Raw genomic sequence first — 54296 nt, forward strand, 5'->3', positions numbered from 1 at the left:
CACGTTGTCGGCTACGTCTCCAAGATTAACGACCGCGATGTGGCGCGCCTCGATAAAGAGGGCAAATGGCCGAACTACGCCGCGACGCACGATATCGGCAAGCTCGGCATCGAAAGCTACTACGAAGATGTGCTGCACGGCATTACCGGCTATGAAGAGGTCGAGGTGAACAACCGCGGCCGCGTGATCCGCCAGCTGCATGAGCAGTCGCCGCAGGCGGGACGCGACATCTGGCTGACCATCGATCTTAAGCTTCAGCAATATATCGAAACGCTGCTGGCCGGCAGCCGCGCCGCGGTGGTGGTCAGCGATCCGCGCACCGGCGAGATCCTGGCGATGGTCTCCACACCCAGTTACGATCCGAATCTTTTTGTCGACGGCATTTCAGGTAAAGATTATCGCGCGCTGCTTAACGACGAAAACCGTCCGCTCTATAACCGCGCCATTCAGGCCTCTTATCCGCCTGCCTCGACGGTGAAACCCTATGTGGCGGTCTCCGCGCTTAGCGCTGGCGTAATCAACCGCAACACCAGCCTGTTCGACCCAGGCTGGTGGCAACTGCCTGGCTCGGAAAAGCGCTACCGCGACTGGAAAAAATGGGGCCACGGCCGCCTTAACGTGACCAAATCGCTGGAGGAGTCGGCGGATACCTTCTTCTATCAGGTGGCGTATGACATGGGCATCGATCGCCTGTCGGAGTGGATGAACAAATTCGGCTACGGCCACCGCACCGGCATCGATTTGCCGCAGGAGAGCGCTGGCAATATGCCGACGCGCGAATGGAAGATGAAACGCTTTAAAAAGCCGTGGTATCAGGGCGACACCATCCCGGTCGGTATCGGCCAGGGCTACTGGACCGCGACGCCGCTGCAGATGAACAAGGCGCTGATGATCCTGATTAACGACGGCGTGATAAAAGTGCCGCACCTGCTGCGCGCCACGCGCGAGGGACGCACCATGGTGCCATGGCGTCAGCCGCCGGGCGAGCCGATTGGCGATGTTCACTCCGGCTACTGGGAGATCGCTAAAGACGGTATGTATGGCGTGGCGAACCGCGCCAACGGCACAGCGCATAAAAGCTTTGCCGACGCGCCCTATAAAATCGCCGCCAAGTCCGGTACCGCGCAGGTCTTTGGTCTGAAAGAGAACGAAACCTATAACGCGCACAAGATTGCCGAGCGTCTGCGCGATCACAAGCTGATGACCGCGTTCGCTCCCTATGATAAACCGCGCGTCGCCGTCACGATGATTCTGGAGAACGGCGGCGCAGGCCCGGCGGTCGGTACGGTGATGAGACAGATTCTCGACCACATTATGCTGGGCGACAACAATACGGCTCTGCCGGACGCGGCTCCTACCCCGCCCGGCTATGAAGGTGAATAACGATGTCGATGAACGATAGTCCGCAGAAAAGATCGATCTGGACGCGTATCCACATCGACCCGCTGTTTATGCTGGTGATTCTGGCGCTGCTCGCTTACAGCGCTATTGTGATCTGGAGCGCCAGCGGACAGGATCCGGGCATGATGGAGCGTAAAATCGGCCAGATTGCGATGGGTCTGGTGATGATGCTGGTTCTGGCGCAGGTGCCGCCGCGCGTCTATGAGGGCTGGGCACCCTATCTCTATATTATCTGCGTGATACTGCTGATTGCGGTAGACGCCTTCGGCCATATCAGTAAAGGGGCGCAGCGCTGGCTCGACCTCGGCGTGGTGCGCTTTCAGCCTTCGGAGATCGCCAAAATCGCTGTGCCGCTGATGGTGGCGCGCTTTATCAACCGCGACGTTTGTCCGCCGACGTTAAAGAATACCGGCATCGCGCTGATCCTGATTTTTATGCCGACGCTGCTGGTCGCGGCGCAGCCTGACCTCGGCACCGCCATTTTGATTGCCGCCTCCGGGCTGTTCGTGCTGTTTCTTTCCGGCATGAGCTGGAAGCTGATTGGCGTGGCGGTGCTGCTGGTAGCAGCCTTTATTCCCGTACTCTGGTTCTTTCTGATGCATGACTATCAGCGCGACCGCGTGATGATGCTGCTCGATCCCGAAAGCGATCCGCTTGGCGCGGGCTACCATATTATTCAGTCCAAAATCGCTATCGGCTCTGGCGGGCTGCGCGGCAAGGGGTGGCTACACGGCACCCAGTCACAGCTGGAGTTTTTGCCGGAGCGCCATACCGACTTTATCTTCGCCGTCCTCGCCGAGGAGCTGGGCCTGGTGGGCGTGCTGATCCTGCTGGTGCTCTATCTGCTGCTGATCCTGCGCGGCCTGGTGATCGCCGCGCGCGCTCAGACCACCTTTGGCCGCGTGATGGCGGGCGGATTAATGTTGATTTTGTTCGTTTATGTTTTCGTTAATATCGGCATGGTAAGTGGTATCTTACCGGTGGTTGGCGTACCTCTGCCGCTGGTCAGCTACGGCGGCTCGGCGCTCATCGTGCTTATGGCGGGATTTGGCATTGTGATGTCGATCCATACTCACAGAAAAATGTTATCTAAAAGCGTTTAAGAGGCTGCACATGCGTAAGGAATGGCCTGCCGTTGCTCTGGCACTACTGGTTTTGACCGCCTGTACTACCACACCGGAATCGCAAAACACCGCGCCACCGCAACCGGCCTATAATGGCCCGGTAGTGGAGATTCCGGGCGTTGAACCGAAATATGAGCCCATTAATCCCGGCACCAGCCAGGATTACAGCGCGAACGGCAAGTCTTACCGTATCGTCAAAGATCCCTCTAACTTCAGCGAAGTGGGATTAGCCACCTGGTACGGCGACGAGGCGCAGGGCAAGCGCACCGCAACAGGCGAAAGCTACGATCCCGACGCGCTGAGCGCAGCGCATCCTACGCTGCCGTTGCCCAGCTATGTGCGTGTGACCAACCTCGCCAATGGTCGCCAGATCGTGGTGCGCGTCAACGATCGCGGCCCTTATATGCCGGGACGCATTATCGATCTGTCGCGCGCGGCGGGCGATCGTCTTAACATCACCAATAATACCCGCGTGCGCGTGGATTACATTAAGGTCGCGCCCGACGGCACGCTCTCCGGGCCCGGCACTATCGGCACCACCGTGGCGAAGCAGAGCTATGCCCTGCCCGCCCGGCCCGATCTCGGCGGCAATAGCGTGATGAACGGCGCCAGCGAACCTGCCGCCGCGCCGGTGCCTGCGCAGGATATTCGCGCCGTAGACAACAGCACGCTGCAGGGCGATGGCAATATGGGCGCGCCCGTCCGCAGCAGCGGCTTCCTCGGTGCGCCTCAGCCGCTGCCGAACGGCGTGCTGGAGAGTAGCGAGCCTGAACCGCAGCCTGTCGCCGCTCCCGCTGCCGCCGTAGCTGCGGCGCCTGCCGCCAGCAGCGCGACCGCACAGCCAGCTGGCAGCTTCGTGGTGCAGGTTGGCGCGATTAACGACGCTGCGCGCGCGCAGCAGATGGCGCAAAGCCTGGGACAGAAGTATGGCGTGCGCGGCACCGTCGAGGATGCAGGCAACAACGTTTATCGCATTCAGCTCGGCAGTTTTAAAAACCGCGCCGACGCCGCTGCGCTGCAGCAGCGCCTGAGCGCTAATGGCCAGGCTTCATTTATCACCAGCGCGCGTCGCTGAGCCGCCGCCGCGCTGGACATCTCTGTTAACAACAGAATGCCGAAGCAAGATGCCTGTAAAACAGGCATTTGCTATGATGAGCCACTTTTTTTTAACCTTAACTCACGGATGTTGTAGTCCATAACATGAACACGCTGAAACCCTCTCGTTTCCTGAAACGCCTGACAGTGGGATCACTGGTCGCTTTCTCGCTCAGCCACGTAGCCTTTGCTGATGACGTCAACCTCAAAACGATGATCCCGGGCGTGCCGGATATCGATGCCGAAGCCTATGTGCTGATCGACTACAACTCGGGTAAGGTACTGGCCGAGAAGAACGCTGACGCCCGTCGCGATCCCGCCAGCCTGACCAAAATGATGACCAGCTATGTGATTGGTCAGGCGGTCAAAGCGGGCAAGATCCATCAGGACGATGTCGTTACCGTCGGCAAAGACGCATGGGCGACCGGTAACCCGGTATTCAAAGGCTCGTCGCTGATGTTCCTGAAGCCTGGCGATCGCGTACCGGTTTCGCAGCTGACGCGCGGCATCGTGCTGCAGTCCGGCAACGACGCCTGCGTGGCAATGGCAGATTATGTCGCCGGCAGCCAGGACGCCTTTGTCGGCCTGATGAACAACTACGTCAAGGCGCTGGGCCTGCAGAACACCCATTTCCAGACGGTGCATGGCCTGGATGCGGACGGACAGTACAGCTCGGCGCGCGATATGGCGCTGATCGGTCAGGCGCTGATCCGCGACGTGCCGGACGAATATTCAGTTTATAAAGAGAAAGAGTTCACCTTTAACAATATCCGCCAGACTAACCGTAACGGTTTGCTGTGGGATACCAGCCTTAACGTAGACGGCATCAAAACCGGCCATACGGAAGCGGCAGGCTATAACATCGTCTCTTCCGCGACCGAAGGCCAGATGCGTCTGATCTCAGCCGTACTGGGCGGTCGTACCTTTAAAGGACGCGAAGTAGAGAGCAAAAAACTGCTCACCTGGGGTTTCCGCTTCTTTGAAACCGTGGCGCCGCTGAAGGCGGGCAAAGAGTTCGCTTCTGAGCCGGTCTGGTTCGGCAACAGCGATCGCGTACAGCTGGGCGTAGAGAAAGACGCCTACCTGACGATTCCGCGCGGCCGTATGAAAGATCTGAAAGCGAGCTATGTGCTGAACAACACTGAACTGCACGCCCCGCTGCAGAAAAACCAGGTTGTAGGCAGCATCAACTTCCAGCTCGACGGCAAAACCGTGGAACAGCGTCCGCTGGTGGTGCTGAACGAAGTACAGGAAGGCGGTTTCTTCAGCCGTATCATCGATTACATCAAACTGATGTTCCACCACTGGTTCGGCTAAGCGGCCTGGCGGTTGAAAAATCGCCACGTCGTCGCCATAACTACGTTATGATAATGCTCCCGCTTCGGCGGGAGCCTGTTTTTTATGCACCGGAGTCAATATGAAAACCAAACTGAATGAACTGCTCGAATTCCCTACCCCTTTTACCTATAAAGTGATGGGTCTGGCGCAACCGGAGCTGGTTGATCAAGTGGTTGAAGTGGTGCAACGCCATGCGCCCGGCGATTACTCGCCCGACGTAAAGCCAAGCAGCAAAGGCAACTACCACTCGGTGTCGATCACCATTAACGCCACGCATATCGAACAGGTGGAAACCCTGTATGAAGAGCTGGGCAATATCGATATCGTGCGCATGGTGCTGTAAGTGCCGGCGTCGGCAAAGGGTCTTGGTCTTGCCCTTTGCCGACGTTATACTCAGCTTTTCTTCCTGAACCGGACCGCCGTTTTGTCAGCAGATACGCTTCTTATCCGCAAGCTGGGCCAGCGCGACTGGCAACCCGTCTCCGATGCCATGCATCAGTTCACCGATCGCCGTAACAGCGACAGCCGCGACGAAGTCTGGCTGGTAGAGCATCACGCCGTATTCACCCAGGGCCAGGCAGGCAAGGCCGAGCATCTGCTGATGCCGGGCGATATCCCGGTCGTGCAGAGCGATCGCGGCGGCCAGGTGACCTATCACGGCCCAGGCCAGCAGGTGATGTACGTGCTGATTGACGTAAAGCGCCGCAAGATCGGCGTGCGTCAGCTGGTTACCGCGCTGGAAGAGACGGTCATTAATACGCTGGCGCATTTCGGCGTCGAGGCGCGCGCGCGTCCCGATGCGCCAGGCGTCTATGTCGGCGAAGAGAAAATTTGCTCGCTCGGCCTGCGTATTCGCAAAGGCTGCTCGTTTCACGGCCTGGCGCTCAACGTGGCGATGGATTTAACGCCCTTTCTGCGCATCAATCCCTGCGGCTATGCCGGAATGCGAATGACGCAGCTCAGCGCCTTTCAGCCTGGCGTCACGCCTGAAGACGTACAGCCGCTGCTGGTCGCGGCCCTCGCGCGCCTGCTGGGCTTTACGGAAGTCGAGTGGCTGGCGGCAGAAAACGCGCCGCTGCCTTAACCGCGCATGCGAATTTACAAAATTGTAACTTTTCCCGCCGCTCTACGGCTGCTTATGCCAGGCGGAACTGATATAATTTTTGAAATTTTATCAAATAAAGTTGAAAGCTTTACCGCTGGCCTGAAGCCGAAAGCTCTCATTACGCAATCCGACCGGAACCTGCAGACTTATGAGTAAACCAATTCAGATGGAACGCGGCGTCAAATATCGTGACGCAGATAAAATGGCGCTGATCCCGGTGAAAACCGTCGTGACTGAACGCCAGGAGCTGTTACGCAAGCCCGAATGGATGAAAATCAAGCTGCCTGCGGATTCCAGCCGAATCCAGGGCATCAAAGCGGCGATGCGTAAAAACGGCCTGCACTCCGTATGTGAAGAGGCCTCCTGCCCTAACCTGGCTGAATGCTTCAACCACGGCACCGCGACGTTTATGATCCTCGGCGCCATCTGTACCCGCCGCTGCCCGTTCTGCGATGTGGCGCACGGTCGTCCTAATGCGCCGGACGCTGGCGAGCCGCTGAAGCTGGCACAGACCATCGCTGATATGGCGCTGCGCTATGTGGTTATCACCTCAGTAGACCGCGACGATCTGCGAGACGGCGGCGCGCAGCACTTCGCCGATTGCATTACGGCTATCCGCGAAAAGAGCCCGTCGATTAAAATCGAAACGCTGGTGCCCGATTTCCGCGGTCGTATGGATCGCGCGCTGGAGATCCTCAACGCCACGCCGCCAGACGTCTTCAACCACAACCTGGAGAACGTGCCGCGCGTCTACCGTCAGGTACGTCCGGGCGCGAACTATGAGTGGTCGCTGAAGCTGCTGGAGCGTTTTAAAGAAGCGCACCCGGAGATCCCGACTAAATCGGGTCTGATGGTAGGTCTGGGCGAAACCAATGCGGAAATTATCGAAGTCATGCGCGACCTGCGCCGTCACGGCGTCACCATGCTGACGCTGGGCCAGTATCTGCAGCCGAGCCGCCACCACTTGCCGGTTCAGCGTTACGTCAGCCCTGCCGAGTTCGATGAAATGAAAGAAGAAGCGCTGGCGATGGGCTTTACCCATGCCGCATGCGGTCCCTTTGTACGCTCTTCCTACCATGCGGATATGCAGGCGAAAGGCCTGGAAGTGAAATAAACCGGGCGGCTTTATCCCGCGCAATAAAAAACCAGACGTTAAAAGGTCTGGTTTTTTTATGTCCGTGAGAAATAAATAGTTACATCTATTCTCTGGCAGTCAGCTTTTACTCTTTATGAGTAACGCGCTCTGCCGGAACATCTTCAGCCGTTGTTTTGGTTGCGGTGGGTTCTTCATCTTTCATGGCTTTTTTGAAGCCTTTGATTGCGGAGCCCAGATCGCCACCCAGTGAACGTAACTTGTTGGTGCCAAAAAGCAGTACGATGAGCGCACCGATGATCAGCAGTTTGGCAATACTGATACCTTCCATACTTTACCTTTCAACCTAAGCGAAAAATGAACAGTGCTATTTACGCGCAGAACGGCGCCAACCTCAACTAGATTCTGTAACAGAGTAAGATCGTATACGCCTCGTTAAAGGAAACGGCTCAGAAACGCCTGCGTGCGCGGATGCTGCGGTCGGGCGATCACCTGTTCGGGCGGGCCCTGCTCCACGACTACGCCGCCATCCATAAACACCACCCGATCGGCCGCTTCGCGGGCGAAACCTATCTCATGGGTCACTACGATCATGGTCAGTCCCTGATCCGCCAGCGTACGCATGGTGGCCAGCACTTCGCCCACCAGCTCCGGGTCAAGCGCTGAAGTCGGCTCGTCAAACAGCATCAGCGTTGGCTTAATTGCCAGCGCGCGGGCGATCGCCACGCGTTGCTGCTGGCCGCCGGAAAGATGGCGCGGCCAGGCGTCTGCTTTATCGCTCAGCCCGACCGTCGCCAGCAGCGAGCGCGCGCTGGCGATCGCCTCGTGACGCGGAAACTTATGCACACCTGTCGGCGCCTCGATAATATTCTGCAGCACCGTCAGATGGGGATAGAGATTGAACTGCTGAAACACCATGCCGATCTTCTGCCGCTGCTGCGCAATCTTGCGCGGCGAGAGGCGATGCAGAACGCCCTTTTTCAGCTCGTAACCAATCTGCTGGTCGCCTACCATAATCGAGCCGCCATCCATATCTTCCAGATGGTTAATGCAGCGCAGAAAGGTGGACTTTCCCGATCCGGACGGGCCGAGGATCACCACCACTTCTCCGGGATAGACATCAAGATCTATCCCCTTCAGCACCGCATTGTGACCGTAACTTTTCTGAACGTTACGCGCGCTAACCAGGGGCGCGACAGTACTCATAGGTCCTCCTTTTGCAGCAGACGTGCGTCAGAGAGCGGCGTGGCTGAACGGGATTTTGCCACCTCTACCGTGCGGCGCGTGCCGCGCGCATAGTAGCGTTCTATCGCCGACTGGCCGACGTTAAGGATTGAGGTAATCAGCAGATACCAGAGCACCGCCACCATCAGCATCGGAATAATTTCAAAGGTGCGGTTATAGATCGCCTGCACTGAATAGAGCAGATCGCCCATGGCGATAACGCTCACCAGCGAAGTCGCTTTGATCATACTGATAAGCTGGTTGCCGCTGGGGGGAATAATGGCGCGCATCGCCTGCGGAATAATGATGCGCCGCAGCGCGCGGCTGCGACTCATGCCGAAGGCCTGCGTGGTCTCCACCTGGCCGTTATCTACCGACAGCAGACCGGCGCGGATAATCTCCGCCATATAGGCGGCTTCGTTCAGCGCCAGTCCAGCGATGGCCGCCGTCAGCGGCGTGATCAGGTCGTTGGTGTTCCAGCTGGCCCAGGTGATGGAGGTCCAGGGCAGCGTCAGGGAAATGGTCGGAAACAGCGTCGACAGGTTGTACCAGAATATCAGCTGCACCAGCAGAGGCGTGCCGCGAAAGAACCAGATATAAAGGCTGGCGATGGAACTCAGCAGGCGGTTCTGCGACAGACGCCACACCGCCAGCAACAGCCCCAGCGCGGTGCCGAGGATCATCGAGACGACGGTTAAACCGAGCGTGATCTCCAGTCCTTTCAGCACCGAGGCCTCGGTAAACCACTGCAGTACCACCTTCCATTCAAAGTTTGGGTTAGTCGCCACCAGCCAGAGGAAATCAGAGGCGACAATCAGCGCCACAATCCAGGAGACCCAGCGTCCCCAGGCGGGCGCGCTGCGAGCGAACGCCACGTCGCGCTGCTGCACGTCGGCCTTATCCCTGGCTCGTGTATCCTGGGTCATTGGACTCATTTTGCCGCCCCTTTCGCCAGGTTCAGACCCGGCGCGCTAATCATATTGCCGTCCAGCTTCCACTTTTTCATAATGGCGGCGTAGGTGCCGTTCTGGTAGAGCACCTGATAGCCATCCAGCACTACCTGCCCCAGCGGCGATCCTTTCGGCACTACCGTCCCCTGATAGATATCACCAAAGCCGTTTTTTTGCCCTTTGCCCGCCAGCTCAAGCTGGCCGCTGGCCTGTTCGATGAACCAGGTCAGCGGCGCCTGCGAAGAGAAAAAGGCGTCAGAGCGCTTCGAGCGTACGGCAAGAATAGAGGAGGGCTGGTCGGTAAAAGACTGCACAACTACGGCTGGCTTGCCTGCCGCCACGCACGCCTCCGACTGTTTGCGGATCACCTGCTCTGCCGAGCCTGCCGCCATCACCGCAATGCGTTTGCCGCAGGTATCTTCCAGCCCGTTAATCTTCTGCGGATTCCCCTTCTGCACCCCGAACACCACGAACTCCTGTACGAAGTCGATAAAGTCTACTTTCTGCTGGCGATCCGGGTAGTCGCCTATCGGGCCGATCGCCAGCTGGTAGCGTCCGGAGTTAATGCCAGAGAGTACGCCCGAAAGACCACTGACCGTCGCGTGTTCGATTTTTACCCCCAGCAGCTGGCTCAGCGCCGTGGTCAGGTCGGCGGAGGCACCGTCCATCGCATGCGGGCCATTGACAATTTCATAAGGCGGGAAGGATCCGTTGTTGACAGAAATCATCTTGCCCGCCTGCTTAATGGCGTCGGGCAGACGGTCATGCAGCGCCTGGTCGACCTTTTGCGTCGGGATAGCCTCGTCGGCATGGGCCAGCGAGGCGCTCAGGCCAAGCGCCAGCAGGATGGCGATTGCACTCTTTTTCACGATGGTTTCTCCCAGGCGTTGTTATTCTTTTTTAAGTTCCGGGCGGGCAAAGCGGCGGTTCTCAAGAACCGGCAGTACGCTGCGCGCATAGGCGATGCGTTGCGGATCGAGGTCGGCAAAGACCAGCGCGGCTGATTCCGGTGCTTTGGCGATGGCGACACCAAGCGGATCGATCGTCAGGCTGTTGCCGATGTTGCGCGGGCCGCACTCGCCCACCGCCACCATATAGCAGGTGTTTTCCAGCGCACGCGCCGTGGTGAGCAGCTCCCAGTGCATCTCTTTCAGCGGGCCTTTCACCCAGGCGGCGGGAAGCACCAGCACCTCAGCGCCGTCAAGCGCCAGACGCCGCGCCAGCTCCGGGAAGCGCACGTCATAGCAGGTCATCAGCCCTACCTTCATGCCCGCCACCTCAATTAGCGGAGGAATAACATGGCCGGGATTAACGCGCTGTGACTCCTGCATAGCGAAGGCGTCATACAGATGCAGCTTTTCATAGGCGGCGATGATTTCGCCATTGCGCAGCGCAACCAGCACGTTCAGCGCTTTATCGCCCTCGGTCGGTACATGAATGCTCATCATAGTGGTGAGTGTACTACCCTGGCTTTTCGCCAGCAGCTGCGTCAGAAAAGGGCCATCCAGCGGCTGGGCGGCCTTCAGCACCAGATCCGGATCGGCAATATCGCGCGCCAGCACCCCTTCCGGCAGCACCAGCAGATCGGCACCGCCTGCTTCGGCGCGCGCCATCAGATCGAGGCAAACAGCCGCGTTTTCCTGCCATTCGCGGCTGACCGCAAACTGTCCCATCGCTACTTTCATCATACTTTCCCCTTACTGGCCGCCGGGAAGATCGCTTCCGGCGTCAGGCGCGTTTTCGTCAGACCCTGTTGATAAAGCTCACCGGCAAAGTCCGCTATCATCTTCTTGTTAACCTCAAATCCGTTCTGATTCCAGCTGGCGGGCAATTCCTGCGCGGTGCGTCGCAAATCATCCAGCAGCCAGGGCGTGGTGTCGGCGTACTTCTCTCGCTTTTTCATCCAGATCTGCCATGAGCGGTCGATAATCTCGCTGAGCGCCTGCGGCAGCCAGGGAAAAGCCTCGGCCAGCGCGGGCTTGAGAGCCAGGATATGGATGCCCGGCACATAGCCGACCCGGTTGAAATAGTCGCGCTCGGCCTGCCAGAAATTGGCCTGAAGCTGGCGCAGCCCTGAACCGGGCAGGAAAAAGCCTTCCGGCATAAAAGGCGTAAATATGGCGTCCAGCTCCCCCGTCCGCAGCAGATCCAGCAATGGCCGCTCATTCGGCGCGGCTTCGATGCGCCCAGGACGACCAAATCCCGCCAGACGATCGACGATCGGGTACGCTTCCGTAAGGCGACCGGCAAACCAGTATGCATCCTCGATCTCCACCCCTGCTTCACGCAGTACGGCGCGCGTCCAGGTATTGCCGGAGTCCTGCCAGCCGGTGACGCCGATGCGCTTGCCTTTAAGCTGCGCGGGCGTAGTGAGCGGGCTGTCATCGGTGGTGATAATGCAGCGCTGGCGAAAGCCGCGCATCAGGAAGTGCGGCAGTCCCAGCAGGCCGGTTTCGCCACGGGCGCGCCCCTGCGCATAGCGGCTGAAAGAGACTTCTCCGCCGTCATAATCCGGGCTGTCGGCCAGGTTATCGACCAGCGTGCCGACGCGATCGATAACCAGCTGAAACGCCTCCGACGTGATATCGCCCAGTGCCAGCGGCGTAAAGTAATCCCAGTCGCGCACGGCCAGTCTGACGATTAATTTGCTCATATTTGCCCCGTTGGCAGGTCACTCTGCCGTTGCGATGATTTATTCACCAAATAGTGCTTGAATTTGATACTAATTCGGGAATACTTATCTGAACAATCATTAATTTGTTACTGAACAAAGTTTTTTCTTATGACGCAAACGGTAGATATTAACTGGCTAAGCGAGCAAATAAACGATGCGTCTGTGAAAGGCATCGCGCTGGCGGCCTCTACGCTAATCCGCGAAGGCAAAATTGCGGTGGGTATGCAGATGCCCGCGGTGCGCGAGCTGGCGGAAAAGTTGGGCGTCAGTCCGGCGACGGTGTCGGCGGCCTGGGGACAGCTTAAAAAGCAGAAGGTGCTGGCGGGCAAAGGGCGCAGCGGCGTCTGGGTATCCGGCAATACGGTGATGCCGCGCCCGATTCGCTTTGAAAAAATTGGCAACTACGGCGATAACATCCGCGCCGATCTGGCGATGGCCTCGCCTGATCCAGCGCTGCTGCCCGATCTTCAACCCGCTCTGCTGACCGCGCTGCAGTCGCCGCATCTCAACAGCTATTTACGCGAGGCGATTTCGCCCGTACTGCTTTCAGCCATACGGCCGCGCTGGCCCTATTTAGCCGAAGCGTTTCTGGCGACGGATGGCGGTTTCGATGCGATGAATCTGGTGGTGCAGACGCTGGTATCGCCGGGCGATCGCGTGGTTATTGAAGATCCAACTGCAACGCGTCTGCTGGATATGCTCGACAATGTCGGTGCGGAAATCCTGCCGCTGGCCTGCGACGATGAGGGACCGCTGCCGGACAGGCTCGCCGCGCTGCTGCAGAAGTCGCCGGTCATGGTGATCTATCAGCCGCGCACCCACTCCGCCACCGGCAACAGCATTAGCGTCGCGCGTCGGGCTGCGCTGGCGCAGACGCTGGCGCAGAGTGCTACGTTGATTGTCGAAGATGACGGCATTGGCGATCTGTCCGCGACCGCGGCATGGAGTCTTGGCTCTGTTTTCCCTGACCGTACCCTTCACGTTCGCTCGTTTTCCAAAGCCTATGGCCCAGATCTTCGGCTGGCGGTGCTCTCCTCCACTGCCGAGATGGTGCGGCGTATTCAGGCCTGGCGCAATTTCGGCGTCAGCTGGACCAGCCGGATTTTGCAGGACAGCGTTGCATGGCTGCTGCAGGATGCCGCCACGCAGGAGAAGATCGCCGTAGCGCAGACGCAATATCGCCTGCGCCGGGAAATGATGCTGTCGGCGCTGGCGGCACGCGGACTGAATCTGCCGATGCGCGACGGGCTAAGTATTTGCATACCGGTGGCGTCAGAGCAATATGCCATGATCACCCTGGCGGCGCGGGGCATTGCCGTGTTGCCAGGAGAACGCTGCCGGCTGGGGCCGTCGCAGTTTATCCGCGTCAGCATCGCCTGCCTGCAGGAGGCACAGGTGGAGATGCTGGCCAGCGCGCTGGCTATTGCTGCCGGACGTGAGCTGAGGCTCAGCTCAGACCTTTAATATGGTAGCGCGGCGACTCGACATAGCCTTCGCGCATGTAAAACTGATTCGCCTTTAAGCGCGATGCGTGACAGTGCACTTCCATGCGATCGCATCCGCGCTGCGCCGCCATCGCTTCGGCGTGCTGTAACAGCTGCTGCCCAACCCCCTTGCTGCGCTCCCCTTCAGCGATGCAAAAGTAGCTGATGCGAGCGAAGTCGCCCGCCAGCGCCAGCTGCGGAATAAAATGCATCGACAGGAATCCCAGCACCTGCGTCCCATGCTCCGCCACCAGCAGCATTTCGTCGGGGTCGCTGCTGAGCTGGGCAAGGCGCTTATCGATAAAGCTTTCAGTGCCGCCGTAGCCTAATTCCGCCAGCAGCGCGCTGAGCGCAAAGCTGTCTTTCGCCTGTGCCAGACGTATGTTCATCCTGTCTCCTCAAGTAGATAGAACTGCCGCTCTGTTATATAGCGTAGGCGGGAAAAAAGCTGCAAGTAAGGGTTGTTATAATAATGTTACAAGGCTTTTATGTGACTGACGCCGCAGATTCGTTAAGCAGAGCAATCTGTCACAGAAGATTAAGGCTGCGTTAATCTTTCCCTGCGAATCTGAAGCTGTGAGCCTGGTCGGGAGAGAACGCCATGAAAATGATGATACCGCGAAGCCTGGAGGAAGCGATGGCGCTGTTGCTGGCGCTGGGTAGCGTAGTGGGCGGCTTGTACAGCTTTTTGCAGGCATAAAAAAACCCGCCATGCGGCGGGTTTTTGAAATTCTGACTGTTAACTTACAGGCTGATAACGTTAGCAGCAGATGGGCCTTTGGCGCCTTCGGTGATTTCAAACTCTACGCGCTGACCTTCAGCCAGAGTTTTAAAACCGTTGCTCTGGATAGCAGAGAAGTGTACGAACACGTCTTTGCTGCCATCTTCTGGAGTAATGAAACCGAATCCTTTGGATTCATTAAACCACTTAACGTTACCTTTAATCTTGGACATCTATATTACCTTTACATGAAAAATGGACACTAAACTGTGTCGGCGTCTAGTACAGCAATTGCAGTGACATTTGTCCAGTGAGAATTGATGAAAAAGTGATAAATATCGCCTTTTTTCTCTTACTCCCGCTTTCCTGCCACCATCAAAAATTTAAAACTGAAACCTCAGCCAGGCGAAGAAGACGTTGCCGTTGTTGTAAGTCCCTGGAATATAGGTCATCTGAAAATTCAGCGGGCCATATCCCACCGAAGCCAACGGCAGCAGCGCAGGGACAGGGATATAATTCCAGTTATGACGCGCCGTCACGCCTGCGGTATAGCCTGCCCCCAGATGAAAGCGCTGGTCGCTTAACGGACGCCAGGTCGCTTCCCAGCCATAGCCGCTAAAAGGCTCCCACTTATTAAACGAATCTTTAAACGCCATCAGATAGAGGCCGTGCCAGTTGCCTTTTTCGTCATAACGGGAGATCCCCCCGCCCGCGCCCCAGGGCCGCTCATTGTAGCGATTGATATGCTCGTCGTCGTAGGTCCAGCGGTTATGCCAGGTAATGGCAGGCAGATAAAAATCTTTATTCTGCGGCTGCTCCCAGGTCTGCTGCACATTATTGCTGAAGGTGTTCCAGCCGCTTTCAACGCTCTGCGTCAGGGTCGCGGCATGGAGTGAAAAGGAGAAAATAAACGCAGAGCACGTTCCGGCAACGGGGCTCAAAAAAGACCGGTTCACAACTGTTTTCCTGTACAAATCGACGGCGGTTTGCCCGGCTTGCTCCTTTCAGGTCGCGCGCATCGTGGGTGAGTAAAATCCTGTGTCATAGACGCAATTATGCTCAACCGAAACCAAACACAGGCAAAACAGCAAGAGAAAACGCGTGTTTTCTGGCGCATCAGCCAGGCTGTTAACAACTATTCAATGCCTTTTCAGGTGGATTCCGGCATGCCGCAGCGCCCCAAAATCACTTATCTTAACAATAACGCTCAGCAACAGTTAAAAAGTTAACCATACCTCCCAAAAGATAACGCGCATTAATTGTTTAGGATTTTTGATAAATAAAAGGGCGGGGTTTGTTAGAATAGCGCCTGTTCGTTTCAGGCAATGAGAGCATTGATATGGTGATGAAGATTCGCTGCACCGCCTGCGGCAGCGCAAAGTTTACTTTTACCGATGATCCTTCCGCAGAACCAGCGCTTCATGGCGCACGCTGCGCCAGCTGCAACAAGCGCCTGACCGCGCAAGATTTGTTGCCGAATACGCCGATTGATCCCATTACGCGCTGTCTGGTTTCGCAGATGAAAAAGAAGGATACGAGCAAGGGCACCTGAGCGGTGCCCCCGTTGATTCAGAAGATTAACTTAAATACACCAGTCAGCGTCAGTAACCCTACGATGAAGATAATGGCGATAATCCACAAAATTATTTTCATATCCATATTCCTTTGCCAGTAAAAAACCTTACAGGATAAGAGTATAGCTTATCGCTGCGTTTTTGCCGGTCTGCCCGCCGCTGCGGCTGATGCCCGCGCTTTCCAGAAAAGCCCGATCTATTTCTGCGACGCCGGTCGCAGCAGTTGCTTTTTTGACCACCTCGCGCTTCGTTTTGACCTTTGCGACCCGCTAAACTTTTAGCGGCAAAGGCAGGCCTCTGCGAGAACCAACGTAAGTCGAGCAACAAGGAGACATTATGAGTACGATTAATACCAGTATGGGACGCTACAGCCTTAAAGCGAAAAATGCGGGCGATCATATTAAAGGATCTTTCGCTATCAATGATGAAGGCGGCACGCAGCTCACCATGCAAGAGTTTGATGAGCACTATCTGGATGATGTCGTCAACAACGTGATCTACCCCGTTACCGGCGGTAATCGCGACATTACGCGCGCGCTGCGTGAGCAAATGGTGAAAGCCGGTTTTGAACAGCCGCATTGACGCTCGCCCTGGGCCACACCCTGTGGCCCTTCTCTTCTGCTGAACGCTCTACACTTGCCGTTGCCGTTTTTTGGTCGCAGGATGCGGTTGTACCCATAAAAAGGAGAAACGAAGGTGAGTGAACTCTATCGTATCAATGCCGCGCGGCTGCACCAGTTTGTGCAGGCGATCTGGCTGCATGCCGGCAGCGAATCTGACGAGGCGCGCCTGGTGGCGGATCATCTGGTGGCGGCGAATCTGGCCGGACACGATTCCCACGGCGTCGGCATGATCCCCAGCTATATGACCTCGTTCAGTCAGGGGCATCTGCAGCTTAATCAGCATCCGGTGCTGGAGAAAGATGCAGGCGCGGTGCTGACTTTTCACGCCCGTTCCGGCTTTGGCCAGGTAGCCGCTTTTGAGGCGATGCAGCAAGGCATTGCGCGTGCGAGACAGTCAGGCATCGCCGCGGTCGGCCTGCACCATTCACATCATATTGGCCGAATCGGTCACTGGGCAGAGCAGTGCGCGGCGGCAGGTTTTATCTCATTCCATTTCGTCAATGTGATGGGCGATCCGATGGTGGCACCGTTCGGCGGCAGCGATCGCCGTTTCGGCACGAATCCATTCTGTGCCATCTTTCCGCGCCGTAACGCCAGCCCGCTTTTGCTCGATTTTGCCACCAGCGGCATCGCCTTTGGCAAAACGCGCGTCGCCTACAATAAAGGGGTCGACGTGCCGCCTGGCTATCTGATCGATCATCAGGGCAAGCCTACCGAACACCCTGCCGTCATGCATGAAGCGCCCTACGGCTCGCTGCTGCCGTTTGGCCTGCATAAAGGCTACGCCCTGGCGACCCTGTGTGAGATCCTCGGCGGCGCGCTCTCCGGCGGGCGAACCACCCATGACGAAACGGTGCTCGCCAGCCATGATGCAATCTATAACTGCATGACCACCATTATCCTTAACCCGGACGCGTTCAACGCGCCGGCGATGCAGGAAGAGGCGGAAGCCTTTCTTGAGTGGGTGAAGCGGTCGCCGCAGAGCGGCAGCGAGCCGATACAGGTACCAGGGGAATGGGAAGAGGCGAATCGCGCGCTGCGCGAGCGTGACGGGATCCCACTGGACGCCAACAGCTGGCAGCAAATTTGCGCGGCGGCGAAACAGGCAGGCATGCCTGAAGAGGAGCTGGCCGCGTTTCGCGCGCTGGCCAGCTAAGGCTATCCGCCGGGCAGCGCGCCCGGCGGCTGGTTTTAAATCACATACGACAGCAGCATACAGCCCACCAGACCGCACACAGAAATAATGGTTTCCAGCGCGGACCAGGAACGGATGGTTTCGCCAATTGTCAGGTTAAAATACTCTTTAAACAGCCAGAAGCCGGGATCGTTGACGTGGGAGAAAATAACGCTGCCCGAGCCGACCGCAATAACCATCAGTTCCGGGCTGGCGCCGCTGCTGGCGATCAGCGGCGCGACAATGCCGCCCGCGGTGATCGCCGCCACGGTGGCGGATCCCAGGGCAATACGCAACACGGCGGCAATTGACCAGGCCATAAAGATCGGCGAGACATTGCTCTCCTGCATCATCGCGGCAATATATTTATCAACGCCGCTGTCCACCAGCACCTGCTTGAACGCCCCGCCGCCGCCGATAATCAGCAGCATCATAGCGATGATTTTTATCGAGTCGGTAATGGTGCCCATTACCTCATCCATGCTGCGCCCGCGGTTCAGGCCGAAAGTGAAAATCGCAATCAGCACCGCAATCAGCGTCGCCATCACCGGATCGCCAAAAAACTCCGCATAAGGCAGCAGCGCATGCCCTTTCGGCAACGCCATTTCCGCCAGCGCACGCAGCGCCATCAGCACCACCGGCACCAGCGCGGTCCAGACGCTGACGCCGAAGCCCGGCATCTCCTCTTCGCTGAAAGTTTTCGGGTTATAGAGCCCTTCCGGAATGGGCTTATCGATGCTTTTCAGAAAGCGGGCGTAAACCGGTCCGGCAAGAATCACCGTTGGGATGCCGAGCAGCGTGCCCCACAGCAGGGTTTTGCCCATATCGGCGTTGAACAAGGTGGCAATCGCCGTCGGGCCGGGGTGCGGCGGCAGGAAACCGTGTGTCACTGACAGGGCGGCCGCCATCGGCACGCCGACGAAGAGCAGCGGCACGCGCGCAGACGCGGCGATGCTAAAGACCAGCGGCAGCATCAGCACGAATCCCACTTCATAGAAGAGCGCGAAGCCAACGGTAAAACCGGTCAGCACCAGCGCCCACTGGATATGCTGTTTGCCGAACTTCTCAATCAGCGTCGTGGCGATGCGCTGCGCGCCGCCGCAGTCAGCCAGCAGCTTGCCGAGCATGGCGCCAAATCCCATGATGAGCGCCAGGCTGCCGAGCGTGCCGCCGACGCCGTTTTTAATTGAAAGGATGACTTTATTGACCGGCATGCCCTGCATCATGCCAACCACCAGCGCCACCAGAATCAGCGCGATGAATCCATTGAGTTTGAAGCGAATCATCAGCAGCAGCAGCAATGCTACCCCGATCGCCACAATAAGTAATGGCATAGCTTTTCTCCACCTTACTGACCGGCCAGCGCCAGCAGCATATTGTTATCATGGGTCCGAATCGGACGTTGGGTACGGCATCGAAAAAATGGTTTACAGTCTGACATAACTGTTACCAGTAACATGTTAAGGGTAACATCCTGTTGAAAGCACCTCCCACTGCGGTTGAATTTCTGTTTTGCGAAGGTGATCAACTTTTCGTCGCAGCGATATCGGAAAGTTTGCCGCTGCCGGACGCTGGCTTTTAGATACACTCTGATTTTCCCTTTTAACTTAAGGATGTTGCGGTGAGTGAGAACCTGAGCGAGCTGTACAGCAATCAACGAACCCTCTCTGGACGCGGAAGCATCAATAAGCTGGTGCCGCTGCTGAGCGCCGATCCACAGCCTACGCTGCTGTTCTGCGGCCGCTCTTTTCTTAACGGGCCGATCTATGCGCGACTGAAAAACGAGTTAAACGATCTCATTATTGGTTATGAAATCGTGGCGCATGAAGCGTCACCGGCTGAGATTGATGCCTGGGTCACACGCTGGCGCGGTCATGTGGATCGCGTGGTGGCAATTGGCGGCGGCAGCGTTATCGACGCGGCCAAAGCTTTTAGCGCCATGATGCAGCACCCGCTGCCCACCGCGCGCTATCTGGAAAAAGTCGGCGATACGCCGGTGCAGGCGGTTACGCTGCCGCTGATCGCCGTACCGACGACTGCTGGTACCGGCAGCGAGGCGACACAGAACGCGGTGGTGACCGATCAACACGACATCAAGGTGAAGGCTTCGCTGCGCCATCCGGTATTTGTGCCGCAGGTGGCGATTCTCGATGCGGATCTGCTGAAAGGCGCGCCCGATAAGGTACTGGCGACCTGCGGCATCGACGCCTTCACCCATCTGTTTGAGGCCTGGCTCTCAGGCAAGGGCAATCTGTTTACCCGACAGCTGGCGCTGACCGGGCTGAAGCTCTTCGTTCAGGCCTGGCCCGCGCTGAACCGTGATGATGCGCAAGGCGATACGGCGCGCGAAGCGATGATGATGGCCTCCTGGCTCGGCGGCGTCAGCCTCAGCAGCGCCGGCCTGGGCGTTATCCACGGCATTGCGGGCGAACTGGGCGCGATCAAGCCCTACCACCATGGCGAAGTTTGCGGTCGCCTGCTCTTTCCGTTCCTTGATTTACTGGCAGAAAGCCGCGAGCCGCAACAGCAGCAGCTGATGCAGGCGCTCCATCAGGAACTCTTCACCGAACCGGAAGCCCAGCCGGCGCGCTTCCTGAAAAACTGGCTGCAACAGCAGGCTATTATCCCTTTCTGGCAGGAGCCTCAGACGCTGAGCAATGAGGATGTTGAATGGATTCTGGCGCGCGCCAACAGCAAAAACTCGCTGGTGAATTACAGCCAGCAGGCGATGCGCGCGATGCTTATGCAGGGATGGGACGTGACTTCAGCATAGCGAGAACGGGCAGCTCAGCTGCCCGTCAGCGTGGCCTTTACGCGAATGGCGGTTCGCCCGCCAGCATCTTCTCGATGACCTGCAATACGCCCGCGTCGCTGTTGGCGGGCGCGGCATAGCGCGCCGCCTCTTTTACCCGCTGCGGCGCGTTTGCCATGGCGAAACTAAAACCAGACTGTCTGAGCATTTCCAGATCGTTGCCGCCGTCGCCGAACGCCAGCACCTGCTGATGATCGATGCCCCAGCGCTGCGCCAGAATATTCAGGCCGTTGGCTTTGTGATGGCCCGGCACAATCAAATCCACCGAGCCGTGTCCGCTTGAGGTTGCCGCCGCCGCGCCCTTATGCAACCGCTGAATATCCGCCATCAGCGGCTCGACATTATCATCGGACAGGTTAAGCGCGAACTTAAACAACCGATCGTGGCTGGTCTCTTCCAGCGATTGTATTGCCTTCAGGCGATGGCAGTAGTGACGCATCTTCGCCAGCCACTGCTCATCAGCGCCCTCGAAGTAATAGGCGCTTTCACGGCCGCACAGGATATAGCGCAGCCCCGGATAGTCGCCTTTTTGCAGCGTATCGAGCAGCGCATAAACGTCCGGGCGGGAAAACTCGCCGCAAAACAGTTCTTCTTCGCCATCCAGTATCCAGGCGCCGTTCTCCGCCACAAAGGCGATTTCACTGGCGATAGTCGGGAAGAAAGATGTCAGCTGGTAGTACTGATTGCCGCTGGCGACGACAAATTTAATATCGCGCGCTTTCATCTCTTCATAGCAGCGCATAAAGCGCTGGCGGTCATACTGCTTTTGGTTATCAAGAAAGGTGCCGTCCATATCAACCGCCACCATTTTTACCGCTGTCATCTCGACTCCTTATCAGGCGAAAGGGAACAGTGTGGAAGCAAAGCATAGCCTGGAGAGCGTGAAAAAAAGAGGAACAGGCGCGCGCGCAGGCAGCCGGTTTTTAGGGAGGGAGAGATGGGGAGAAACAAGAACGGGCGGCCTGCGCCGCCCGTGTTACAGGTTTAGTTGAATGCGTTGCCGATAATCAGCGAGGTGATAATGCCCGTGGCGGCAGCAATCAGCACATAGTTGCCATCGACATAGGACCAGTATTCACCGCGCGGCGGCTCCGGCAGGCGGCGAGCGCGCCAGTCATCGACCCGGTAGTGAGGACCGCGATATTCGTGCGGCATCGGATGACCGCGACGGAAATCATGGCCGTTCCAGGCAAAGTGGTCGCGGTCGCGATCTTCATGGCGATCGCCGCGTGGTCCGCCGGCAAAGCGATCGTGCTGCGGGCCGCGATCCGGGCCATGACCTTGCGGGCCACGTCCACGATCGTCGTGACGGTCACCGTCGCGGCGGTCGCCGTCGTGCTGCTGCCATGGCTGTCCATGATGATCGCCCGGGCCGTCAGCCCAGGAAACCGTAGAAATCAGTGAGCTGCATGCAATAAAAGTCGCGATAACGCGTAGTGTTGTTTTTTTCATCATATACCTCCAGTAGCAACAGCGAGAGTCGCGCCGTTGAGATGTACTATCGGTTATATGGGGTCAGGTCTTCATCTCCAAAAGTCTTAAAAATCGGTAACTTACAGACTATTACTCCGTTTATCGCTTTCTTAACACTTGGCAGAAATTATGGAGAGAGCTGGACCTGGGAGGAGACACGCCACATAAATAGCGCAGAGGCAAAATCCGTTATTTCTTAACGCGTAAAATATAGCTGAAAGTGAAGCGTTAAACAGAAGGAAAAAAACAGATGAAAAACCCGATCGAAACCGATCGGGGGAACAGGAATTCCTTTACACCGAATACCGGCTAATCCTTGCCAAATCAAGGAAAAAACTAGAGTTCACAACACCACATCACTAGTGTTGAAGCTCAATCTTATCACTCTTTATATTTCTGTCACAGGTAATTATCTGAATTAGGATATTTCCTTTTTCCTTTAAGAAGGCTTATCCCTTTATTTCTCGCCGCAAATTAGATGAACCGTTAAATAATATCGCTCTGATTCATGTAGAGAGGGAAACAGGTCTGGGGTCTGACCAGGTGGGCAAACTAATTAATGCTTTCATTAATTTGCCTGCTAAATATTATGTCACTGAAATAGCGGGCTACACTGGCGCCTGTCCGCACTCCGCCTGCCTGCACTTGTCAAAGCCGCAAGGGCAGAAAAAGCATGCCCGCAACGGTTTTTTCAATTTCTTTACGTTGCATCCCATTTAATATGCAAAAATGCAGGCATCAGTAATTATAAATGTGCAACTGGTCACAAGCAGACACCTTCACAACGGCGTCTGCATGGCGATATAAAGCGCGTCAGCCTAAATATTGTGGCAGCTCGTCAATCTCCAGCGCGCTAAAATAGTATCCCTGTAGCCCGTAGATCGGTATATGTTCCAGCGCTGCCAAATCCTCTTTATTCTCTACGCCCTCCACAATTATCTGCGGACAATAGCGCTGAATAATGGTCATTAATACCGGGAAAATGGATTTATCCTTTTGCTCCCAGAAAAAGCGCTTGTCAATTTTCACCGCGTCAAACAGGCCAGTATAGAGCGCTTCCAGGTTGGAAAAACCGGTGCCGAGATCGTCAAGAAAGAAACAGAGGCCGCGCGCCTTAAGCTGCTGTAAGGTTGCGCGCACGTCATGCTCTTGCAGAAAGTCGATATTCTCGGATACTTCCAGCCGAAGCACGCTGGCGATGCTGAGCAGCCATCCCAGCCGCGCCTCCTCCTCCAGCATGGCCACCATATCCCGATCGATATTAATACTGATAAACAAGCCTCGCTGCTCAAGCAGCGTCACGATCGGCGACAGGGCAGCAAGCTGCTCATACAGCAGTTTGCGCTTCTCGCTGTGCGCCATATTTTCAATCACCATAAAGGGATTGCGTGGTTTACCCGCCTCCGAGGTATAGCGCGTCAGGAGTTCAAAACCGATACAGACGCCGCTCTGCGACATCACCGGTTCAAGAATAAATTTTTTATACAGCGTGGAGGCCAGGGAGTGTGTAGTCATAAACACCTCGGGCAAAGCCCAAACGGCAGCGATCGGTTACCTGAAACGGTCAGAGCTTCCTGCGGCAACCAGCGCTACCCAATTGATAATCTGTTTTTGCACTCCCTGTTGCAGAGTTTATTGCGTACGCGCGCGATAAACGCGCGCATTTCACCACGTTTTCTGGTTTTGGCAATCTTTTTCGACTGGTGGCGCTGAGGACGCAAAGAATAAAGCGGACCTAAATACAGAAAGCAGTACGTATTAAGAGTAGCGAAAGATAGCGCAGGGGGAAGGTAAATTAACCGCGCGTTTTGTCAACGCGCGGCCAGTTGGTCAGGGATAGCTTAAGGTAACGGGCGCGTCCGGCAGTCGGGTAAAGTGGGTCACGATATAGTGAAAATCGGCCGTGGGATTGAGCTGCGTAAACCGCTGCGGATAGAGATCTTTAGCCAGAACTTCCATGCCAATAATGTTGTAAGGATGGTTATAGAAGTGGTGGTAAACGCCATAAACCCGACCATTCTGCACTGGCGCGATCTGCTTCAGCCCGGTGCGGTTCAGCAGGCCGCTGAAGGTCGCCGAGACCTGCTGCGCTGTGGTGTTATAGCCAAACGGCAGCACCCCTGGATTAGGACGCTTCGAGCCGGTCATAATATAGACGTCCGGCTTCATCGAGATGATTTTTTCCAGCGAGACAAAGCCTGCGTTGCCCGGCAGCAGCGCAGAGCCGATATTTTTACCGCCCACCGCTTCTACCAGTCCGCCCCAGCCGTTGTGGCCGTGGGTGAAGCAGCAGTTATCGCTGTTGCCGGCTATCGGTTCGATAAACACCGTCGGCTTCTGCGGCACCTGTTTGATAACGGCATCAAGCTGCTGCAAACGCTGCTGATAGAAGGCGGTATAGTCCCCCGCTTCTTTCTCGCGGTTCAGCACCTGGCCCAGCAGTGCCACGCTGCGCATGGTGTTCTCTTTCGGATGCAGTTCATAGTCGATAAACAGCACCGGAATATGAAGCCCCTTCAGGGTATCCAGCACGCCTGACTGCTGCAGCGCCGATTTCGCGCGCAGCTGGGCGATCATCAAATCTGGCTTCTGCGCCAGCACGCTTTCGAGATTAACCTGCCCCTGATCGTTGAACCCCATATCGACGATGTTGGTCGCCTGCGGCCAGCGCTGTTTCAGCAGATCCCAGGTCTGGGTATCCTGCTTTTTCGGCAGGTTATTCCACGCCACCACGCGCTTGAAGGGATTGTCACGGTCCAGCAGCGCCAGCGCCAGCACGTCCCGGCCATCCTGCAGAATAACATGCTGCGGCTCATGGTCGAGCCGGATGGCGTTGCCGTCCAGATCGGTTACCTGCAACGGATAAGTGGTTGCGCCGCATGCCGCCGACGTCAGCAGTCCGGCCAGCAGAAGTCCCTTGTTCATCGCTTACTACCTCAGTAACTAATAATTATTCTCAATAAAGTTAGCATGTTGCCGGACGGGAAAGCTATAGCAGCAGCGAAACGGCCCGCGCGTAGCGGGCGCGTCCTGCTTAGCTGAACAGGGAATAGAAGATAGCGGAAATCGCCACCAGCCCGATCAGCACGACGAAAAGATTGCTGAGATGTCCACTGTATTTACGCATGGCGGGAACCGTACGAATGGCGTACATCGGCATCAGAAACAGAATGATCGCAATAACCGGCCCGCCCAGGGTTTCAATCATATCGAGAATGCTCGGGTTCCAGCTCGCCACCAGCCAGGTGCTGAGCAGCATAAACAGCGCCGTCGCCCGGTTCAGTTTCGCAGGGGCCAGAGTTTTACCGCGGCTGTGCAGCATTTTATTGACCAGCCCGTTAAAACCTTCACGCGCGCCGAGGTAGTGGCCGAGGAAAGATTTCGTAATGGCGACGATGGCGATCAGCGGGCCAAGCCAGGCGATAACCGGTACGTTAAAGTGATTGGCGAGATAGGAGAGAATAGAGATGTTCTGCGCCTTCGCCGCAGCCAGATCCTCCGGCGACAGGCTGAGCACGCAGCTAAAGACAAAAAACATCACCGTCGCCACCATCAGCAGGTGTGAGCAGGCAAGAATGCGCGAGCACTTGCGTTCCGCGCCTTCGCCATACTCCGCGCGTTTCGCCACGGCGAAAGAGGAGATAATCGGCGAGTGGTTAAAGGAGAACACCATCACCGGGATCGCCAGCCACAGCGTCATCCCTATGCCTTTGCCGCTGACGTCATGTTGCAGCGACAGCGTCTGCAGCGCCGCGCTGTGCCAGTGCGGGATCAGGTAAACCGCCAGCAGCATCAGCACCGCGACAAAGGGGAAAACTAGAATGCTCATCGCTTTAACGATCATCTGCTCGCCAAAACGCACGACCGTCATCAGGCCGATGATCAATATCAGCGACAGCAGCACGCGCGGCGGCGAGACCAGCCCAAGCTGGTGCTCGATAAAGCTCTCGACCGTATTAGTGATCGCCACGCTGTACATCAGCAGAATAGGGAAAATGGCAAAAAAGTAGAGCAGCGTAATGATTTTGCCCGCGCCTGCGCCGAAGTGCTCTTCCACTACGTCGGTAATGTCTTCTCCCGCGTTTTTGCCGGAGAGCACGAAACGGGTGAGCGCGCGGTGAGAATAGAAGGTCAGAGGAAACGCGAGAATCGCCATGATGATCAGCGGCAGCAGTCCGCCGACGCCTGCATTAATCGGCAAAAAGAGTACGCCGGCGCCGATAGCGGTGCCGTAGAGTCCCAGCATCCAGGTGGTATCGGATTTGCGCCAGCCGCGTTCTGCTGGCGTCTCTGCGGCGGCCGTAAGGGTGCCGGTTTGCGTGGTTTTCATCTGCCTGTCCTGTCTTTATAACGTCAACGCCGCCGACGGTGAGTTTGCGTCGACGGCCACATTGTTGTGCCGCCCTGCCCCACCGCCTTGCGGCAGAGCAGTCAGAAGACGCAACAAAAAAATTCGTTTATCCGCAGCGGGAGTAAACGATTGCGCAGGATTTTTACACACCTTTACGACAGGCTTCAACAACAGTGCGCTAATCGTGCATATTCCAGGCGATTAACCGTTATTACGACGGCGCGGCGCCATTAATCAGGCCAGGGCGGCGCGGCAGATTTATATTTTTAAACGAAACCACAGATTGGCATTACAAAGCAGGCCGGGCGTTCTATAGTTCATCCGCAACACTTAACCCTGAGGTTTATGCATGCGTGTTAAAGGATTAAATATCGGTTTCTTCATTGTGATTCTGGCAATGGTCACCGTTGCGTTTTTCGATGTGCTGTCGCCCTATTTTTCGCCTATTCTCTGGGCCGCTATTCTGGCGGTGATCTTCGCCCCGCTGAAGGTCTGGCTGCGGCATAAGATGGGCGATCGCAACGGTCTGGCATCGTTGATTACCCTGCTGATTATCTGTCTGATCGTGTTTACGCCGCTGGCGATTATCGCCTCTTCGCTGGTGGTGGAAATCAACGCCGTCTATCTCAAGCTGCAGACCAATTCAGCGCAGTTCCCGACGGTATTTGCCGATCTGCTGCAGCATCTGCCTGGCTGGCTTCGCAATTTCCTCTCTGAGCATCAGTTGAATAATGCGACGCAGATCCAGCAGAAGCTGTCGACCTTCGCGCTGAAAGGCGGCCAGTATATGGCGGGCAGCGTCTTCCTGATCGGCAAGGGTACGTTTACCTTTACCGTCGGCTTCGGCGTCATGCTCTATCTGCTCTTTTTCCTGCTAAAAGATGGCTCCTATCTGGTGCACTTAATTCTGGAGGCGCTGCCGCTCTCTACTTACGTAAAGCATCATCTCTTTATGAAGTTTGTCGCCGTCTCACGCGCCACGGTGAAAGGCACCGTGGTGGTGGCGCTGGTTCAGGGGGTGCTCGGCGGGCTGGCGTTCTGGTTTGTGGATATCGACGGCAGCCTGCTGTGGGGCGCGCTGATGGCGTTCCTGTCGCTGATCCCCGCCGTTGGCTCGGCGATTATCTGGGTGCCAGCCGCGATATTCTTCTTCGCCACCGGCGCGCTGTGGAAAGGCCTGTTTATCGTCGGCTTTTTTGTGGTGATCGTTGGGCTGGTGGACAATATTCTGCGCCCGCTGCTGGTAGGCAAAGATACCAAAATGCCTGATTACCTGATCCTGATCGCTACCCTGGGCGGCATGGAGATCTACGGCATTAACGGCTTTGTGATTGGTCCGCTAATCGCCGCGCTGTTTATCGCCTGCTGGAACCTGCTGTCGGGCAAGGATAACCGCGACAACGCCGAAGAGATTGACGAAGAGTTTATCGAAGAAGGGAAAAAGCAGTCAGACGAGGCGGCCATCAATCAATAAAGCAGGAACCGTTGTTTGACATAGTGCCCGCGCGGGAGAGTTGGCCCGATCGCAAAGACGCAAAAACGGCATCCCTGCCAGCTCGGCCCGCGACATCCTTGTCGCGGGACGCTTTGCTCTCCGGGCCATCTCTCCCGCTTCCATAGTCAGGTGCGGTCTGAAACGCCCTGAATACAGTGCTGTTTTAGTGAACCGCGTCCGTCTTACCATGCCAGTAGTTGTAAAGGCGCAGCGCCGCAGGCTGAATCGCGTCGGTGCTCTGTAAATAGGCGATCTCATCCATGCCGTCGAGCTTCTCCACCTCGTCGATATCGCCATGCAGCGCAATCGCCTGCAGCGACGGCTGTAGCTCAGCAGGCAGCTCAGGCCACTCAGCCAGCGCCACTCCCGTCATGTAGCCGAAACACCACTCTTCCACCACCAGCAGTTCGCGACCGTCCATTTCACGGTAGCCAAACAGCGGTTCGAACTGTTCCGGGTAGAGGCTCAGACGCTCGGCGATATCGTTCATCATCCGCGCGGCCAGGGTGTTGAAACGCAGCTCATCCGCAGGATCGTCCCAGTCCGGCGTAGTTTCGCCCCAGATAACCGGCTTCATCGCATCCAGCGCCAGCGGCGACGGGCTGGAGAGCGCGGCGGTGAAAAGGCCGTCCAGCTCGCTGATGTCAATCAAGCCGTCTTCGCTGTCATGCTCCATCAACACGTCTTCCATCCACTCGATCTCGTCTGCATTCAGTGGGCCTGTAGCCATGGTAATTCCTCTTGTGGTGTATCGAAGATGTGGGTGGTTCGCGCTGTCAGGCTGACCCACGGTAAAAGTAGATGAGAGACCTGAGCCTCAGCAGGGAATAAGTCTAGCTGCGGGTAGTGTGCCTGAGAGGAGACGCGAAGCCAACTGAAGAGTCCAGCGGCAAGGCGCTCAGTCAGTGATAAAAGCGTCGCCTGTTTCTCAGTCGCGCCTCGGTATGAAGCCGGTCACCAATTTGATAGCAGAAAAAGCCCGCTTCAGGCTGCTTTTCGCTGCTACAGCCAGGCGCTGTCAGGAATGGCGGTTTTCTCACCCGCTATTAATGCGCCGCACGCATTAATGTCCTGAAGCCCCCACTCTACCGCTATGCGTCGCCGTTGCGAGTATCTTTACGGCTTTTTCCCGTTTTCACTGCGCGTTAGACAAGGCCTCAATCAGCAATGCTGAGTGCGGCTACCCCGTGACTTTGATCCCCTCCGCGGGCTCCCAGAGGTTCCACATCTGCCAGAAAACATCGGCAACGGCTTCTTTAAGATTTTCCGGACGAAACTGAACGCCGCTGCAGGCGGAGCCGAGCTTTGCCTCGATCCGCGCATCGCTCTCATGAGTGCCGAGGCTCATCGCGAAAAAATCACAGTTCATGCTTAGCCAGATAATTCTGCCGCAGGTACAGGAAGAGGGATTATGAAGGGTAACGCTTGCAGTTGAGGTGTCGGTGCTGTTCATCGTATGACCTTTAAAAATTGCGCGGCGCAGGCCGGTGATTAACCGGCCTGACAGCAGGAGGCAACAAAGCCTGGTGCGACCTTCAGTAAGCAAAGCGTCGTTAAGCGGCGCCAGCCAGCTTAATCTCCTTTAGCATGCTGAACGCCATTTGCATGTGATCCTCACTGACGACAAACGCCCGCAACTCGCCGCTCTCGTCATAGCCTTTAGCGATAATGCCGGTCGGTGAAAAGGTCATTTCCCACTGGTAGGCGGGATTGGCCGGATCGCCCGCCAGATGGAGCGGCATAGCGGACGTTTTGACCTTGATTAGCATGGCGGGCTGCGTCAGTTTCGCGCAGCCGCCGGTCAGATTCTTGCCCAGCGTCATCGCCGCCAGCATGGCGGGCTGAAGGTAGGGCAGCAGCCTTCCCTGGATTTCCGCACAGTCGCCCAGCGCGTAAATATCAGGCGCGGAGGTGGCGAGCGCGTCGTCAACCACAATGCCGCGGCGCACCGCGATGCCCGCCTCCTGCGCCAGAGCGAGGTCGGGACGCAGGCCGATAGCGCACAGAGCGGCATCGAAGCGCCCGCTCTCACCGTTGCTGAAGCGGACTTCCAGCCCGTTTCGATCGCGAACCAGCCCGCTGATTTCCGTCTGAAAACGAAACTGAACGCCGCTGCGCACTAAGCGATTCTGCAAACGACCGCCGATCTCAGGCGGCAGCAGCGCGGAAAGCAGCGTTGCGCTGCGGTCGACGACCGTGACCTGTTTACCGGCGCGATTAAGATCCATTGCAAGCTCTGTTCCGATCAGCCCGCCGCCGATCATCAGCACCCGCTTCGCGTTGATCAAACTGGCTTCGCATTTCCGGTAAGCCTGCTGGCTGTTCAGGGTATAAACCAGATCGCTGCCCTGTATGGCGGGAACGATGGGGCTGGCGCCGGTGGCGAGAACAAGCTTGCCATAGGAGAGTTCGCCCGCGCTGGTCTGAACGCAATGCGCCGCCCGATCGATACCCCTGACAAAGGTAAAAGGATGCAGCATGATGTTCTGGCTTTCCGCCCACTCCGCCGCCGTCTGACGGGTTAAGTCGTCTGCGCGATGCCCCATACTGAACACATGGCTAAGCTCAGGCTTATTATATTCATTGCAGCTGTCAGCGGCGATGATACGAACCGGCACCGTTTTATCCTGCTGACGGATAGATTTAACCAGCTGCCGGGCAGCGAAGCCTGAACCGATAATGACAATATCTGCTGGCACTGGCTTAACCCTCGTATGGATCGAATACGGATTTACCCAGCGCACAGCCGGGACAGAGGAAATCCTCCGGCACCGCTTCCCACGCGGTGCCGGGCGCAACCGCCTGAGCGGGTTCACCCTCAGACGGGTCGTAAACCCACTGGCATACCGTACAGATCATTTTCTGACCGCCCGCTTTGTCCGCCTGCGTCATGCCGTATCCATCGCTGCTTTCAGGCGTCGCGGCGGCAATAACTGCCGCGGCGCTGTCAACGGAAGGCGCTGCCGAGGGGATGGGAGAAAGCGCCCATTCGCGGGCAATGTTGCGACCATGTTCACGACACGCTTCCAGCGCGGAGAGATCGGGACGCCATTTGGTTTTCAGGGCGATAGTCATATCGAAACCGGCATCCTGCAGGCGGGTCGCCACGCGATCGACGGCGCCGCCCGTCCAGCCATAGGAGCCAAACGCGGAGGCGCGTTTATTACGGAATTTCAGGCCAGTGATCTCCTCCAGCATGCCCGCCACCTTTGGCATCATCACATTGTTCATGGTGGAGGAGCCGACCAGAATGCCTTTTGAGCGGAAACAGGAGGTGATGATCTCGTTTTTGTCGTGGGCGGAGACGTTGTAAACCTTAACGGCAACGCGCGGATCCGTTTCCCGGATACCCTGAGCGATGGCATCCGCCATCATGCGCGTATTATTCGACATGGCGTCATAAAAGAGCGTGATGCGATCTTCCTGATAATCGGCAGACCACTTCAGATAAAGCTCAACAATCTGCGCCGGGTTGTCGCGCCATACTACGCCGTGGGAGGTGGCGATCATACTTAGCGGCAGATTGAAGCTCAGGATCTCGTTGATCTTCGCCGTCACCAGGCGCGCAAAGGGCGTAAGGATATTTGAGAAGTAGCGCTGGCACTGGTCGAACAGCTCGTGCTGGTCGACTTCATCGTTAAACAGGTGCTCATCGCAGTAGTGCTGGCCGAAAGCGTCATTACTGAACAACACGGCGTCCTGCGTCATATAGGTCATCATGCTGTCCGGCCAGTGCAGCATCGGCGTTTCAACAAAGATCAGCTTTTTGCCGTTGCCGATATCGAGCGAGTCGCCTGTTTTTACTATGTTGAAATTCCATTCGGGATGGTGATGATGACCGTTAATCGAGTCTACGCCGTTGGCGGTGCAGTAAATCGGCGTGCCTGGGATCAACGCCAGCAGTTCAGCCAGCGCGCCTGCGTGGTCCTCCTCCGCATGGTTGATAATGATGGCGTCGATCGTTTTCAGATCGATCTCTTCACTAAGATTCTTAACGAAATCGGTGCGGAACCGGAGATCGACGGTATCGATTAAGACATTCTTCTCTTCGCGGATAAGGTAGCTGTTATAGCTGGTGCCGCGCTGCATCTTGTACTCTTTGCCGTGAAAATGCTCAACTTCCCAGTCCCGTTTGCCGACCCAAAAAATATTGTTTTTTACATGAATGTTCATCAGATGCCCTTTTAGCCTGAGGTGAATTTCCTTAACCCAGTGCATCTGTCATGCCAGTTTTTAAAATTTTGATTTTAAAGTTAATTATTTATAAGCATTGTCTAAAAAACCATTTTAAATATTGTCTCAATCACAATTAACTGTCTTAAAGACACTACTCAGCACATAAAAAAGCCCGCCGTAGCGGGCTTGTCTCGATCAGGGCAGGTTGTGACCCTTCTTTAAGTGATGAGGCCGCCGCGAGTCAGCCAGTTACGGCGCTGTTCGGCCAGCTCTTTTTTCTCTGTACTGTGCCGGAAAACCGCAGCGCGCAGGCGCTGCTGCTGGGTAAAGCGCTCCTCGCGCGTGAGCCTGCTATCTTCGCTGAGTTCGCACAGCAGCACGTTCATCTCGCGAATAATATTATTCGCGATGGCGGTATCGACCGCTGTCATTACTTCATCCAGATGCGTCATGGTTTCACCCAATCCAGGTATTAAGCTGCTGTAACAGGAGCGAACCGGCAATCAGCAGCGACAAGGGAGTACAGGGAAGATCTAAGTCTACCCAGGCTTTGCGTCCGCCATATTCCGTTTCGAAACAAAGCCGATCTGGAGCGCGCTGGTAACAGGTTAAGTCTGGCCCTCGGCAGCCGCCGAATGCGGCCCAGCTCAGCGCATTCGCGGCGGTGTTGATCTGTTTTGCGCTGAGCGCTTTTAACTTTGCATGGTCGGACATTTCTCTGCTCCTTAACTTAATCACTAAGCTAATCAGGCATATGTCGTGCCACTTCTTAACTGCTTGATTTGCATCAAGAGAGAAAGCCCATACTGTATTTATAACAACCGTTAATATTGTTATTAAGACATCTATTGTGCAGGTGACACTATGGCTCTCTCAGTTGAAACCCTGGCGGCGCTGGCTGTCGATATTCAGAACGGCGTACGTGAGCGTGACCGCTTTATGCGAATGATAAAAAGCATCCACCAGGCGTTAAGCTGCGACGCTACTGCCCTGTTACGCTATGAAAATCAGCAGTTCAGGCCTCTGGCTACGGCCGGGCTGGCCCCTGACGTTATGGGCCGCCGGTTTAGCCTTGATGCGCATCCGCGACTGGAAGCGATCGCGCGCGCAGGCGATGTTGTACGCTTTCCTGCGGATAACGATCTGCCCGATCCTTACGACGGTCTGATCCCCGAACAGGGCGAATTACATGTTCATGCGTGCGTCGGCATGCCGCTTTTTTCCGGGCAGACGCTGATCGGCGCCCTGACCCTGGACGGCATGGACGCGCATCAGTTTGATGCTTACAGCGATGAGGAATTGCGTGTCCTTGCCAGCCTGACCGCTGGCGCTCTGAACAACGCCCTGCTGGTTGAGCAGTTAGAAAAGCCGCCCTCCTCCTTTATCCCGCAGCATATGCGGCCAGAAGGCAATGAGGAGATGCAGATCATCGGTGAGTCCGCGCCGCTCGCCCATCTGAAGAAAGAGATCGCCGTTGTCGCCCCCTCTGATCTGAGCGTATTGATCATGGGTGAGACAGGGACCGGCAAGGAACTTATTGCTCAGTCGATCCACCGCCTCTCCCATCGTGCCGCGCAGCCCCTTATCTATCTTAATTGCGCAGCGCTGCCGGAAAGCGTCGCAGAGAGCGAGCTGTTTGGCCACGTCAAAGGCGCTTTCACCGGCGCTATTCACGATCGGCCAGGTAAATTTGAACTGGCGGATAAAGGAACGTTGTTTCTGGATGAGATTGGAGAACTGCCGCTCTCGCTACAGGCTAAACTGCTGCGCGTGCTTCAGTATGGCGATCTACAGCGCGTGGGAGAAGATAAAGCTCTGACCGTCAATGTCCGCATCATCGCTGCGACCAACATGGATATGCGCAAAGCAGTGACGGAGGGCAAATTCCGGGCTGACCTTTATCACCGTTTAAGCGTTTTTCCCCTGTTTGTGCCCTCGCTGCAGGAACGGCGCGACGATATCGTGCTGCTTGCCGGCTATTTCTGTGAAAAGTGCCGGATAAAGTTTGGTTTGACCAGCATCGCCCTTAGCCCGACCGCCAGCGCCATGCTTGAAGCAGCAAGCTGGCCGGGAAACGTGCGCGAGCTGGAGCACGCCATCTATCGTGCGGTCATCATCGCGCAGGCGGAGTCACGCAGCGGCGAAATCATTTTGCTGCCTCAGCACTTCAACCTGAAAAGCGAAATGCCCCTTCGTTCAGCGCCGACCGAAATCGCGCCGTCGCTGCCCTTAGCGAGCCTTAGCGAGGCAACCCGTCAGTTTCAATATAAGTACATTAAACAGGTCTACGAAAGCAGCGGGAAAGTCTGGGCCAGAACCGCGCGTCAGCTGGAACTCGATCCGGGAAACCTTCATCGTCTGGCCCGCAAACTCGGCCTGAAGTAAAGACGCCGTTCGCCGTCAGAGCGAAGGATGGTCTCCTTTAACCGGGCTGACAGCTTCAGGCAGCGAAGCGATGTGCAGGCCGGGCTTTTGCCTGAGTAAAGCCGACCGCTATTCAGCGGTGCAAGTGCATCCCCGCCAGCCCTCATGTATAAAGGTGATGAGCGTATTCCTGAATACAAAGGCGGCAGAGGATATGGTTGTTGAACAGACGTTTATTACGAATGATGCAGAGCTGGAACGGATTTATGGCGCAGTCGCAAAACCCTCTTTAACCAAGGAGACTGACCATATTCATCCGGCCTACCGCCCTTTTATCGAAGCCTCGCCCTTTGTGGCGCTGGCAACCTCAGGGCCGGGTGGACTCGATGTGTCTCCAAGAGGCGATCCGGCGGGCTTTGTCGTCATTGAAGATGCGAAGACGCTGTTATTGCCCGACAGGCGAGGCAATAACCGCATAGACAGCCTGCGCAACATTCTTCACGATAACCGCGTTGCGCTTCTTTTTCTTATCCCCGGCATTGGCGAAACGCTGCGCGTAAACGGTACGGCGAAGATCATGGCGGAACAAGCGCTACTCAACAGGTTCGCCGTCAATAATCAACTGCCTAAAACGGTGTTGCGCATTGCGGTCGAGAGCGTTTTTTTTCAGTGCAGCCGCGCCATCATTCGCTCAAAACTCTGGGATCCCGCCGTACAAATCAAGCGTGACCAGCTCCCCAGCCCAGGCACTATTCTTCATCAGCTTTCCCAGTCTGAAATCAATGGCGATGCCTATGATCAGGCGCTGCCGGAACGATTAAAAAACACGCTTTACTGATATTGCCCATAATTTAGCGACGGCTATAGCTGGAGAGTCCAGCCTCTGATAGTGATCAATACAGACAACTCGAGGAGAAAACCATGCCTATAGTTGAACGCGGTGAGTCGCCTTTCATTCCAGGTTTCAGGCTACAGGATATTACCCTTGCTAACGGCATCAGGCTGCGCGTCGCCACGGGCGGCCAGGGTAAGCCGCTGCTGCTGCTTCATGGCCATCCTCAGAACCATATTACCTGGCGCAAGATTGCCCCGCGGCTGGCAGAAAAGTACCGCGTGATCCTGCCCGATCTGCGAGGTTATGGCGACAGCGACAAGCCCACCAGCGACGAGCAGCACCGCCCCTACTCTAAGCGCGTCATGGCGGAAGATATCAGCCTGCTGATCGAGGTGCTGGGCTATAAGCAGGTGGCTTTCGTCGGCCACGATCGCGGAGGTCGGGTTGGCCACCGGCTGGCGCTGGATCATCCCGACAAGGTGAGCTGCTGCGTATTCGTGGATATCGCGCCTACGGCGACCATGTATGCGCTGACCAATAAAGCGTTCGCTACCCGCTATTTCTGGTGGTTTTTTCTGATCCAGCCCTGGCCGCTGCCTGAAACCATGATTGCGAACGATCCCGGTTTTTTCCTGAAAAAACATATCGAAGGGCAGCTAAAAACCGCTGGCGCTACTTCCGAAGAGGTCTTCAAAGACTATCTGCGCTGCTATCAGCAGCCAGAGATGATCCACGCGGTATGTGAAGATTACCGCGCCGCCGCCACCCTCGATCTGGAAGACGACGCGGCAGACAGCGAGAAAAGGATCGCTTGCCCGCTACTGCTGCTGTGGGGCGCAAAAGGAACGGTTGGCGAACTCTATGATGTGGTGGCGACGTGGCGTGATAAAGCGCAGCAGGTAACCGGCGAGGCGCTGCCCTGTGGGCATTCGCCCCATGAAGAAGTGCCAGACATTTTCCTGGAGAGGCTGTGCGCCTTTCTTGATGCGCAGTGTTAGTCTGCGTGATTTAAGGCGGTGCCCCCCATTAACTCGTATAAAAATATGCTGCAAACGTCCGCTTTTAGCACAGCGCGGACACGGGCATCAAACACTCCCCCGACTCTCCGGCAGAACCGATCGGAATAATGGGCGCGACTGCCCGCCCGATCGCGTTAAGTTGACCTGATTTCATCGACTAATGACCCCGGAGCCTGTCACGGCTTTCCGGCTTCACCTCTTACAGTAAATCCAATCGCAGCCACTTGCTTGCTGACAAGTCCCGGCAGGCTGTGGCTTAAAACCTGACGAATTAATGGAGTAAGAAATGAAGCTAACGCAAGTCCGTAATGCCACTCTCGTACTGGAATATGCCGGTAAGAAATTCCTTATCGATCCTATGCTGGCAGAGAAAGAGGCCTGGGAAGGTTTTGCGGGAAATGCGCGCCCGCATCTTCGCAACCCCATGGTGGCTCTGCCCGTAGCGGTTGAGAGTTTGCTGGACGTTGATGCTGTGATCCTGACGCACACGCATACTGACCACTGGGACGAGGCAGCACAGCAGGCCGTCCCTAAAGATATGCTTATTTACACGCAGGATGAGAATGATGCGGCACTGATCCGTTCTCAGGGCTTTCTTAATATCCGCGTTTTAAAAGATGAAAATCATTTCGTGGACGGTCTGACGATTTACAAAACCGACGGCCAGCACGGCAGTAATGAGCTCTACGCCGATGCTGAATGGGGTGGTTTACTGGGGGATGCGTGCGGGCTGGTCTTTACGCACCACGGTGAAAAAACGCTTTATATAGCCGGAGATACCGTCTGGGTAAAACCTTACGCAAAAAACCTGCAACGCTTCCAGCCAGACATTGTAGTGCTGAATACCGGCTATGCGGTTAACGATCTCTACGGCCCGATTATCATGGGTAAAGAGGACACGCTGCGCACGCTTAAGATGCTGCCATCTGCAACCATCGTTGCCTCTCATATGGAATCGATTAACCATTGCCTGCTTACCCGTGTGGAGCTGCGTGAGTTTACGCTTGAACAGGGTATTGAAAGTCAGGTGCTTATTCCGGCAGATGGTGAGACTCTCGTTTTCTGACCGGCTTGTTACCTGTGGTTATAACGACCGACTGACGGCCAACGTGGCCGGTTAAAATCAGCCTGTCAGCTACTGGTGCTTTGGTGCTCTGGTGGCGATCATTAACGGAAAGGTAAACATTATGTCTGCTCTGACAGTTGCCGTGATCGCCACGGCTGGATTCAGCCCGTTTCACTTTTCGGTGCCCTGTATACTTTTTGGGTCATCCATGCCGGAACCTGATTTGTTCTGCCTCGAAATATGCGCGGAAAAGGTGGGTATTGTCCAGTCGGATATCGGCCTGTCTATCAATGTAGATCACGGTCTGGAACGACTTGACGCTGCAGATATTATCATCGTGCCGTACTGGAATAACCCTGATGAAAAACCCTCTCAGGCCCTGCTTGATAAGCTGATAAGCGCCTGGCAGCGCGGTGCGGAAGTGGTGGGTCTCTGTCTGGGCACCTACGTGCTCGCTTACTCGGGCCTGCTCAACGAACGCCGCGCCGCCACACACTGGGAGTATGAAAAGGACTTTACTGAACGCTTTCCTGCCGTTCACCTGGACAGTAACTCGCTTTATACCAGCGATGAGCGGCTCATCACCTCTGCCGGAACGGCGGCCGGTATTGACTGCTGTCTGAACATTATCCGCGACCATTACGGTTCGGCCGTTGCCAACCGGGTGGCAAGAAGGATGGTTGTTCCTCCTTACCGTGAAGGCGGGCAGGCCCAGTTTATAGAGCGTCCGGTTCCGGGCTCCACGCGGGACAGTAAAATAAATGAATTAATGGATTACCTGCGCCGCAATCTGGACAAGCCACACGACCTCGACTCGCTGGCCAGATTTGTCAGCATGAGCCGACGAACGCTGACCCGTCACTTTCTGAAGGCCACGGGAACCACGCTGGGAGACTGGATTAACGCAGAGCGGCTTCAGCGAAGCCAGGAACTGCTGGAAACGACGGATCACAGTATCGAAAAAGTGTCCGAGATGACCGGATTTCAGTCACCAGTCTCATTTCGTCAGAGCTTTAAGGCGAGATTCAGCGTCAGCCCCAGCGAATGGCGCCGGGCATTCCGCGGCCCTGAACCGGTTGACCGGGAAGCAAACCTGTCGTAACAGAGATACCCTGCATTTTTATCCGCTCCGGCGCCCTGCGCTGCCGCGCAGCCATTCTTGTCGGAAATAGCTATCAGACTCATTTTTGCTGTGACGAGCCTGGCAATATTCTGCTTCAGGGCGGGCAGCGTCGCTTTATCATCACTTTTCCTGCCGGGCCAGAAAGGTGTCGGCAACCAGATGATATGCATTTTGGGAAATCCCGATCCTGTTTTGCTCCCTCCCCTGCGGACAGGAGAAGACCTCAGCAGGCGCTGATTTCGTTAAACTTTTTTAAAGGATCTTACAGGCTTCAGAAGGAATTAATGGAAGAGAAAATGGCACCCCTACAGGATTCGATATTAAGCGATAACGTCATGTTTTTAATTTGAATATTCATGTTCATTTTATAGTGGTACCCCCAAATGTACCCCCAGATGCTTTTTTGCCCCCTCTTTTTGCCTGTTTTTTTGCTCAGCATTCCCCCCCGGCAGATGCAAAATATTTTGCAGGTGAGATGCCCGGCTGTGCGGGGCAACTAAAAAAGTTTCGTAGTTCATCTTTTGGCCGCTTCTGTAAACCATAGCCGTGGTGATTTCCACCATACCTTAGCCCCTCTTATTGTAGGATAGATGTCTCCCACAATAAGGAATCAGCCAGCCATGAGAATGACCAGCCGCAAAAAAGAGATACTCAGCTACTTTGAGTCTGACGCCCTCGGATGGGTGACGGGTGAGATTGGCGCGCCGCCGTTCGACGTGTCGGGCGTTGCTTACCTGCTTTACGGGATGGATTCCCTCATTAAGCCGCACTGTCTGGAGTCTGCCAGACGGACGCTGGACGCGATGGTGAGGGACGGGCTGCTGGAAAAGGGGGTCAGCTATGAGCAACGGCAGAACAAAACGCAGTCAGGCAGCGGTGGAGGGGTCTGGTGCCACTGTTCCCGCTATGGGCTGCCCGGCCTGTCTCAGGTGACGCGTGACGATGGTGGCAGGGATAATGCGATTGAGGGGGAATGCGAGCGGGTCTGATGAAGGGTCGGATTTGAAATCCGCAGGTCAGGCGCTGGATTCAGGTGTCACGGAAATCGTGATGGCCACCGGCGCCAGAAAGCGATCTTTCTCTGGACGGGCGGGGGTTTGCCGCCCTTCAGGTGTGATTTGAGCTACTCAAATCTGAGTCGCGCAAAACTGAGTCGCTACCGGATTTATTTTCCGGTTCCGCGCTCAGCCAGTGGGGCTGGCTCAGCTAGCGCCGTGGTGCGGGTTTACGCCAGTGATAGTCTGGGGCTTCCATTCGCTGCCTGTGGCGGGCGCTGTCCTGTAACGCCTGCGCTATCCCCGTTCTGATTGTGTACAGGGTGTGCCGGTCTGGCGGCTCTCCATTGCGGCGAGCAATCTCAATCATCGTCATTTCAAGCGTGGCGCGGTCTGTCATGGGGTTGCTCCTGCGGCGGCATTTAGCACGCTTTGATTACCTTTGCCGGGATTTTATTTTCTTTGCGAGACTGGCGGCAAGACGGAGTGGCGTTGCTGGCTGCCTCTTTCGTCCGCGACTAACTTTCAAAGTGCTTTATCCTTACTGATAAGCAGGAAAACTCCTGGTCACGTAGTTGGCTCACGGAAGGGCCAGTCTTTTTCCAGCCCCCACTGCCCCATGATTTACCCGGATCCTGCTCAGAACGGCATTAACTACAGGGATACGGGATTTCCCGTTTCGCAGCTCATTGTTTTCATGGCAAAGCTCGAATCTGAGCTATTCCCCTGACTGGCTCTGGTCGTGCGTGATCAGCAATCATGCTCAGTGTTTATCGCTCAGCTTTCCCCAAAAAAAGTTTTCTAACCTGCGGCGGTGTGAAAAAAGGTTAGGCGGCGGTCCTTTAGAGCAAAAGCCCTGAAGTTTTTACCCGCCCTCTGCCCTGCTCAGCGCGTTATTTTTTTATTCTTCATCCTGAATGCCTCTCCCGCTGGCTGGTAAATTCCCATGCGCCGCTGAGCCTCCCTTGCCGCTCGCGCCACCTCAATGAACGAGCCGCTATCAGCAGGCTTTTTGCCCACTTTAGCCAGACACTCGTTTATCCGTCTGATAAGCCATACCCGCCCTGTGTCTGACTCCGTGAGAGGGATAACCTCCTGCCACCGCGCCGCCGCTCTGCGATACAGCCCCTTTGATTCCAGCTCCTCAGCTTTGGCGTCACGCACCATTACCGCTGCTCCTCATCCTCTCTGGCGTCCTGCGCCTCATCAAAACCCCGCCTCATCCTCTGGCGCGGCCTGCCGGTAAATATCCCATCCCGGCGCTGCGCTCTGCTGCTGTGCCTGCTTCCTGCTGCCCGGTCTGGATGTTCTGGCGCTCACAATACTGTCAGCGATAACCTGCGGATGCTCTTTCTGTGCGCCATCCTGAGCTGTCCACTGATTTAGTTGCAGGTTGCCCGCCACCGACAGCATGTCGCCCTTCTGGTGCCCTGCCAGCGTCTCTGCCTGCGTGCCGAAAGCGATAACGGCCAGCCAGTAGGTAGCCTCTCCGTTCTGCGCCGTGTGGCAGGGCAGCGCTACGGCCAGCCTCGCCATTGCCATAGCTTTACCGCCGGACGTTGTGCGGGTCTGCGGGTCTGCCACTAATCGCCCGTAGGCGGAAATCTGTGCGGTCATCGAATTCCTCTCTGTCAGAGGTGGGCTGTCTTATTGTAGGAGGGAGGCAGGTTTTTTCTCTCTATATAATTAAGCAAAAACATGTCGTTCAGTTGGTTCAGTTGGTTCAATTTGTAAAGACGATTGTTTTAAAAGGATTAATTTCAAAAAACTGAACCAACACAACCCCGAATTGAACCAACAACTATGCGTTCTGAACCAACAACTTTTCATGTCTTACATTGTCTTACGGTGATAAAATGCTCACTAATTTCCTGATGCTGGTGGCCTATGAGCAAATCCCTTTCTGTGACATTCCGTGTGCCTGCTGAGTTAAGCGAGGCTTTTACAGACGCTGTAAACGCTGCTGGTGGCGATAAAACTGCATGGCTGGTCGATGCCATACGACAGAAACTGAACCGGCCAGACAGCAACCCTGACGCTCGCTTGATCTCGCTTGTGGAACGAATGGAAGTAGCCGCCGCTGCTCTCATTGGTGGGAAGCAGGGTATACCTCCTTTGCCATACGATGAGCCGGCTGTAATTCGTATCGTAGAAGAGGCTATCGTGCAGGGGTTTGATAACGGCCGCATCATCGCTGAGCGGCTTAACGACGCTGGCTATCAGACTAAGACAGGCAAGGCATGGGATAAGGACATTTACAGTGCATGGAAGCGTAAAATTCATCTTTCAAATAAGTAAGCGGCTCCAAGATGCGATGAGGCAAAATTCCCAAACACTGATCATTCATCAGGATATGCTAATACCGCGCTTCAGGTTAGGATGATTCTTAACCCCCACCTCCTAATTCTTAAATATCCTTTACATGTTATCTCGAGCCAAGCTTTGCTCAGCAGTAATGTGAAGGCCTTTGACGTATAGGAGTGTGGAAATTTATTCAGAGTAGAATGGAGCTTCGGATGGTGGTGGCAGCAAAAGATCAAAGTTTAAAGTCAGTAAGAGTAGGATTTTATACCAGCTCTGAAAACATTCGTTCTGATAACAAAGGCGCAACTGCAAAAGCTTTCAAAGATCTGTATGATAAATGTGCAAAGCATTTGAAAATGACTCATCATGCTGACTTTGGCGAAAGAGAGCTCAAAATTCATTTCCTTGCAGTATCAACTGAGGATAATTCTTATTTTGGATTTATGTCTCGTAGGAGGAAAAGCGCAACATTAGCATATATAACTGATGAGGAGTGGGTCGAAGAGAAAATTCCTCTTGCCGGTGCCAAGGCTCTTTCTGAACGTACATACTTTATATATTATCCACAGACAGATATTTTAGTTTTGTCTTTGAATCACTTAGGGCCACGTCATAGCGATTTAGCTTTCCTTTTGTTTAACTCCAGCGCCGAAGGAATACCGATTTCTTTTGAAGCTATATGGAAAGAAGAAAGCATCAAGGAATTACTTGAAACAGGATCTAATTTAAGAAGTTGTGACATTTCGGTAGCTATTCCCCGAAATTTTAATGCTGCAGACTATCAGCTTGATGGGATGTTCGCTAATCAGATGATTGAAATGATCAAAGGCACTAGTTCCAGTCATCTTACGCTCTCACTTCGTGGGCACTCCCCGCTTAAGAGAAAAGCAAAAGGATGGCTAGAAGATGACGTTAAAAAAAGCCTAAAAGAGTTACTTGAGAAGTTTCCAGGCGGCGATGGTAGATTGACTTTTGAGAAAGCCGATGTTGTTGCTCAGGGTGATAAAAAGAAAAAAAACCTAGTAGATGAAGTGCTTACGGTTAGGAAAATGGTTCCAATACAAATTGATGGCTACCCAACCGATGTTGACGTTAAAAATGCTATGATACATGCAAAAAATGACAACCTTAAGTACCTTACTCAGTACTATTTGGTCGAGCAACCTTAAGAGACAACATGATGGGACCACGGACATTGTTTACTATCAAGACAGTCATTGCAGTTGCAATGTCTATTGTGGGGGCCAAAGTTCTTCACGATTTAGATCATAATGCTGTCATTTCCGCAGCGGGTGCCCTTTCGACTATTTCAGGCGTTCTTTTTGGGTTCGTCTTAGCATCGGTTACCATTTTGAGCAGCTTTGACAGTTCTAAAGGGCTTGTAGGCGCGCTTAAGCGTAATGGCGTGTTAAAAGGATTAGTTGAAGGACTTTTCGGAACTGGTACTACGCTGATAGCAGCCTGTCTATCAGCTATGATATCAATGTTTGCCCCTGTAGTTAGTAACTTAGCTTTAGACTATTATGCGTTGTTGCTAGCAGGGGCATATCTAATTATATCGATGATTTCTTTCTTCTATAACTGGAAATCATTATCTAAAATTATAGGTTACATTTAAACCCATAATAAAACGCATAATTTGGCTTATAAAAAATCATCTGGTTTTTACTCGTTTTGGCTATGCCGCTGTGTAGCAAATGAAAAGTGAAAACAATCTCGCTCGCCTCAACAATACTCGACATAGCTGTCAGGGACGGTCGGAAGAAATAATCCTCGTCACCCACTGTAACTAGGTATTCGCCTATCTCTTTCAATGGTGTCATACCAGTTAGAAACCCTCAGATTCTGCGATTTCTTTGGCCGCCTGCTTCAGCGGCTTGCCATATATCTTGATGCTCCAACAATCAGCAGCTGTTCTGTAACCAACATGGTCAAAAGTGCCATCCTCGCGCATGTAGTCCGCTCTGACGGGTGGGTGTGGCCCGTCAAAGGATTTGCTGCCTTTATCTCTAGCCACCTTCTCCAGCGCAGCCAGGCGGGCTTTAATGCTCATCGTTACCTCCCACCAGCAACGCTCTGAGTTCTGATGACTGAGGGAAGTTATGACCACGCACAGCCAGGCGCTCTATAACCTTCTGATAGGCTCCTGAGGGGGCATTGCCGGCTAACTCGTCCATCAGGGCAGAGATGACCTGCGCATCGCCATCCTTCGGCGTCATGGCCTTTTCCAGCCGGTTCAGTCGTGCCAGCAGACTACCCATGATTTTCTCCCTGCAGGATAAGCTGATTATGGCGCTGTGCTTCTTCAGTCGTAGCATTTCGGAACAGCCCTTTATGCTTCACCCAGCCGCCACCACACTCGCGGGAGCCGTCAGGGCTGACACCGATTAGCCAGATTTCATCAGGGCCGCCGCTGGTGGCTTGAGCGCCGCTGGTGGCCTCCAGTGCTTCAATTCGTCTTAACAGGCTCATTGTCCGCTCTCCTGTGCCTTCTCCAGCTCAGCAACGCGCTCAGCCAGTTCTGTAATTTCGATAATCTTCGCCATGTTCGCCAGGCCATCCAGAATCATTTTCCCCTGGTCGGCGGGTAGTTCACCTGCGGCAATCGCCTTAATCACAGAACGGGCCGCTGCAGGTAAATCGCTGTCGTCTAGCTCGAAAGATACCGGCTGATAAACCGGCTTACTCGGCGGGACAACTCTGTCCAGGATGAGGCGGCAGGCGGCCATATCACCTTCTTTAGCCGCGTCCATGATGGTTTTCACAGCATCATCAGCGCCACCTTCCAGCACACGCCTCAGTTCAGCTGCTTTGCTGCTGCGGCCACCTGGATTACCCGATGCGCCTTTCTTCCATTTGCCGCCTTTATCACGGCTGGCCTGTTCTTTCGTGCTGTCAGGCATCTGTCTGCCACCTTTCGTTATTTCTTATACCCGTTTCACCTTGACCAAACTCAACATGATCGCGTCCCTGCGATGCGTTCAATTACTTCTTAATTCGCTTTTGAAGAAAGCCTCCATCACGGGTACTTTGTTCACGAGCTACTTTCAGGGCAACTATTTCCATCTGTTGGATCATTTGCTTCTGTGTAGCGTCATCAATACCGTTAGTGGTAGTGATGTTGAAATTGACCTCTAGGCTCACTCCTCCGTTGCCGCCAGCGCCGGCGATATCTTTATTACTAATCACCTTTCCGCTATCACCCGGGATCATGTACTGGCTGCCATTGCTGGCTTTAAAGATTTCAGGCTTGCCGCCTTCACCGACACGATACATTGAGTTAGCCAGAACAGGACCGCCATGCTCACGCGCACCGGCCACAGCTAAACCTTTAGAAGCCATCAACGCTGTTGAATAGGCTGTTGTGCCTACGGTTGAAGCGGTTCCCATGGTGGCGATCGATGCGCTCACTGCCGCCGGCCCCCACATCCCTGCTGCGGCTGTTGCCTGCGTTGCTGTTGCCCCAAGCGCTGCTGATGCTGCTGCCTGTCCCATGAGCATGTTTTTAACATACTGCAGGCCCATCTCTACCAGACCACTGACCACACTATTCAGGATTGTGCTGCCGATGTTGGCGAACGCCTCACTGAGGCTCTGAGTGCCGTTCAGAAGGCCGGTAATGGCATTTGTCGCGCCACCCTGCAGAGAATCAACCGCGTCAGCCAGAAGGCTGTTAGCGGCGCTCTGGTTGCGATAGATTTCCCACTGCGCCGCGATGCGCTGTTGCTCGTATTGCGTGTTGGCAGCATTCATTAATGCCAGGCCATTGAGGGTAATTTGTCCCTTAGCGGTTTCGAACTCCTGTATTAACGCGAGCTTTTTGGCGTTCTCATTAGCCAGTGCCTGAACCGGGTCGATAGCACCTTGTGCTTCCTGAAGTGGTGTCACTCCGGCATTCTGCGTTGCCCGGATTCGGGCTAAATTGACCTGGTGCTGTTGCTCCATTTGCTCGGCGGCTGCGTCATGCTGCTGCTGAGTGATGGTCTTTTGCTCCAGCGCCGTTTTGAGGTCAGCGACATCCTGCTTATAGCGTGTGTTCTCAGCCTGCTCAGGGATTAGCTTCATAGCGGCCGCCTGAGCGCGGATTGCTGCGGACGTATCCCATATCTCGCCACGATACTTACCGGCCAGCGCAATCTGCTCCTGAGTGGCCCCTTTACCCAGTGACAACTGGGCCTGAAGAACGGCCTGAGCGCGGCTCATTTCAGTTGTAGAGTCGGCTGATAATTCGGATTGCTGACGCAGGCTTTCCAGCTTTTGAGAAACAGATTCAGCCGAAGAGGCTGACCGCTTATTCTGCTGCTCGCTCTGCTGCTGGGCTTTCCGGCGATTTTCTTCTGCTTTCTGCTGATCGAATGTCACACCGGCCCTTTCGCGTGCCAGCTGAACATCACGCTCTATCTGGTCGGAATTGGTGCTTCCGTCCTTTTTGGCAAGATTACGAATGTCCATTTCAGCTTTGAGCTGGGCGCGTTTCTTCTCGTTAAACTCACTTTGCAGGTCGATTTGTTCCTGCTGGTTGTCGAGGTAGTCCTGAATTTCTTTCGGACGTGTAATAATCAGGCTGGTGGAGTTAAAACGCTCCTTCGCACTAGCGGCCTGATTTATCGACTTGGCGAAATGAGACATCATTCCAGCAGCGTCACCAGCAGCCGTTGTTTCACGACTTAGCAAGTCGATGCCTGTTTTCAAGCCTGTTGTTAACTGGGCCTGACCAAGGATGATGGCGCTTTGTGTCTGACTCAGGCGGCGTTGAGCTTTTTCCAGAGATTCCGCTGCGATATTCTGCTGATCAATAGCACCTGATAAAGCCTCTGATGCCTGACGGCCTCTCGTGGTTCCAGTACCCCAGTTATCGATTTCTTTACGGAGATCACGCACACGATAAACGGTGTTATCAAACGTCTTTTGCGCATCCTCGACGCTGTCCGTTAGGCTCGGGATAGTCTCTCGCAGGCGCGCAATTGATGCGCCAACCTCAGTGGCTGACATATCCTTAAACTTGGCTGCGAGATTAGATGCGCTGTCGGCTAAATTGTTGGCTTCTTGTCTTGCCTGCTGAGCTTTTTGGTAGAAATAGAAGATTGCCGCTGCTGCCAGAGTAGCTGCGCCAGCAGGCCCACCAATCAGCGCCATGACCCCTCTGGCACCAGCCGCTGCCGCCGCCATAGCTCCCTGTGCTGTTGCGACTCTGTAAGCTGCTGCGGCATTAGCGATTTGTTGTGCTGTAGCAGCTGCCAGCGCACCAACATATCTTGATCCCATCACGGCGCTTGCAGCCAGAACGGCTGTCGAAATTGAATCGAGGTTTTCAGTTAATGTGATCACCGCACTATTGAACACGGCAACAGCGGCTTTAACAGTCGCTGATGAGCCAATAAAACGGGTGATGTTATTTCCTGCCACCTCCAGAGACTGGCCGATTGTGGCGGTGGTTCTGGCAAACTCCTGCCCGATACTGGCACCTTGAGAAAGCAGGCCATTCACCACAGCATCAGTCGTCAGTTTGCCCTGTGCCGCCATATTGCGCATTTGACCAATGGTGACGCCCATTGAATCAGCAAGCGCTACTATAAGGCGGTTTCCCTGCTCGTTCACTGAGTTAAATTCTTCGCCACGCAGTGCGCCAGAGGCTAACCCTTGCGATAGTTGGATAATGGCGTTTTCAGCTTCCTGTGCAGTAGCGCCCGATACCACAAATCCCTGATTGATGATGGTGGTGAGTTTGGCGATATCGTCTGCGCTGGTTCCATACTGGCGGGTAGCTCGCTCTAATCGGGCATACAGTGACGCAGTGGCGTCGAGGCTTGAACGGGTTTGCTGTGTGATGTTGAAAACGCGCTCAGTAACAGAAGCCAACTGCTCGCCCGGCCTGACAGCGTTAGCCAGTTTGTTGTTAACGTTCGCCCAGGCATCGGCATAGGCGGCGACCTGCTGAACTGATAGGGCAGCGGTAAGCGCAGTAGCTACGCGAGAGAGCGATGACATTGAGCGTTCTGCGATATTGATCTGCTTGCCCGCTTTAACAGCGGAATTACCCATGCCATCAAGTGTGTTATCGAGCTTTGCCGCCTTTTCAAGCGCCTTCTCAAGCTCTATATCGACTTCGTAGTAGACGCCGCCTGCTTTGGTATCAGCCATTCATCCCCCTTAATGACTGACGCGAAGAGCAGTTTTAGCCAGCGCGATGCGGTGCATATTTTCGATCACGTTCAGACCGTGGTTTGATAGCTGGTACTCCCTGCCGTCCAGAGAAATCATTTCCATCAGCATGGTGTATGCCTTACGTTCATAATCGGCCTTGCCGCTGCTGCGGGTAGCATAAACGCAGTTATCAACCAGCCCCGATGCCAGCAATTCGCGGCTTATTTCACCGGTTTTACCGTTATGGGTGAACTGTGCGTTGCCGTGCTCCCGGATTCGGTCACGAATGTATGTTTCTGCGATAGTTTCAGCCAGGCGCTGTAGCTGTTCCATCACGCCTCCTGATCCAGTTGCGCCAATGCTTTATCCATCAGGCCGCGAGCGATAACGTGAATAGTTGGAGCCACGCCTAATGGTGATTTAGCGCGTTCCTGTTCCTGAATTTTTCGTAAGGCTTCAATTTGTTCAACCCGCATCAGTACGGGCTTGACGGTTGGCTGCTGGATCATGACCACCTCCTGTTATTTTATACAGTAATTATAATTGCAATTAATGAAATATTGGAGTTTTTCATGCCGATTTGTGAAACATTAATTTGATCGTTTTGATCGAATATTTTTCTCATAAAAAAACCTCGCCGGAGCGAGGTTGGTTATCTGATGGGGAAATCAGTTAGTGTTAAAGTTTTTAAGCACTTTGAAGGTTATTGACTGGTTATTGGCATCCATAATTTCAACAATAGCCCCTTTGTAGCGAATAGTTTTGGACTCAGCTAAATCGTATTCGACCTCATTAGAGAAGGCTGCTCTAGCCAAGCCCCCCTGAAACTCTCTATAACCGATATTGATTTTTTGACCCACCTTACCGTTGTAGATAAGCGTCTGCTGGAAGGATGATTCCCGTTCGGTGTTAATTTTTTTCTTGCTGTAAGCAACATTGGAAGAACACTTAGTACCTCCATAAATGGAAACTACACACACATCTTTGCCTGATTTAGACACCTGAATGCTTTGCGGGGGATCATTGACCATTACACGAAAAGGCACCGGTGTTCCTGTCGTTCTCTCAGTCGAAAGAAAGTATTCTGATTTGGCGTCATCACCTGTTTTTACGTAGTCTCCAGCTGGGATGGTATAAGTTCCCAGTGAACCGATCTCGGTTGGTGAATCAAAATGCAGAACCTCCATGCTGGCATCCATACCTTGTCTAATCATGTCCTCACCGACATACGTAGTTGTTACGGTATTAAGCTGGGGGATGCTGAAAGATTTTACTTGTGGGACATAATTGTGAGCAGGAGTGGTACACCCAGCCAGAAGCATAGAACCTAAAGCCAGTAAAATAATTTTTTTCATTTTCATTTCCTTTGATTGCGATCGGAAACATCCTATCAATGAGCTTCAGCATTGCAATCATTTGATTGTTTCTCACTCAGCCAAGCAAGCTAACTTTCTATTTTGCTTTAAGCCGGAAAGCCTCGCCGCCGGGTTTAGCTAATCCCATGCGCCGTTGTGTATCAGCGGCGGCTCTGGTGACATCGCCAAAGGTATCTACCAACACAGCGGGGCGCACTCGCTTTGCCAGGCATTCATTGCGCCGGTTCCTGAGCCACTCTCTGCCGGCTTCTGAGTCGCAATTGTCGAACACCTCCAGCCAGCGAGAGGCTGCTCTGCGAAACAGCCCCTTTGATTCCAGTTCCTCCGCCATTTTGTCATTCACCATCATCGGCAACCTTGAGTTTATTCAGCGCCTCAGTAGCTTTCTGCTGCTGTTCGGTTGTCACTTCACCCTCTGGCTGGCCTGCGATGTTATAGCGCGCTCCACCAGCGGCCAGCGCCGCCTGATAGCGCCAGTTACGGGTATAACGCGCCAGCGCATTTTTAATCTGACCTTCGCCAAAGGTTTCGCCACGGTCTTTCAAGCTCTGGCTCATATCTTCCAGAATGCCCACCTTCAACGGCTTTGGCTCGGTGAGGTTTATTACTGCGGGGAACAGGCCGGACAGCTTCTCCAGGCGGCGGTGATTGCGCTTAGCGGCTGCGCTCTGCTTTCTGGTTGCGCCTGCTGGCTTTTGTGCGGATTTTCCGCTGCTGTTGGCCTCTGGTGCGGGTTGCTTTGATTGCTGCTCTGGCTTGCCATAAAGCCCTTTAGGCTTACGTTTGATGCTCAGTGTTGTCATGGTCTGTCTCTTCGAATCGGTATTCAGGGCGAAGAATTGTTGATTTGTTGGTTCAAAACAGCCGTTTGTTGGTTCAGTGTTGGTTCAGTTTCTGTATTAAAATCCTTATAAATCATTACTCTATACAAATTGAACCAACTGAACCAACTGAACCAACACTATTTCTCTCACATGTGAGAGTTATTCTTCGGCTGATTCATCCTCTGGCCGGTACTGGATCACATAGACGTTGTACTGACGCTTGTTAATCCTTGGCGACTTCCTCTGGTAGCCCCTGCCGCTGGCCGGCGGTGTCAGCATCCCGCTTTCCACCAGCACCCGGGCGAACTGTTTGGGGTTGAATCCGCTGGCGATCTCCTGCTCAAACGTAGACGGGAAGGTGTAGAAAACAATCGGGTCATCGTCATGACTGCCGCTGGCGCGATAACCTGCCATATCCCGGATAGGAAGCGACTGAGGGTCGTATGGGAATGGTGCAAACCGGCTATATCCGTTGGCGTTCAGAAACGCTTCGCATTGGGCTATGATCTGCTGATGTTCTTTGTTGCCGGTACCAAACTCTCGTACCCAGGCGTTATAGCTGTGTTGAACGGCGTCACGGCATGTTTGCTCATCCCAGCCGGTAATTACCCGTCCAAGCAGGAGGGCGGCCTCCAGAATGGCAAAGCGAGCGCCTACACGATGAACCTGCTCGCCATATTCTGCAGGTATCAGACTGCGCCAGCGTGCTTCCGTCTCTCTGACAGCCTCTGCGGCCTGCTGCTGGTTGCTGGCTAACCATGTGATCCACTCACGACCCGCTGCGCCGTGGTGACTCTGATACGCATCTTTGAGGGCATCGGCATGCTGTTTGCCGTTCGCGTGCTGGTGGAAGCGCACAGCCTTACTCAGTGGGATATTCAACAGCCTGACCAGCTGCCCGGCCTTGGCCTTTCTTCCCGCCTGAGCGATGAAGGTTTCTAAATCCATTTCGCCGGTACTGATCGCCACGGTGCGCCAGCGTTTCAGGTCACGATTGCCGCCTTCTTTGGCTCCCTGCAGTTTTCCCACGCCGTTAAAGAGCGCATAGGCTGACTGCGAGACGCTAACTGGATCAGCGCCTTGCCCCACCTCATCCAGTGGCATCAGCGCATCGTTGTGAGCGGCTGCTTCGTTAGCCAATCCCAGCGCGGTTCCGTACCACGTCAGGCGCAACTGGTCAGGATTACCATAGAGGCTGCTGGCAACGTTCGCGGTTGTGGTCTTGCCGGCGCTTGATTGCTCATAGAAGTGAATGCCAAAGCCATCAGTGCCAGCCAGGCCAATCAGAGGGGCAGCCAGCGCAGCAGCTATACCTGTCATCATTGAGTAGTTTCCGGCTGCCAGCGCTCCAACATTGTTACGCCAGCTCTCGGCGCTTCCCCTGCAGGTGTAACCGGCAGCGGCTGAACTGCGGCCGTTAAACAGCACCGGCTTGTCAGGTGTGCCGATGATCTCCCCGTCTGGCATGATATACGCGCCGCATTGCCACCCTGTAGCGTGCGCCACTCTCCATACCTCTCGTGACCCGTTCCGCTGTAGCCAGTCCGCCAAAATCGCTCTCAGGCCGCTTTTGGTCGTGACATTCACGCCTCCAGCTTTGAGTGTTCTCCATCCTTCACGTTCCCCAATATCGGCCAGCGGGATCGCCTGTGTGGTTTCGCTATCTGAACCCCATGCCCGCCAGCGCAGAATCAGAAACTGGTCTTTATCGTCGCGCCCGGTGCCGATAACCTGCAGGGGCGAACACAGCCAGCTTTCACGGTTGATGATTTCCCCGGTATGCTTATCAGTGTTTGGCTCAACCCAATACACGCCATCCTGACGGCTTTCAATTCGTGGCTTGAGTAAATCGGGATCGGATGCTGCTGTTTTACCTCCCTCAATGACTTCCAACTGAGCGCCCATGCTTTCCCCTTGCGGTTGGTACAGTGAATCGTTAAACGCTGCTGTGGCAGCTTCCAGCCCGTTCTGCTGGCGGTAATCATCCCAGTCTGCTTTGTAGCGGGTTGGTGGCAATGAAACGGCCCCGTTCACGGCTTCAGCGGCCTTTTCAGCGAATACCCTGCCGCTGTTTACCTTCGGCTTACCGCTGTCATCCAGTTCGCCCGGTTCATGCCAGTCGTTATCACCGGCGATGATGATTGCCGCGTTCGGATACAGGCGGCGCATAGTCTCTGCGACGGTCGGAATATTACCGGCATCAAGCGCCACCACCGTCAGCGCGTCAGGGCGTATCAGGTGAGCGGTGAGGGTTGTTGCTAGCCCTTCACCAATGATGATTTCCTCCACTTCCTGCGGCTGGTTAACGATGTGCCACGCTCCGCGCTTGGCTGAGCCATAGAGCACTTTCTTTTCCCCCTGCGGCGTGATGGTCTGTGCTGCGGACACACCGCCGGATTCGTCCACCAGCGGCAGCAAAATTGCTCCATCGGGCAAGCAAGGCAGCGTGAAACCGTTTAGCCCTCTGGCAATCAGATATTCGCTTTCGCCTGACGTGGTTTGCGCTGAGAGCCTCTGATAGTGGCTCACAAAGCTCTCACGGCGCTGTTCTGCCTCGGCAGCTTCCTTCTGCTGGCGCTGCTGCTCATGCTGGTGGCGCTGTTCATCAAGCTGCTGCCGTCTCTGGCTGGCTGCTTTCTGGTCAATTTCCGTTACCCGGTAATCAATACCCAGCACATCAGCCGCCATGCGGGCGGCCTCGGTGGTACCGCACTGATTAACCTTCTGGATGAGGTCTAAGCCATCACCCGCGCCGCACTGGTTGCAGAAGAAGCTGCCTCGCCCTTTGTCATCGAAGCGGAAGCGATCTTTACCGCCACAGGCCGGGCATGGCGCGTGCTGGCGGGGTGAGCGCGGCACATCGATGCCCAGCTGACTAAGCACCATTGGCCAGCGGTTAGCCGCGGCGCTGGTGGCCTCCCGGATCAGGTCGTAATTACGCATGGAAGCTCACCTCAGCTTTTGAAAGAGAGGCGCTCATGTCGTTAACCATGCTCTGCCAGACACTTTCCCCTCGCTCGCTCAGTCCGCTGCCCTCCATGCAGAGAGTCAGCAGATTGACAGCCAGTGCTTCCCAGCGCGGATATTCCTGCTTCATTGCCTCCAGCAGATAACTGTCCACCAGCAACCTGATGCCGGCTGAACCATCCACAATGGCAACCTCAATCCTTTGTCCGCTGATGTCCATCGGAAACCAGTCGCCCCCGTTCAGTTGCCTGACATGGTTATAAATGGCCACTGAATACTGGTTGGCCAGCGCATTAACCCGGAAGTTTTTAGTAATTAGCGTCATGGTTCCCCCTTTAGTGCGCTGTCGGTGCGGCAGGAATGCCTTCAGTATTCAGAAGCTCGATAAAGCCATCATGAAGCATGGCCATGCCGTCACGCCCCCACGCGGAGAGAGTCATGCCGCCGTCTGCAGACGGTTCCAGCATTGACTGATAAAGCATGAGAGCTTTCTGGTACGGGTCATCATGTGTAAAGTCTTTCAGCATCAGCTCCTCAACGTTGAGCGCCAGTGAAAATCGCTCTGTTGCCGGGTAAACCACAATGCCGCCATGCTCACCCATGTAACGCACCGCATGAGTCGTTGTGCCGTCATTCTGGCTGACCGCCACTGTGCCGTTTGCCTTCATCTGCTCGACGATAAACACGCCAGCCACCATCCAGCGCCATACGCTGACTTGCTGCTCTAAGTCAGGCTTGAACCAGCCGTTAATTTCAGCCAGGGATAGCTCAGCAATCACGCCAAAACCCTCTGAGAGCGACTTATCAAAGCGTCCTTCATCCAGTTGGCGAATAACTGAAGAGTAACCAATTACCCTGTTGCCAAAGCGCACCCCATCAGGGGTGGCTTCTGCTGAGAAAGAGCCGGATTTCTCCGGCATTTTTGGGAATTTGAGAACGTTTTTCATGATTTGATCTGCGCTCCCTTTCCGCGTGATTTCAGCTCAGCATCAACTGCTGCCTCAAGTGCCTGGATAGTGTCGTGAACAGTGCCGTGCGCCAGATTGATGAGCCAGGTGTAATCCTCGTTAATGTCTGTGCCTGGCATTGTCTCAAGCAGGATTGACAGAACGGCGCGTGCCTTTTTCAGATTGGCGGCCTGTGAGTCAATTTCAGCGAATGAAATAGCCATCAAATAACACCCCCATAAGCAAACTGGCTAGAAAGTCTGGTGATACGCATGCCGGCACGATCGGTGGTTGAACACAGCTCAGCAAACGGTGTGGCGATGCGCACTGCGGCTTTTGGATCGTGCTCCATAAGTGCTGCGTGGACGCTGCCGTTATAAATTTCAGCCAGCTGATGCGCGTACTTATCAGCGTTATGAATGTCGATAGACACTGAGTTAAGAGG

General features: G+C 55.0%; 62 protein-coding genes (1 of these 62 running past the window's edge). 23 read left to right on the forward strand and 39 right to left on the reverse strand.

What is annotated here, in order from left to right; genetic code table 11:
• The 7 genes from mrdA to lipA all read left to right on the forward strand — a co-directional run.
• The coding region (gene mrdA / locus B3797_RS17220; RefSeq protein ID WP_311791704.1) for a peptidoglycan DD-transpeptidase MrdA at positions 1-1383 on the forward strand (1383 nt) is incomplete at its 5' end.
• An 8-nt stretch (positions 1384-1391) separates the two neighbouring features.
• Entirely contained in the window at positions 1392-2504 is a 1113-nt protein-coding gene (mrdB, locus tag B3797_RS17225; protein WP_048783134.1) for a peptidoglycan glycosyltransferase MrdB, read from the forward strand.
• Between the two features lie 10 nt (positions 2505-2514).
• Positions 2515-3600, forward strand: coding sequence for an endolytic peptidoglycan transglycosylase RlpA (rlpA, locus tag B3797_RS17230; RefSeq protein ID WP_311791705.1), 1086 nt, complete (start codon positions 2515-2517; stop codon positions 3598-3600).
• 125 nt (positions 3601-3725) lie between these two features.
• On the forward strand, positions 3726-4937 hold the full coding sequence (gene dacA / locus B3797_RS17235) for a D-alanyl-D-alanine carboxypeptidase DacA (RefSeq protein WP_120451386.1): 1212 nt from the start codon (positions 3726-3728) through the stop codon (positions 4935-4937).
• 100 nt (positions 4938-5037) lie between these two features.
• The gene (gene ybeD / locus B3797_RS17240; RefSeq protein ID WP_033751835.1) at positions 5038-5301 is read left to right on the forward strand and encodes a DUF493 family protein YbeD; all 264 of its coding nucleotides are present in this window, start codon (positions 5038-5040) and stop codon (positions 5299-5301) included.
• Positions 5302-5382: 81 nt separating this feature from the next.
• Positions 5383-6042, forward strand: coding sequence for a lipoyl(octanoyl) transferase LipB (gene lipB / locus B3797_RS17245; RefSeq protein ID WP_311791706.1), 660 nt, complete (start codon positions 5383-5385; stop codon positions 6040-6042).
• A 169-nt stretch (positions 6043-6211) separates the two neighbouring features.
• Entirely contained in the window at positions 6212-7177 is a 966-nt protein-coding gene (gene lipA, locus B3797_RS17250; protein ID WP_120451382.1) for a lipoyl synthase, read from the forward strand.
• A gap of 106 nt (positions 7178-7283) precedes the next feature.
• On the opposite strand, the gene tatE is transcribed toward lipA, so the two are convergent.
• From tatE to B3797_RS17280, 6 genes are all read right to left on the reverse strand, one after another.
• Positions 7284-7487, reverse strand: coding sequence for a twin-arginine translocase subunit TatE (gene tatE, locus B3797_RS17255; RefSeq protein WP_033751842.1), 204 nt, complete (start codon positions 7485-7487; stop codon positions 7284-7286).
• A 104-nt stretch (positions 7488-7591) separates the two neighbouring features.
• Positions 7592-8362: an amino acid ABC transporter ATP-binding protein gene (locus B3797_RS17260; RefSeq protein WP_311791707.1), complete on the reverse strand. Its 771-nt coding sequence runs from the start codon at positions 8360-8362 to the stop codon at positions 7592-7594.
• On the reverse strand, positions 8359-9315 hold the full coding sequence (locus B3797_RS17265; RefSeq protein ID WP_311791708.1) for an amino acid ABC transporter permease: 957 nt from the start codon (positions 9313-9315) through the stop codon (positions 8359-8361). Before B3797_RS17265 ends, B3797_RS17260 begins: the two co-directional genes overlap by 4 nt.
• Positions 9312-10199 carry an ABC transporter substrate-binding protein gene (locus B3797_RS17270; RefSeq protein ID WP_311791709.1) on the reverse strand — a complete coding sequence of 296 codons (888 nt, stop codon included), beginning with the start codon at positions 10197-10199 and terminating at the stop codon, positions 9312-9314. Before B3797_RS17270 ends, B3797_RS17265 begins: the two co-directional genes overlap by 4 nt.
• Positions 10200-10220: 21 nt before the next feature.
• On the reverse strand, positions 10221-11015 hold the full coding sequence (locus tag B3797_RS17275; RefSeq protein WP_311791853.1) for a deaminated glutathione amidase: 795 nt from the start codon (positions 11013-11015) through the stop codon (positions 10221-10223).
• Positions 11015-11983 (reverse strand): nitrate ABC transporter substrate-binding protein, encoded by a 969-nt coding sequence (locus B3797_RS17280; RefSeq protein ID WP_311791710.1) that lies wholly within the window; start codon positions 11981-11983, stop codon positions 11015-11017. The genes B3797_RS17275 and B3797_RS17280 overlap by 1 nt, the downstream gene beginning before the upstream one ends.
• Positions 11984-12112: 129 nt before the next feature.
• On the opposite strand from B3797_RS17280, the gene B3797_RS17285 reads away from it, so the two are divergent.
• Positions 12113-13468 carry an aminotransferase class I/II-fold pyridoxal phosphate-dependent enzyme gene (locus B3797_RS17285; protein ID WP_311791711.1) on the forward strand — a complete coding sequence of 452 codons (1356 nt, stop codon included), beginning with the start codon at positions 12113-12115 and terminating at the stop codon, positions 13466-13468.
• Here the strand turns inward: B3797_RS17285 and B3797_RS17290 are convergent.
• The 3 genes from B3797_RS17290 to pagP form a co-directional block, all read right to left on the reverse strand.
• On the reverse strand, positions 13452-13877 hold the full coding sequence (locus B3797_RS17290) for a GNAT family N-acetyltransferase (RefSeq protein WP_311782014.1): 426 nt from the start codon (positions 13875-13877) through the stop codon (positions 13452-13454). The genes B3797_RS17285 and B3797_RS17290 overlap by 17 nt on opposite strands.
• 355 nt (positions 13878-14232) lie before the next feature.
• Positions 14233-14442 (reverse strand): transcription antiterminator/RNA stability regulator CspE, encoded by a 210-nt coding sequence (gene cspE / locus B3797_RS17295; RefSeq protein ID WP_033751857.1) that lies wholly within the window; start codon positions 14440-14442, stop codon positions 14233-14235.
• Positions 14443-14592: 150 nt separating this feature from the next.
• On the reverse strand, positions 14593-15165 hold the full coding sequence (pagP, locus tag B3797_RS17300; RefSeq protein ID WP_409373214.1) for a lipid IV(A) palmitoyltransferase PagP: 573 nt from the start codon (positions 15163-15165) through the stop codon (positions 14593-14595).
• 99 nt (positions 15166-15264) lie between these two features.
• Here pagP and B3797_RS17305 point away from each other — a divergent pair, with 99 nt between their 5' ends.
• From B3797_RS17305 to B3797_RS17320, 4 genes are all read left to right on the forward strand, one after another.
• Positions 15265-15438, forward strand: a complete 174-nt coding sequence (locus B3797_RS17305) for a hypothetical protein (RefSeq protein WP_311791712.1) — start codon at positions 15265-15267, stop codon at positions 15436-15438.
• A gap of 110 nt (positions 15439-15548) precedes the next feature.
• Entirely contained in the window at positions 15549-15761 is a 213-nt protein-coding gene (locus tag B3797_RS17310) for an ECs_2282 family putative zinc-binding protein (RefSeq protein ID WP_120451377.1), read from the forward strand.
• 358 nt (positions 15762-16119) lie between these two features.
• Positions 16120-16365 carry a hypothetical protein gene (locus B3797_RS17315; protein WP_311791713.1) on the forward strand — a complete coding sequence of 82 codons (246 nt, stop codon included), beginning with the start codon at positions 16120-16122 and terminating at the stop codon, positions 16363-16365.
• 114 nt (positions 16366-16479) lie between these two features.
• A complete protein-coding gene (locus B3797_RS17320) occupies positions 16480-17562 on the forward strand; it encodes a malate/lactate/ureidoglycolate dehydrogenase (protein ID WP_311782017.1) in 1083 nt (360 codons plus the stop codon).
• Positions 17563-17597: 35 nt separating this feature from the next.
• On the opposite strand, the gene gntT is transcribed toward B3797_RS17320, so the two are convergent.
• The gene (gene gntT, locus B3797_RS17325; RefSeq protein WP_120451372.1) at positions 17598-18914 is read right to left on the reverse strand and encodes a gluconate transporter; all 1317 of its coding nucleotides are present in this window, start codon (positions 18912-18914) and stop codon (positions 17598-17600) included.
• 287 nt (positions 18915-19201) lie between these two features.
• Between gntT and B3797_RS17330 the strand changes: the two genes are divergently transcribed.
• A complete protein-coding gene (locus B3797_RS17330; RefSeq protein ID WP_311791714.1) occupies positions 19202-20353 on the forward strand; it encodes an iron-containing alcohol dehydrogenase in 1152 nt (383 codons plus the stop codon).
• A gap of 37 nt (positions 20354-20390) precedes the next feature.
• On the opposite strand, the gene B3797_RS17335 is transcribed toward B3797_RS17330, so the two are convergent.
• The 5 genes from B3797_RS17335 to B3797_RS17355 all read right to left on the reverse strand — a co-directional run bounded on the left by B3797_RS17335 (position 20391) and on the right by B3797_RS17355 (position 26195).
• On the reverse strand, positions 20391-21215 hold the full coding sequence (locus B3797_RS17335; protein ID WP_311791715.1) for a Cof-type HAD-IIB family hydrolase: 825 nt from the start codon (positions 21213-21215) through the stop codon (positions 20391-20393).
• A 161-nt stretch (positions 21216-21376) separates the two neighbouring features.
• Positions 21377-21844 (reverse strand): RcnB family protein, encoded by a 468-nt coding sequence (locus B3797_RS17340; protein WP_311782020.1) that lies wholly within the window; start codon positions 21842-21844, stop codon positions 21377-21379.
• A gap of 834 nt (positions 21845-22678) precedes the next feature.
• Positions 22679-23380 carry an EAL domain-containing protein gene (locus B3797_RS17345; RefSeq protein ID WP_311791716.1) on the reverse strand — a complete coding sequence of 234 codons (702 nt, stop codon included), beginning with the start codon at positions 23378-23380 and terminating at the stop codon, positions 22679-22681.
• Between the two features lie 315 nt (positions 23381-23695).
• Positions 23696-24790: an ABC transporter substrate-binding protein gene (locus B3797_RS17350; protein WP_311791717.1), complete on the reverse strand. Its 1095-nt coding sequence runs from the start codon at positions 24788-24790 to the stop codon at positions 23696-23698.
• Positions 24791-24899: 109 nt separating this feature from the next.
• A complete protein-coding gene (locus B3797_RS17355) occupies positions 24900-26195 on the reverse strand; it encodes an HAAAP family serine/threonine permease (protein ID WP_311791718.1) in 1296 nt (431 codons plus the stop codon).
• Positions 26196-26565: 370 nt separating this feature from the next.
• Between B3797_RS17355 and B3797_RS17360 the strand changes: the two genes are divergently transcribed.
• Entirely contained in the window at positions 26566-27690 is a 1125-nt protein-coding gene (locus tag B3797_RS17360; protein WP_311782024.1) for an AI-2E family transporter, read from the forward strand.
• 184 nt (positions 27691-27874) lie between these two features.
• Here the strand turns inward: B3797_RS17360 and B3797_RS17365 are convergent, their stop codons facing one another.
• The 6 genes from B3797_RS17365 to B3797_RS17390 all read right to left on the reverse strand — a co-directional run bounded on the left by B3797_RS17365 (position 27875) and on the right by B3797_RS17390 (position 32601).
• Positions 27875-28441, reverse strand: coding sequence for a UPF0149 family protein (locus B3797_RS17365; RefSeq protein WP_120451361.1), 567 nt, complete (start codon positions 28439-28441; stop codon positions 27875-27877).
• A 450-nt stretch (positions 28442-28891) separates the two neighbouring features.
• The gene (locus B3797_RS17370; protein ID WP_126690534.1) at positions 28892-29164 is read right to left on the reverse strand and encodes a hypothetical protein; all 273 of its coding nucleotides are present in this window, start codon (positions 29162-29164) and stop codon (positions 28892-28894) included.
• Positions 29165-29264: 100 nt separating this feature from the next.
• Complete coding sequence (norW, locus tag B3797_RS17375) at positions 29265-30410, reverse strand: NADH:flavorubredoxin reductase NorW (protein WP_311791719.1); 1146 nt, start codon at positions 30408-30410, stop codon at positions 29265-29267.
• A 4-nt stretch (positions 30411-30414) separates the two neighbouring features.
• Positions 30415-31884: an anaerobic nitric oxide reductase flavorubredoxin gene (norV, locus tag B3797_RS17380; RefSeq protein WP_311791720.1), complete on the reverse strand. Its 1470-nt coding sequence runs from the start codon at positions 31882-31884 to the stop codon at positions 30415-30417.
• Positions 31885-32105: 221 nt separating this feature from the next.
• The gene (locus B3797_RS17385; protein WP_311782028.1) at positions 32106-32339 is read right to left on the reverse strand and encodes a DUF2526 family protein; all 234 of its coding nucleotides are present in this window, start codon (positions 32337-32339) and stop codon (positions 32106-32108) included.
• Positions 32340-32343: 4 nt separating this feature from the next.
• Positions 32344-32601 carry a hypothetical protein gene (locus B3797_RS17390; RefSeq protein ID WP_311791721.1) on the reverse strand — a complete coding sequence of 86 codons (258 nt, stop codon included), beginning with the start codon at positions 32599-32601 and terminating at the stop codon, positions 32344-32346.
• A 150-nt stretch (positions 32602-32751) separates the two neighbouring features.
• Here B3797_RS17390 and norR point away from each other — a divergent pair, with 150 nt between their 5' ends.
• The 5 genes from norR to B3797_RS17415 all read left to right on the forward strand — a co-directional run bounded on the left by norR (position 32752) and on the right by B3797_RS17415 (position 38273).
• Positions 32752-34272 carry a nitric oxide reductase transcriptional regulator NorR gene (gene norR / locus B3797_RS17395; RefSeq protein ID WP_311791722.1) on the forward strand — a complete coding sequence of 507 codons (1521 nt, stop codon included), beginning with the start codon at positions 32752-32754 and terminating at the stop codon, positions 34270-34272.
• Between the two features lie 193 nt (positions 34273-34465).
• Positions 34466-35089: a pyridoxamine 5'-phosphate oxidase family protein gene (locus B3797_RS17400; protein WP_311791854.1), complete on the forward strand. Its 624-nt coding sequence runs from the start codon at positions 34466-34468 to the stop codon at positions 35087-35089.
• Between the two features lie 83 nt (positions 35090-35172).
• Entirely contained in the window at positions 35173-36084 is a 912-nt protein-coding gene (locus tag B3797_RS17405) for an alpha/beta hydrolase (protein WP_311791723.1), read from the forward strand.
• Positions 36085-36391: 307 nt separating this feature from the next.
• On the forward strand, positions 36392-37171 hold the full coding sequence (locus B3797_RS17410) for an MBL fold metallo-hydrolase (RefSeq protein WP_311791724.1): 780 nt from the start codon (positions 36392-36394) through the stop codon (positions 37169-37171).
• Between the two features lie 121 nt (positions 37172-37292).
• Positions 37293-38273 carry a GlxA family transcriptional regulator gene (locus tag B3797_RS17415; protein ID WP_311791725.1) on the forward strand — a complete coding sequence of 327 codons (981 nt, stop codon included), beginning with the start codon at positions 37293-37295 and terminating at the stop codon, positions 38271-38273.
• Between the two features lie 386 nt (positions 38274-38659).
• Here the strand turns inward: B3797_RS17415 and B3797_RS17420 are convergent, their stop codons facing one another.
• Positions 38660-38857, reverse strand: a complete 198-nt coding sequence (locus B3797_RS17420) for a hypothetical protein (protein WP_311791726.1) — start codon at positions 38855-38857, stop codon at positions 38660-38662.
• A gap of 57 nt (positions 38858-38914) precedes the next feature.
• Between B3797_RS17420 and B3797_RS17425 the strand changes: the two genes are divergently transcribed.
• Positions 38915-39283 (forward strand): hypothetical protein, encoded by a 369-nt coding sequence (locus B3797_RS17425; protein ID WP_311791727.1) that lies wholly within the window; start codon positions 38915-38917, stop codon positions 39281-39283.
• A gap of 891 nt (positions 39284-40174) precedes the next feature.
• Here the strand turns inward: B3797_RS17425 and B3797_RS17430 are convergent.
• Both B3797_RS17430 and B3797_RS17435 read right to left on the reverse strand, forming a co-directional pair.
• Entirely contained in the window at positions 40175-40456 is a 282-nt protein-coding gene (locus B3797_RS17430) for a PerC family transcriptional regulator (protein WP_311791728.1), read from the reverse strand.
• Between the two features lie 39 nt (positions 40457-40495).
• Positions 40496-40906: a single-stranded DNA-binding protein gene (locus B3797_RS17435; RefSeq protein WP_311791729.1), complete on the reverse strand. Its 411-nt coding sequence runs from the start codon at positions 40904-40906 to the stop codon at positions 40496-40498.
• A 270-nt stretch (positions 40907-41176) separates the two neighbouring features.
• Between B3797_RS17435 and B3797_RS17440 the strand changes: the two genes are divergently transcribed.
• The 3 genes from B3797_RS17440 (at position 41177) to B3797_RS17450 (ending at position 43211) form a co-directional block, all read left to right on the forward strand.
• Complete coding sequence (locus B3797_RS17440) at positions 41177-41587, forward strand: hypothetical protein (protein ID WP_311791730.1); 411 nt, start codon at positions 41177-41179, stop codon at positions 41585-41587.
• A 218-nt stretch (positions 41588-41805) separates the two neighbouring features.
• On the forward strand, positions 41806-42762 hold the full coding sequence (locus B3797_RS17445) for a hypothetical protein (protein WP_311791731.1): 957 nt from the start codon (positions 41806-41808) through the stop codon (positions 42760-42762).
• A gap of 8 nt (positions 42763-42770) precedes the next feature.
• On the forward strand, positions 42771-43211 hold the full coding sequence (locus B3797_RS17450) for a hypothetical protein (protein ID WP_311791732.1): 441 nt from the start codon (positions 42771-42773) through the stop codon (positions 43209-43211).
• Positions 43212-43421: 210 nt separating this feature from the next.
• Here the strand turns inward: B3797_RS17450 and B3797_RS17455 are convergent, their stop codons facing one another.
• The 15 genes from B3797_RS17455 to B3797_RS17525 form a co-directional block, all read right to left on the reverse strand.
• On the reverse strand, positions 43422-43646 hold the full coding sequence (locus B3797_RS17455) for a hypothetical protein (RefSeq protein ID WP_311791733.1): 225 nt from the start codon (positions 43644-43646) through the stop codon (positions 43422-43424).
• On the reverse strand, positions 43636-43854 hold the full coding sequence (locus tag B3797_RS17460) for a hypothetical protein (protein ID WP_311791734.1): 219 nt from the start codon (positions 43852-43854) through the stop codon (positions 43636-43638). The genes B3797_RS17455 and B3797_RS17460 overlap by 11 nt, the downstream gene beginning before the upstream one ends.
• Positions 43847-44065: a hypothetical protein gene (locus tag B3797_RS17465; RefSeq protein ID WP_311791735.1), complete on the reverse strand. Its 219-nt coding sequence runs from the start codon at positions 44063-44065 to the stop codon at positions 43847-43849. The genes B3797_RS17460 and B3797_RS17465 overlap by 8 nt, the downstream gene beginning before the upstream one ends.
• On the reverse strand, positions 44062-44496 hold the full coding sequence (locus B3797_RS17470; protein WP_084882809.1) for a hypothetical protein: 435 nt from the start codon (positions 44494-44496) through the stop codon (positions 44062-44064). The genes B3797_RS17465 and B3797_RS17470 overlap by 4 nt, the downstream gene beginning before the upstream one ends.
• An 82-nt stretch (positions 44497-44578) precedes the next feature.
• Positions 44579-47734, reverse strand: a complete 3156-nt coding sequence (locus B3797_RS17475; protein WP_311791736.1) for a tape measure protein — start codon at positions 47732-47734, stop codon at positions 44579-44581.
• Positions 47735-47743: 9 nt separating this feature from the next.
• Complete coding sequence (locus B3797_RS17480; protein WP_311791737.1) at positions 47744-48070, reverse strand: hypothetical protein; 327 nt, start codon at positions 48068-48070, stop codon at positions 47744-47746.
• Entirely contained in the window at positions 48070-48246 is a 177-nt protein-coding gene (locus tag B3797_RS17485) for a hypothetical protein (protein WP_185749308.1), read from the reverse strand. The genes B3797_RS17480 and B3797_RS17485 overlap by 1 nt, the downstream gene beginning before the upstream one ends.
• A 159-nt stretch (positions 48247-48405) precedes the next feature.
• Positions 48406-49092: a hypothetical protein gene (locus tag B3797_RS17490; RefSeq protein ID WP_311791738.1), complete on the reverse strand. Its 687-nt coding sequence runs from the start codon at positions 49090-49092 to the stop codon at positions 48406-48408.
• A gap of 97 nt (positions 49093-49189) precedes the next feature.
• Positions 49190-49462: a PerC family transcriptional regulator gene (locus tag B3797_RS17495; protein ID WP_311791739.1), complete on the reverse strand. Its 273-nt coding sequence runs from the start codon at positions 49460-49462 to the stop codon at positions 49190-49192.
• Entirely contained in the window at positions 49449-49916 is a 468-nt protein-coding gene (locus tag B3797_RS17500; RefSeq protein ID WP_311791740.1) for a ProQ/FinO family protein, read from the reverse strand. The genes B3797_RS17495 and B3797_RS17500 overlap by 14 nt, the downstream gene beginning before the upstream one ends.
• A 180-nt stretch (positions 49917-50096) precedes the next feature.
• Positions 50097-52880 carry a DUF927 domain-containing protein gene (locus B3797_RS17505; protein WP_311791741.1) on the reverse strand — a complete coding sequence of 928 codons (2784 nt, stop codon included), beginning with the start codon at positions 52878-52880 and terminating at the stop codon, positions 50097-50099.
• Positions 52873-53229: a hypothetical protein gene (locus B3797_RS17510; protein ID WP_311791742.1), complete on the reverse strand. Its 357-nt coding sequence runs from the start codon at positions 53227-53229 to the stop codon at positions 52873-52875. Before B3797_RS17510 ends, B3797_RS17505 begins: the two co-directional genes overlap by 8 nt.
• 10 nt (positions 53230-53239) lie before the next feature.
• On the reverse strand, positions 53240-53851 hold the full coding sequence (locus B3797_RS17515; RefSeq protein WP_311791743.1) for a hypothetical protein: 612 nt from the start codon (positions 53849-53851) through the stop codon (positions 53240-53242).
• Positions 53848-54075: a hypothetical protein gene (locus tag B3797_RS17520; RefSeq protein WP_311791744.1), complete on the reverse strand. Its 228-nt coding sequence runs from the start codon at positions 54073-54075 to the stop codon at positions 53848-53850. The genes B3797_RS17515 and B3797_RS17520 overlap by 4 nt, the downstream gene beginning before the upstream one ends.
• On the reverse strand, positions 54075-54296 hold the 3' portion of the coding sequence (locus B3797_RS17525; protein ID WP_311791745.1) for a hypothetical protein. 72 nt of this gene lie beyond the right edge of the window; the window shows 222 of its 294 coding nt (coding positions 73-294); the start codon falls outside the window, past its right edge; it ends in the stop codon at positions 54075-54077. Before B3797_RS17525 ends, B3797_RS17520 begins: the two co-directional genes overlap by 1 nt.

Source organism: Pantoea sp. UBA5923 (assembly GCF_002431095.1).
Taxonomy (GTDB): Bacteria; Pseudomonadota; Gammaproteobacteria; order Enterobacterales; family Enterobacteriaceae; genus Pantoea; species Pantoea piersonii.

What these genes read in the sequence shown, in the direction of transcription:
- B3797_RS17415 (WP_311791725.1), top strand. Translation starts at nt 37,293, where the DNA reads ATGTCTGCTCTGACAGTTGCCGTGATCGCCACGGCTGGATTCAGCCCG.
- B3797_RS17305 (WP_311791712.1), top strand. Translation starts at nt 15,265, where the DNA reads ATGCTCAACCGAAACCAAACACAGGCAAAACAGCAAGAGAAAACGCGT.
- B3797_RS17275 (WP_311791853.1), bottom strand. Translation starts at nt 11,015, where the DNA reads ATGAAAGTAGCGATGGGACAGTTTGCGGTCAGCCGCGAATGGCAGGAA.
- lipA (WP_120451382.1), top strand. Translation starts at nt 6,212, where the DNA reads ATGAGTAAACCAATTCAGATGGAACGCGGCGTCAAATATCGTGACGCA.
- B3797_RS17340 (WP_311782020.1), bottom strand. Translation starts at nt 21,844, where the DNA reads ATGAAAAAAACAACACTACGCGTTATCGCGACTTTTATTGCATGCAGC.
- cspE (WP_033751857.1), bottom strand. Translation starts at nt 14,442, where the DNA reads ATGTCCAAGATTAAAGGTAACGTTAAGTGGTTTAATGAATCCAAAGGA.
- B3797_RS17425 (WP_311791727.1), top strand. Translation starts at nt 38,915, where the DNA reads ATGAGAATGACCAGCCGCAAAAAAGAGATACTCAGCTACTTTGAGTCT.
- B3797_RS17510 (WP_311791742.1), bottom strand. Translation starts at nt 53,229, where the DNA reads ATGACGCTAATTACTAAAAACTTCCGGGTTAATGCGCTGGCCAACCAG.
- B3797_RS17355 (WP_311791718.1), bottom strand. Translation starts at nt 26,195, where the DNA reads ATGAAAACCACGCAAACCGGCACCCTTACGGCCGCCGCAGAGACGCCA.
- B3797_RS17490 (WP_311791738.1), bottom strand. Translation starts at nt 49,092, where the DNA reads ATGAAAAAAATTATTTTACTGGCTTTAGGTTCTATGCTTCTGGCTGGG.
- B3797_RS17370 (WP_126690534.1), bottom strand. Translation starts at nt 29,164, where the DNA reads ATGAACAGCACCGACACCTCAACTGCAAGCGTTACCCTTCATAATCCC.
- B3797_RS17520 (WP_311791744.1), bottom strand. Translation starts at nt 54,075, where the DNA reads ATGGCTATTTCATTCGCTGAAATTGACTCACAGGCCGCCAATCTGAAA.
- B3797_RS17475 (WP_311791736.1), bottom strand. Translation starts at nt 47,734, where the DNA reads ATGGCTGATACCAAAGCAGGCGGCGTCTACTACGAAGTCGATATAGAG.
- norR (WP_311791722.1), top strand. Translation starts at nt 32,752, where the DNA reads ATGGCTCTCTCAGTTGAAACCCTGGCGGCGCTGGCTGTCGATATTCAG.
- B3797_RS17280 (WP_311791710.1), bottom strand. Translation starts at nt 11,983, where the DNA reads ATGAGCAAATTAATCGTCAGACTGGCCGTGCGCGACTGGGATTACTTT.
- B3797_RS17265 (WP_311791708.1), bottom strand. Translation starts at nt 9,315, where the DNA reads ATGAGTCCAATGACCCAGGATACACGAGCCAGGGATAAGGCCGACGTG.
- B3797_RS17440 (WP_311791730.1), top strand. Translation starts at nt 41,177, where the DNA reads ATGAGCAAATCCCTTTCTGTGACATTCCGTGTGCCTGCTGAGTTAAGC.
- norV (WP_311791720.1), bottom strand. Translation starts at nt 31,884, where the DNA reads ATGAACATTCATGTAAAAAACAATATTTTTTGGGTCGGCAAACGGGAC.
- B3797_RS17445 (WP_311791731.1), top strand. Translation starts at nt 41,806, where the DNA reads ATGGTGGTGGCAGCAAAAGATCAAAGTTTAAAGTCAGTAAGAGTAGGA.
- rlpA (WP_311791705.1), top strand. Translation starts at nt 2,515, where the DNA reads ATGCGTAAGGAATGGCCTGCCGTTGCTCTGGCACTACTGGTTTTGACC.
- mrdB (WP_048783134.1), top strand. Translation starts at nt 1,392, where the DNA reads ATGAACGATAGTCCGCAGAAAAGATCGATCTGGACGCGTATCCACATC.
- B3797_RS17460 (WP_311791734.1), bottom strand. Translation starts at nt 43,854, where the DNA reads ATGGGTAGTCTGCTGGCACGACTGAACCGGCTGGAAAAGGCCATGACG.
- B3797_RS17495 (WP_311791739.1), bottom strand. Translation starts at nt 49,462, where the DNA reads ATGATGGTGAATGACAAAATGGCGGAGGAACTGGAATCAAAGGGGCTG.
- B3797_RS17315 (WP_311791713.1), top strand. Translation starts at nt 16,120, where the DNA reads ATGAGTACGATTAATACCAGTATGGGACGCTACAGCCTTAAAGCGAAA.
- B3797_RS17420 (WP_311791726.1), bottom strand. Translation starts at nt 38,857, where the DNA reads ATGGTGGAAATCACCACGGCTATGGTTTACAGAAGCGGCCAAAAGATG.
- ybeD (WP_033751835.1), top strand. Translation starts at nt 5,038, where the DNA reads ATGAAAACCAAACTGAATGAACTGCTCGAATTCCCTACCCCTTTTACC.
- B3797_RS17450 (WP_311791732.1), top strand. Translation starts at nt 42,771, where the DNA reads ATGATGGGACCACGGACATTGTTTACTATCAAGACAGTCATTGCAGTT.
- B3797_RS17500 (WP_311791740.1), bottom strand. Translation starts at nt 49,916, where the DNA reads ATGACAACACTGAGCATCAAACGTAAGCCTAAAGGGCTTTATGGCAAG.
- B3797_RS17435 (WP_311791729.1), bottom strand. Translation starts at nt 40,906, where the DNA reads ATGACCGCACAGATTTCCGCCTACGGGCGATTAGTGGCAGACCCGCAG.
- B3797_RS17365 (WP_120451361.1), bottom strand. Translation starts at nt 28,441, where the DNA reads ATGGCTACAGGCCCACTGAATGCAGACGAGATCGAGTGGATGGAAGAC.
- B3797_RS17400 (WP_311791854.1), top strand. Translation starts at nt 34,466, where the DNA reads ATGGTTGTTGAACAGACGTTTATTACGAATGATGCAGAGCTGGAACGG.
- B3797_RS17285 (WP_311791711.1), top strand. Translation starts at nt 12,113, where the DNA reads ATGACGCAAACGGTAGATATTAACTGGCTAAGCGAGCAAATAAACGAT.
- B3797_RS17505 (WP_311791741.1), bottom strand. Translation starts at nt 52,880, where the DNA reads ATGCGTAATTACGACCTGATCCGGGAGGCCACCAGCGCCGCGGCTAAC.
- B3797_RS17465 (WP_311791735.1), bottom strand. Translation starts at nt 44,065, where the DNA reads ATGAGCCTGTTAAGACGAATTGAAGCACTGGAGGCCACCAGCGGCGCT.
- tatE (WP_033751842.1), bottom strand. Translation starts at nt 7,487, where the DNA reads ATGGAAGGTATCAGTATTGCCAAACTGCTGATCATCGGTGCGCTCATC.
- B3797_RS17410 (WP_311791724.1), top strand. Translation starts at nt 36,392, where the DNA reads ATGAAGCTAACGCAAGTCCGTAATGCCACTCTCGTACTGGAATATGCC.
- B3797_RS17515 (WP_311791743.1), bottom strand. Translation starts at nt 53,851, where the DNA reads ATGAAAAACGTTCTCAAATTCCCAAAAATGCCGGAGAAATCCGGCTCT.
- B3797_RS17385 (WP_311782028.1), bottom strand. Translation starts at nt 32,339, where the DNA reads ATGACGCATCTGGATGAAGTAATGACAGCGGTCGATACCGCCATCGCG.
- B3797_RS17405 (WP_311791723.1), top strand. Translation starts at nt 35,173, where the DNA reads ATGCCTATAGTTGAACGCGGTGAGTCGCCTTTCATTCCAGGTTTCAGG.
- B3797_RS17455 (WP_311791733.1), bottom strand. Translation starts at nt 43,646, where the DNA reads ATGAGCATTAAAGCCCGCCTGGCTGCGCTGGAGAAGGTGGCTAGAGAT.
- B3797_RS17485 (WP_185749308.1), bottom strand. Translation starts at nt 48,246, where the DNA reads ATGATCCAGCAGCCAACCGTCAAGCCCGTACTGATGCGGGTTGAACAA.
- B3797_RS17480 (WP_311791737.1), bottom strand. Translation starts at nt 48,070, where the DNA reads ATGGAACAGCTACAGCGCCTGGCTGAAACTATCGCAGAAACATACATT.
- B3797_RS17260 (WP_311791707.1), bottom strand. Translation starts at nt 8,362, where the DNA reads ATGAGTACTGTCGCGCCCCTGGTTAGCGCGCGTAACGTTCAGAAAAGT.
- B3797_RS17310 (WP_120451377.1), top strand. Translation starts at nt 15,549, where the DNA reads ATGGTGATGAAGATTCGCTGCACCGCCTGCGGCAGCGCAAAGTTTACT.
- B3797_RS17430 (WP_311791728.1), bottom strand. Translation starts at nt 40,456, where the DNA reads ATGGTGCGTGACGCCAAAGCTGAGGAGCTGGAATCAAAGGGGCTGTAT.
- B3797_RS17345 (WP_311791716.1), bottom strand. Translation starts at nt 23,380, where the DNA reads ATGACTACACACTCCCTGGCCTCCACGCTGTATAAAAAATTTATTCTT.
- B3797_RS17335 (WP_311791715.1), bottom strand. Translation starts at nt 21,215, where the DNA reads ATGACAGCGGTAAAAATGGTGGCGGTTGATATGGACGGCACCTTTCTT.
- gntT (WP_120451372.1), bottom strand. Translation starts at nt 18,914, where the DNA reads ATGCCATTACTTATTGTGGCGATCGGGGTAGCATTGCTGCTGCTGCTG.
- B3797_RS17470 (WP_084882809.1), bottom strand. Translation starts at nt 44,496, where the DNA reads ATGCCTGACAGCACGAAAGAACAGGCCAGCCGTGATAAAGGCGGCAAA.
- B3797_RS17360 (WP_311782024.1), top strand. Translation starts at nt 26,566, where the DNA reads ATGCGTGTTAAAGGATTAAATATCGGTTTCTTCATTGTGATTCTGGCA.
- B3797_RS17350 (WP_311791717.1), bottom strand. Translation starts at nt 24,790, where the DNA reads ATGAACAAGGGACTTCTGCTGGCCGGACTGCTGACGTCGGCGGCATGC.
- B3797_RS17390 (WP_311791721.1), bottom strand. Translation starts at nt 32,601, where the DNA reads ATGTCCGACCATGCAAAGTTAAAAGCGCTCAGCGCAAAACAGATCAAC.
- B3797_RS17290 (WP_311782014.1), bottom strand. Translation starts at nt 13,877, where the DNA reads ATGAACATACGTCTGGCACAGGCGAAAGACAGCTTTGCGCTCAGCGCG.
- dacA (WP_120451386.1), top strand. Translation starts at nt 3,726, where the DNA reads ATGAACACGCTGAAACCCTCTCGTTTCCTGAAACGCCTGACAGTGGGA.